The organism is Jiangella rhizosphaerae, assembly GCF_003579925.1.
GTDB lineage: Bacteria > Actinomycetota > Actinomycetes > Jiangellales > Jiangellaceae > Jiangella > Jiangella rhizosphaerae.
The window spans coordinates 56,573-104,507 of sequence record NZ_QUAL01000054.1 but is presented as its reverse complement, the minus strand read 5'-3'; the positions used below and the strand labels follow the sequence as shown (position 1 = coordinate 104,507).

Below are 47,935 nucleotides of genomic sequence, written 5' to 3'. Positions count from 1 at the left end.
GCGTCCGCGGCGCCGGAGCCGGCCCCGCCGCCGTCCGTCGCGGCCGAGCCGCCGGTCGACACCGTCCCGCCGCCACCGCCGCCCGGCGACCCGGTGAACGCCAACGGCGCCCGGCCCGGCCACGTCCGCCTGCCGTCCCAGAGGGGGGTCGGTCGGCACCGGCGCAGCACGCCTCCGCCACAATCGAGGGCGACCCTCCAGATCGAGAGCGACGGATCATGACCAGCAGCGCGGACCGCGACGACCCCACCCGCCGCTGGCCGCGCAGCGTCTACGAGGCCGGCAGCGAGCCCGACCCCCGGTTCACGTTCGCCAACGAGCGGACGTTCCTGGCGTGGATCCGCACCGCTCTCGCGCTGCTTGCGGCCGGCATCGCGCTGGAGGCGCTGGAGATCCCCGACCACACGGCACTGCGGCTGGTGCTGGTCGTGGCACTGTCACTGCTCGGCGCCACCTGCAGCATCATGGCCTTCTTCCGCTGGGCTCGGGCCGAGCGGGCGCTGCGCGAGGCGCGGCCGCTGCCGTCGCCCGCGCTGGCGCCGGTGCTGGCGTTCGGCCTCGCCGTGGCGGCCATCGTCATCGTCGTCGTGCTGGTCGCGCCCTGACCGATGGTGGATCGGACGTACGATCCCGGCGCGCAGAACGAGCGGACCGCACTGGCGTGGACACGCACCGCGCTCGCGCTGCTGGTCGGCGTCGTCCTCGCCACCCGTCTGGCGGCCGAGCCGCTCGGCCCGGCGGCGGTGGTCTTCGGCCTGCTGGTGGCGCCGGTCGCGCTGGCCATCCTGCTGCTGGCCCGGCGGCGCTACCGACGCTCGCACGAGGCGCTGCACACCGACCGCTCCCTGCCCGACGGCAAGCTGCCGGCGCTGGTCGCGCTGGTGACACTGCTGCTCGCCGCCCTGGAGATCGCCTACGCGGTCGGCTGACGGCGGCCTTTGTGCCGCGGTGCCCCTGGCAGGCTGATCCGCCCGCTGGAGGTCCGCCGTCTCATCGGACCGCAGAGCTCCAGCCACCCGAAACGTCGTCCGGCAGGGCAGCACGCGCCGGGCTCCGGCCGACCACCTACCGCGCGATGGCGGCCCGGACGAAACCGCCGGCCGCGGCGAGCCGGCGACGTGCCTCGTCAGCGTCGACGCCGGCCAGCAGCATGACCGTCGCCGTCTTCGTCTCGTCGCCGCTCGCGGCCAGCGCCGCCTCGACCGCCGCGGCGGACTCGCCGGTGGCCTCCTGGACGATGCGCTGGGCCCGGCGGCGCAGCTTGTCGTTGGTGGCCCGCACGTCGATCATCAGGTCGCCGTGCGTGTGCCCGAGCTGCACCATGACCAGCGTCGAGATGGTGTTGAGCACCAGCTTGGCCGCGGTGCCGGCCTTGAGCCGGGTCGAGCCCGCCACCACCTCCGGCCCGGTGAGCGCCTCGACGGCGACGTCGGAGGCGGCGGCGATCGGCGAGCCGGCGTTGTTGACGACGGCGACGGTGTAGGCGCCGGCCTCGTGCGCCGCGGCCAGCGCGCCGAGCACGTACGGCGTCCGCCCCGACGCACTCACCGCCACCACCACGTCGTCCGGACGGGGCCGGAGCGCCGCGACGTCGGACCGGCCGCCGTCGAAGTCGTCCTCGTCGTGCTCGGCCGCCGAGCGCACGGCACCGAACCCGCCGGCCATGACGGCGACCACCTGGCGCTCGTCGACGCCGAAGGTGGGTCCGCACTCGGCGGCGTCGAGGACGGCGAGCCGGCCGGGCGTGCCGGCGCCCACCTCGATCAGCCGGCCGCCGCGGCGCAGCCGGACCACCGTCGCGTCGATGGCCTGGACCAGGCGGTCCCGGGTCGCGGCCACGGCGTCGACGGCCACCTGGTCCTGTGCGGTCATCAGGTCGACCTGCTCGCGGGTGGAGCGCAGGTCCAGATCGGCCGCGGCGGGCAGCCTGCCCTCGGTGGCGAGCCGGTCCAACTCGGAATTCGTCACTCGGCCGTCCTCGCCGGCCGGCGGGCCGGCTGCAACTCGACACGGAACTGATAGCGGTCGCCACGGTAGACCGAGCGGACGAACTCGACCACCCGGCCGCCGGTGTCGCGGGAGATGCGCTCGAACAGGAAGGCCGGCGAGTGCAGCGGCACGCCGAGCAGCTCGGACTCCATCTCGTCGGTGACCGTCGCCTCGATGGTCTGGACGCCGCCGGACAGCTCGAGCCCGTAGACGTCGTGCAGCAGCTCGTAGAAGGAGCCGTCGGCGAGCATCGTCCCGTCCAGTCCGGGCGCGATGCTGCGTGGGACGTGCAGCGTCTCGACCGCCATCGGCGCGTCGTCGGCCAGCCGCAGCCGGGTCACGCGGACGACGCTCTCGCCCGGCGAGATCTCCAGCCGGCGGCCCAGCGGCGCGCCCGCCAGCACGTCGTCGACGGCCAGGGTGCGGCTGGACGGGACCGCGCCGCGCTGGCGCATGTCCTCGGAGAACGACGTGACCGCCAGTCCCTGGGCGATCTTCGGCCCCGCGACGAACGTGCCGGCGCCCTGACGGCGGACCAGCCGGCCCTCGCGGACGAGCTCCTCGACGGCCCGCCGCAGCGTCATGCGCGAGACGCCGAACCGCGGCGCCAGCGTGCGCTCGGCCGGCAGCGCGTCGCCGACGGTCAGCTCCGCCACCAGGTCGAGGATCTCGTCCCGGATCGAGTGGTACTTGGCCACGCCCGCACCCCCTGTAGACGTATCGGGCAAAGTCTTCCAGACTTGGGGCCCATATTGGTCTAGTCCATCGAGGAGGACCAGCGTGAGCCGACGTCGTCGCACGCTTCCCGTCATCGTGGCACTCGTCCTGGCCGTCGTCGCGGCGCCCGCGGCCGCGTCCGAGCCGGCACCCGATCCCGCGCCGCAGCCCGAGCAGTGGCGCAGCTACTGGGTCGACGCCTTCAACGAGGGCATCTACACCCCCGCGCAGGTCGAGGAGCTCGTCGGCGACGCCCTGGAGGTCAACGCGAACGCGCTGATCGTCCAGGTCGCCCGCCGCTACGACTGCTTCTGCAACCGGGCCGACTACCCCCGCACCGACGCCGCCATCGCGCCGGCGCCGCACGACCCGCTGGACGAGGTGATCGAGCAGGCGCACGCCGCCGGGCTCGAGGTGCACGCGTGGGTCAACTTCGGCACGCTCTGGAACTCCGCGACGCCGCCGCGCTCCCCCGACCACGCCTTCAACGCCCACGGACCGAGCGCCACCGGCGCCGACCGCTGGCTCAACAAGCGCGTCGACGGCACCGAGCTGGTCGGCAACAACAGCTTCATCGACCCCGCCAACCCGGCCGCCCGCGACTACGTCGTCGGCGCGATCCAGAGCATCGTCCGCGAGTACGACGTCGACGGCATCAACCTCGACTACATCCGCTACCCCGACCACAACTCCACCACCACGCACAGCGACTGGGGCTACAGCGAGACCTCGATCGCCCGGTTCCAGGCCGCCACCGGCCGCACCGACGTGCCGGCGCCGTCGGACGCACAGTTCACCGACTGGCGCCGGGAGCAGATCACCAGCCTGGTGCGCCGCATCTACCTCGGCATCTTCGAGATCGATCCGACGGTGCGGCTGAGCAACGACGGCATCACCTACGGCTTCGGCCCGCAGAGCGTCGGCGGCTGGGAGAAGACCCGCACGTACGCCGAGGTCCTGCAGGACTGGAAGGGCTGGCTGGACGAGGGGATCATCGACACCGTCGTCGCGATGAACTACAAGCGCGAGTGGATGCCCGACCAAGCGCGGATGTTCACCGAGTGGAACGAGGTACTGGCCGACTGGCAGGGCGACCGCCAGACGGTGTCCGGCCCGGCGCTGTACCTCAACGAGATCGGCGACAGCGTCCAGCAGGTCCGCGACCTGCTCACCCCGACGGCGGCCGGCAACACCGTCGCCGGCTGGAGCGGCTACTCCTACGCCAACCCGTCGCTGACCGCGGCGGCCGGGTCGCCGGCCGTCAAGGACGCCGAGCGGGCCGCGCTGGCCGCCGCGCTCACCACCGGCCCCGACGCCCCGTTCGCCGCCGACGCCGCCGTCCCGTCGATGCCGTGGAAGGACGACCCGACGACGGGCAACATGGCCGGCACGCTGCGGCTGCGCACCGGGACGGCGCTCGACGGCGTCACCGTCACCCTGGAGCCGGTGGCCGGCGGCGGCGAGAACCGGACGCAGGTCAGCGACGGCTCCGGCTGGTTCGGCTTCGTCGACCTGCCGCCCGGCGTCTACCTCGCCCGCTACGACCTGCCCGACCGCGTCGCCGGTGCGCCGTTCAGCGTCGTGCGGGTCCAGGCCGGCGAGCTCGCCGAAGCGCAGCCGCAGCCGTTCATTCCGCTGCCGTAGCCTCGGGCCAGGAACCAGATGTCGGCTCGCCCGGGGGTGGTGGACCCCGCCCGGCTGGGAGGGAATCCCACCCTACGGGCGGGCACCGACAGGCTCCGATGCCGGTTGGCGCGGGACGTCCTGGTGACGACCGCCGGCGAACGCACGATGGCTCGGCCCGTGCCGTTGGTCGGGCGTGTCTGGTCGGTCGGGTGTTCGGAGCGTCGGCCGGATCGTGACGTTGGCCGGGTCGTGACGTTGGGCCGTCCCCCTGCTGCCCGATTGTCTTGGCCGCGGGCGCGCGCCTCAAGTCCGCGGCCTCTGACTGTTGACTGCTCGCTTGTGGGNCTTGGCCGCGGGCGCGCGCCTCAAGTCCGCGGCCTCTGACTGTTGACTGCTCGCTTGTGGGTGGGGGCCTTGGACTTGACCCGCGCGCCCGCGGCTAAGAACGGGCAGCTATCAGGGGGACGGGGGAAGAGCGGCGACGACTCCCGCGGCGTTGGCCGCGTTTGCGTGTGGCGTTGGTGTCGTTGAGTGTCCACCTGGTGAGATTTCGCCGTGATTCGTGGGCCATCACGAGGATTACCCCAGCGTCAACACCCCTACAGCCATGGTGAAGCTCGCGAAATCCTCGTGATGTCGGCGATCGTTGATGATCATCGCCATCCACAATCCGACAAAGCAGGCGAAACGGGGCACCGCAACGCCGAGGCGTGCCCAGATCCTCCCCGTCCCCCTGATAGCTGCCCGTTCTTGGCCGCGAAGCCGCGGGTCAAGTCCGCCCCTCGTCGCGAAGCGACTCCATGGCGGACTTGAGGCGCGGGTTCGCGGCAAGAGAATGGGGCAGCAGGGGGACGGGGAGCAACAGCCAACGTCACGAACCGCAGGACACCCGACGACGCACTCTATCCTCGGACCATGAGCGGTTTCGGCGCCGTCGGGGCGCGGCTCTACGCCTGGTTCAACCGCCACCCGGAGACGAACCGGGCGGTGGTCGACCTCGCGGAGCTGCGCGCCGGAGAGACGGTGCTCGAGGTCGGCTGCGGGCCGGGCATGGCGCTCGAATTGGCTGCCCAGCGCACGGGCGCGGAGCACGCCGCCGCCGTCGATCCGTCAGAGACGTTCGTCGCGATGGCCCGAAAGCGCGTGCCCAGGGCCGACGTCAGGGTGGCCGGCGCCGAGGACGTGCCGTTCCCCGACGCCAGTTTCGCCGCCATCTACACGCTGGCCTCGATGCACCACTGGGACGACCGCGACGCCGGCCTGCTCACCCTGGCCGCCAAGCTGGCGCCAGGAGGCCGCCTGCTGCTGGCCGAGCGGCTGCTCGACCGGCCGGGTCACGGCATCACGCCGGCGCAGCTCGGTGAGGTCTCGGCCCGGCTGGCCGACGTCGGGCAGACCGGCGTGCGGACCGTCCAGCGCCGGATCGGCCGCCGGACGCTGGCCGTCATCGTCTCGGAGCGGCCCGTCACGGCTTGACATGGAATGCCGTTGCACGTTGTGGTCACACCATGACGACGCCGGAATGGCCGGTCCTGCGCCGGTACGACGCCGACCACTCGCTGCGCATCGCCCTCCCGCTCGGTGGCATCGGCACCGGGACGGTGTCCCTCGGCGGCCGCGGCGACCTGCGCGACTGGGAGATCCGCAACCAGCCGGCGAAGGGGTTCGCGCCGCGCGACAGCTTCTTCGTCGTCCGCGCGGGTGACGCCGTTCGGGCGCTGGAGGGGCCGATCGACCCCGTGCTGTACGAGGGCTGGGAGGGCGCCGCGGTACCCAACCACAGCCTGCCGCGGTTCGCCCGGTCGGAGTTCCTGGCCGCCTATCCGCTCGCCCAGGTGCTGCTCGACGACCCCGCCGTGCCGGTGACGGTGCGGCTGCAGGCGTTCAACCCGCTGGTCCCCGCCGACGTCGACGCCAGCTCGCTGCCGGTCGCGGTCCTGCGCTACGTCGTCACGAACACCGGCCGAGAGCCGCTCGACGTCACCGTCGCCGGCAGCGTGCGCAACCCCGGCGACCAGCCGCGCAACGAGCGCCGCGGCGACGGCGTGCTGCTGCGGTCCGGCGGCGATGCGGACGGCGAGCGCTGGGGCTCCATCGCCCTGGCCGTCCTGGACGAGGACGACGTCACCATGCGCACCACGTGGGCCGGATCCAGCTGGGGCGGCCCCCTGCTGGACTTCTGGGACGACCTCTCCGCCGACGGGCGGCTGGACGAGCGGCCGGCGGACGGCGAGCCGGTGGCGTCCGTCGCCGCGCTGCGCCGGCTGGCCCCGGGTGGGACGCACGCGTTCACGTTCCTCCTCGCGTGGCATTTCCCGAACCGGCGGGACTGGCGCGGCGAGACCGTCATCGGCAACCACTACGCGACGCGGTACGACGACGCCTGGGACGTCGTCGACGCGGTCGCGCCGCAGCTCGCCGAGCTCGAGGGCCGCACGGTCGCCTTCGTCGGCGCGCTGACCGGCAGCGACCTGCCGGCCGCGATCGTCGAGGCGGCGCTGAGCAACGTCAGCACCCTGCGCTCGCCGACCTGCTTCCGCACCCCGGACGGCCGGTTCTACGGCTGGGAGGGCTGCCACGACGACAGCGGCAGCTGCTACGGCAACTGCACCCATGTGTGGAACTACGAGCACACGACGCCGTACCTGTTCGGCGAGCTGGCCAGGTCGATGCGCGAGCTGGAGTTCCTGCATGCCACCGCCGACGACGGCCACATGAGCTTCCGGCTGGACCTGCCGCTGGACCGGTCCCGCGAGCACGGCGTCGCCGCCGCCGACGGGCAGATGGGCTGCCTGGTGAAGCTGCACCGCGAATGGCGACTCAGCGGCGACGACGACCTGCTGCGCGCGCTCTGGCCGGCCGCCCGCCGGGCGCTGGAGTTCGCCTGGATCCCCGGCGGCTGGGACGCCGACCGCGACGGCGTCATGGAGGGCTCCCAGCACAACACCATGGACGTCGAGTACTTCGGCCCGAACCCGCAGGTCGGCGGCTGGTACCTCGCGGCCCTGCGGGCCGCGGAGGAGATGGCCCGGCACCTCGGCGACGACGAGTTCGCCGCCACCTGCACCGGCCTGTTCGCCCGCGGCAGCGCCTGGATCGACGCGCACCTGTTCAACGGCGAGTACTACCGCCACGAGATCCGCCCGCCGGGCAGCGAGGACGCCATCGCGCCGGGCCTGCGGCTGCCCGGCATCGGCGCCCGCGACCTCACCGAGCCCGAGCTGCAGATCGGCGACGGCTGCCTCACCGACCAGCTGGTCGGCCAGCACGTCGCCCGGCTCACCGGGCTCGGCGACCTGCTCGACGCCGGCCACGTGCGGAGCACGCTGCGCAGCATCCTGCGGCACAACGACCGCACCGCGCCCGGAGCCCCGTTCAACCCCAAGCGCAGCTATGCGCTGGCCGGCGAACCGGGACTGCTGGTCGCGTCGTACCCGCACGGCAACCGCCCGGCGCGGCCGTTCCCCTACTTCGCCGAGGTGTGGACCGGCCTGGAGTACACGGCGGCGATCGGCCTGCTCCAGGCCGGCCTCGTCGACGACGGCGTGCGCGTCGTCGAGGCGGTCCGCAGCCGTTTCGACGGCCGCCGCCGCAACCCGTTCGACGAGGCCGAGTGCGGCCACCACTACGTGCGGGCGATGGCCGCGTGGGGGCTGATCCCAGCGCTCACCGGCTTCGGGTACGACGGCGTGAGCGGCACGCTCGGCTTCGCGGCGGCGGACCTCACCGACGGCCCCGTCACCTGGTTCTGGGCCGCCGGCGCCGCGTGGGGGACGGTGACCCAGGCGCCGGCCGGCGACGACGGCGTGCGGGTCGGTGTGGCCGTGGGAGGCGGCCGGCTCCGGGTGGCCACCCTCACCGTCGACGGGATCGGCACCGCCGAGCTGCCCGGCCGCGTACTCTCGACCGGTGAGACCGCCGATGCAACCGTAGGCGGTCGCCAGATGTCATAACGATGATGAGCACCCGCGTCGAGATCGATCTTCTCGGCCCGATGCGCCTGCGGGCGGACGGGCGGCCGGTCGACGTCACCACCGGCCGGTTGCGGGCGTTGATCGCCGTCCTGGCGCTGTCGGCCGGCCGCACCGTCACCGTGGCGCGGCTGGTCGAGGCGCTGTGGTCGCAGCACCTGCCGGCCAACCCGCGGCGCAGCATCCAGACCTACGTCACCCGGCTGCGCACACTGCTCGGCCCAGGCCTCATCGCGACCAGCGCCACCGGGTACGTGCTGCACGCCGACCCCGACGCCGTCGACGTGCTCCGGTTCCAGCGGCTGCTGGACCGCGCCGACGGCAGCTCCGACCCGCTGCGGCAGCGCAGCTGTCTCGCCGAGGCGCTCGCGCTCTGGCGCGGCCGGCCGTTCGACGACGTCGAGTCCGCCTGGCTGGCCGGCACCGAGGCGCCGCGGCTGGTCGAACGGCACCTCGCGGCGCAGGAGCGGCGCATCGCCCTCGACCTCGAGCTGGGTCGCCCGGCGGACCTCGTGCCCGAGCTGCGCGAGCTGACCGCCGCCCACCCGCTGCGCGAGCCGGCGTGGGCGCTGCTGCTGGAGGCGCTGGAGCGGTCCGGGCGGCGGGCCGAGGCGCTGGCGCAGTACGAGCGGGTGCGCTCGCGGCTGGCCACCGAGCTGGGCGTCGAACCCGGGCCCCGGCTGCGGGCGGTGTACGCGCGGCTGCTCGCGCAGACGCCGCCGCGGCGGACGCCCGAGGTGCGGCGCGTGCCCCGTCAGCTGCCCGCTGACGTGCCCGACTTCGTGGGCCGCGCCGACGCGCTGGCGCTGCTGGACCACGCGGCCGCCACGTCCCCCGTCGCGACGGTGTCCGGCACCGCCGGCGTCGGCAAGACGACGCTGGCCGTGCACTGGGCGCACAGCGTCTCCGACCGGTTCCCCGACGGCCAGCTGTACGTCAACCTGCGCGGCTTCGATCCCGACCGGCCGCCGGTCGACCCCACCGATGCGATCCGCGGCTTCCTCGACGCGCTGCGGGTGCCGCACGAGCTGATACCGGCCGACGCCGACGGCCAGGCCGCGCTGTACCGCAGCGTGCTGGCCGGTCGCCGGATGCTGGTGCTGCTCGACAACGCGCGCGACGCCCGCCAGGCGCGGCCGCTGCTCCCGGGCTCCGCCGACTGCCTGACCCTGGTGACCAGCCGCGACCAGCTGCTCGGCCTGGCCACGGCGGCCGGTGCGCGGCCGGTCACGCTGGACCTCCCGCCCGCCGACGACGCCCGCGAGCTGGTGCTCCGCCGCATCGGCGACCACCGCGCAGAGCCGCGGATCGTCGACGAGCTGGTCGCGCTGTGCGCCCGCCTGCCGCTGGCGCTCGCCGTCGCGGCCGCTCGGGTGGCGGAGCAGCCGGAGTCGCTGGAGTACCGGGTGGCCGAGCTGCGGGCGGCCGCCGGCGGGCTGGACGCGTTCGCCGCCGACGACGCCACCATCGACCTGCGCTCGGTGTTCTCGTGGTCCTACGACGGGTTGAGCGGGCCGGCCGCCCGCCTGTTCCGGTTGGTCGGCTCCGCCCCCGGCCCCGACATCGGCACGGCCGCGGCGGCCGCGCTCGCCGGCCTCGACGCCGACGCCGTCCGCCCGCTGCTCAGCGAGCTGACCCGCGCGCACCTGCTGACCGAACCGGCGCCCGGCCGGTACGGCGCGCACGACTTGCTGCGCGCGTACGCCGCCGAGCTGGGCGGCCGTGGGCCGGAGTCCGAGGCGGCGCTGCGCCGGCTGCTCGACCACTACCTCGCCACCGCGCTGGCGGCCAGCCGTCTCCTGCGCTCCGACCGCGAGACGCACGAGCCGGTGCTGCCGCCGTCGGCGACGCCCGAGGCGGCCGAGCACATCGCCGGCCCCGAGGCCGCGCGCGCCTGGTTCGCCGCCGAGCGGCGCACGCTGCTGGCCGCCGTCGACGCCGCGGCCGACCACGGACACGCCGTCCACGCGTGGCAGCTGGCGTGGGCGCTCACGATCGACCTCGACTGGCGCGGGCGCTGGCGCGACATCGCCCGGGTCAACAGCTCGGCCTTGCTGGCCGTCCGGGTACTCGACGACACCGAGCCGCCGGCCCACCTGCACCGGTCGCTCGGCCGCGCCTACGGCTACCTCGACCGCCACGACGACGCCGAGGCGCACCTGCAGCGCGCGCTGACGCTCTATGCGGCCCGCGGCGACCTCGTCGGGCAGGCCCGGACGCTGCGGTCGCTGGGCGTGGTGAAGGAGCGCACCGGGCGGCACGAGGAGTCGCTGGACCACGACCTCGCGGCGCTGGAGCTGTTCCGGCGCATCGGGCAGCCGGCCGGGCTGGCGGGCGCGCTGAACGCCGTCGGCTGGGCGCACGCGATGCTCGGCCGGTACCAGCGGACGCTGGAGTTCGCCGGGCAGGCCCTGGAGATCCTGCGCGGCCTGGACGACCGGCTCGCCGAGGCGGCCACCCTCGACACCCTCGGCTTCGCCCACCACCAGCTGGGCGCCTACGACCGTGCCGTCGACTGCTTCGAGCGCGCGCTGGACCTGCTGCGCGAGCTGGACGGCCTGTACTACGAGGTGGTCACGCTACGGAAGCTCGCCGACAGCCACGAGGCCGCCGGCGACGCCGCTGCCGCCGCGCGGGTGCGTCGGCAGGCCATCGCCGCCCTGGACGAGCTGGGCGAACGCGGCACGGAACGACTGCGGGCGGAGCTGACGGCGCGCGTCACTGCGCCGGACGCGCCTCCGGGTCGGCCGGGGCGGCAACCGGCGCCTCGGTAGCGGGCTGGGCCGGCGTCGCCTGAGCGGTGGTCGCCTGCGGCTGCGGGTCCGGTGCCGGCGTGACGATGACGGCGTTCGACGCGTCGCTGTCGGCCGGCTTCGCCATCTCGGTCTTGAAGATCTTCAGCGACTGGCCGATGCCGCGGGCCATCTCAGGCATCCGCTTCGCGCCGAAGAGGAGGAAGATGACGATGAGGCCGATGATCAGCTCAGGCGTACCGATGTTGGGCATGTGGTCACTTCTTCCCTGACAGGTACCGGTCCATACCATCGTACGCCTCAGGGGTAGCGGGTATGGTTGGCGCGGTTCTGGGAACGGCGGGCGAGACGCCGTCGAAGGGCCGCATCAGGGAGGTCGCAGCCATGCCGGGTCGCCGCTCCGGAGACCACGCGGGCAGCCGCGTGCTCCGGAAGATGTGGGCGCTTCCGGCCATCCTCCTCTCCGGCGCCCTCATGCTCATCTCGTCCGGGCCGCCCGCGGCCGCGGCACCGTCCGGCCAGCACCGCGGTCCGTCGATCACCACCGCGCCGGGCGAGCTCGGGTCGTCCGCGCCGTCCGTCGCCGGCACCGGCGACGTCCTCGACCTCGCCGTCGTCGCGACCGCCGTCACCGTCAAGCTCGGCTACGCGCCGCCCACGCCCGCGTGGACCGTCGTCGGGCCGCTCGACCTCTACCTCCTGGACGCCGGCCCCGCCCCGGCCGACCGGGTGCCGGCCGACGCCGCGTGGACGCCCACCGACCCGCAGCGCGGGCCGCCCGCGATCCGGCAGTAGACGTCCCCTCAGCTCTTCCGCCCGACGGCGTGCCGGCACGTGCCCGCGCCGCCGGGCACGTCCCTTGGAGACCTCCTGTGGATCGCATGACCGCGCTCTACCTCGTCGGCGGCGCGGCCGCCGTCATCCTGGCGACGTACGCCCTGTTCCGGCGGCGCGCCAAGAGGCGCGGCACCGGCGCGTCCGACGGCGGCCGCGTGGCCCGCGCCGTCGCCGCCACGCTGGTGCTCGCCGGCTCCGCCTTCGTCACGCTCACCTCGAGCCCGAACCTCGGCCTCGACCTCGAGGGCGGTGCGCAGATCGTCCTGGAGACGCAGGACACCGACACCGTCCAGGCCGACGCCGAGTCCACCGACCGCGCCCTCGAGGTGCTGCGCCGCCGGGTCGACGCACTCGGTGTCTCCGAGCCGTCGCTGAGCCGGTCCGGCGACCGCCGCATCATCGTCGAGCTGCCCGGGGTCTCCGACCCGCGGGAGGCCGCCGACGCCCTCGGCCGCACCGCGCAGCTGACGGTGCACCCCGTCCTGGGCTACGACACCTCCGGCCTGACGCCCGAGACGCCTGCCCAGACCCCGCCCGCGACGCCTCCGGCCACGCCGCCCGCGACCACTCCGCCTGCGACCCCGCCGGCCACCGAGGGCTCCGTCGGCGGCGCCATCGAGCCGGAGGCACCGGCCGGCGACACCGGCACCGACGTCGCCGCCGCCACCACACCGGCGCCCACCGAGACGCCGGCGCCGGGCGAGACCCCCGCCCCGGGCGGCGAGGACCAGCTGGTGCTGCCGGACGAGTCCGGCCAGCCGCTGCTGCTCGCGCCCACCGCGATGACCGGCGAGGAGATCGACGGCGCCGACGCCATCTACGACGTGCAGCGCGGCGGCTGGCTCGTCACGCTCGACTTCAGCGGCGACGGCGGCCAGACCTGGGCGCAGCTCACCAGCGACGCCGCCTGCCAGCCCGACGGCGACCCGCGCCGGCGCATCGCGATCGTCCTCGACGACACCGTCATCTCCTCGCCCAATGTCACGAACAGCGTCCAGTGCGGCGTCGGCATCCGCGGCGGCCAGACGGAGATCACCGGCGACTTCACCGAGGAGGAGGCCAAGGACCTCGCCGCGCTGGTCGAGGGCGGCGCGCTCCCCGTCGACGTCGTCACCGTCGAGCAGCGCGTCGTCGGCCCGACACTCGGCGACGAGGCGATCGAGGCCAGCGCCTGGGCGGCGATCATCGGCATGGCCGCCACCGCGATCTTCATCGGCGTCGCGTACCGCCTGGTCGGCCTGATGGCGGTCTTGGCGCTGATCGGCTACGCCGGCATCGCCTACGCCGCGCTGAGCGCGCTGGGCGCCACCCTGACGCTGCCCGGCCTGGCCGGTTTCGTGCTGGCCATCGGCATGGCCGTCGACGCGAACGTGCTGATCTTCGAACGGGCCCGCGAGGACTACGTCGACGGCAAGACGAAGAGCCTGCGCGGCGCCGTCCAGAGCGGTTTCAAGAACGCGCTGTCGGCCATCGCCGACTCCAACGTGACGACGCTGCTGGCCGCCGGGCTGCTGTTCTTCCTGGCCTCCGGCCCCGTCCGAGGATTCGGCGTCACGCTGACCATCGGTGTGCTCGCCTCGCTGCTGTCGGCGCTGGTGCTGAGCCGGGTGCTGTGCGAGTGGCTGGCCGACCGTCGCTGGCTGAACCGGCACCCGGACGCCAGCGGCCTCGCCCACCACGGCCGCGTGCGGCTCTGGCTGCGCGAGCGCAACCCGCAGCTCATGGCCAGGCCGCTGCGCTGGCTGCTCATCTCGGCCGTCGCCGTGGTGCTGGCCTTCGGCGGCATCCTCGTCCGCGGCCTCGAGTTCGGCATCGAGTTCACCGGCGGCCGGCTCATCGAGGTGTCGCCCACCGAGACCATCGACGTCGACGACGCCCGCGCCGCGGTCGCCGACGCCGGCTTCCCGACGGCCATCGTCCAGGAGTCCGGCGACGACGACATCACCGTTCGCGCCAGCGACATGTCCGACGACGAGGCGGCCACCGTCATCGCCGCGCTCGACGAGGCCGGCGGCGGCGCGGAGCTGATCCGCGACGAGCTGATCGGCCCCAGCCTCGGCGACGAGCTGCAGCGCAACGCGCTCATCGCCTTGGGGGTCGCGCTGGCGGCGCAGCTGGCCTACCTCGCGATCCGGTTCCGCTGGACGTTCGGCACCGGCGCCGTCGTGGCCCTGTTCCAGAACGTCGTGGTCACCGTCGGCATCTTCGCCTGGATCGGCAAGCCCCTGGACGGCATGTTCCTCGCCGCGCTGCTGACGATCATCGGTTACAGCGTCAACGACGCCGTCGTCGTGTTCGACCGCATCCGTGAGACGTGGACCCGCAAGGAGGGCGAGAGGTTCAGCGAGGTCTCCAACACCGCCATCCTCAACACCCTGCCGCGGTCGGTGAACACCGGTGCGAGCACGCTGTTCATCCTCGTCGCCCTGCTCGTCCTCGGCGGCGACTCGCTGTCGGACTTCGCGCTCGCGCTGGTCCTGGGCATCCTGATCGGTACGTACTCGTCGAACTTCACGGCGGTGCCGCTCACCATCCTGCTCGAGGACAAGAAGCCGGCCCCGCCGCCGGCGCCGAAGAAGGTCGACAAGCGCAGCCGCGAAGACCCCAACTACGGCGCCGTCGTCTGACGGCCGCGTCACCCGACGCAGTGGAGGGGACGGTGCCCGCTCGGGTACCGTTTCCTCTTCTGCCCGAATAGCTCAGCTGGTCAGAGCAACCGCCTTGTAAGCGGTAGGTCGTCGGTTCGAATCCGACTTCGGGCTCCACCTCTCCTCCCCAGAAGATCCTCGCCCCGCACCCCGTGCCCCCGGCGCGCCCGGCCCTCCCCACCCTCGAACGTTGATCCGAAACTCCATGGCGCCGTGCTCCTCGCGCGTGACAGCATCCCCGCCATGGCCGACCGGGAGCTGCGCACGATCTTCGACGAGGATGCCGAGCTGTACACCCGGGCCCGGCCGGGCTACCCGGACGCGATCTTCGCCGCCCTCGGTGAGCTGGCCGGGCTGGGCCCGGGTGCGCGGGTGGTGGAGATCGGCCCTGGGACCGGCCAGGCGACGCTGCCGCTCGTCGCCCGCGGAGCGCATGTCGTCGCCGTCGAGCTGGGCGCCAACCTCGCGGCGGCGCTGCGCCAACGCACCGCGGGCCACCCCGTCGAGGTGGTGGAGTCGACCTTCGAGCAGTGGGCCGCGCCACCGGCCTCCGCCGAGCTGGTGACGTCGTTCACCGCCTGGCACTGGCTCCACCCGGCGGTGCGGGCCGGGCGGGTGGCGGCCGTGCTGCGGCCCGGCGGCGCCCTGGCGACGGTGACGACCGAGCACGTGCTCGGCGGCACGGCAGACTTCTTCGCCGACGTGCAGGAGTGCTACGAACGCTGGGACCCCGCGACCCCGCCCGGCCTGCGCCTCCAGCCGGCCGACGCGATCGCGCCGTTCGCCGACGAGATCGACGACTCGCCGCTGTTCCGGCCCGCCGTCCGCCGCCGCTACCGCACCGACGTCACGTACGACGCGCAGGGCTACCTCGACCTGTTGTCGACGTACTCCGGACACCGTGCGCTGCGCCCCGACCGCCGCCGCGGCCTGTTCGACTGCGTCCGCGGCCTGATCGAGAACCGATACGGCGGCACCGTCACCAAGGCCTACCTCTACGAACTGCGCGTCGCTCGGCTCAGCGCCCCCGCCGGCGACGACGACGCGCGGCGATGACGTCGCGGATGGGCGGGACGACGACGCCGCTCTCGGCCATGCGACGCCGGGCCAGCCGGCGCGAGCGCAGGATTCCCACCAGGCCGATCGTCCACATCACGTACTGAACGCACATCGCCACGCGGAAGTCGCCCAGGTCGTACTGGGTCGACGACGCGCCACCGCTGCGGGCGTCGAGCACCAGGCCGACGGCGAGGATGGTCAGCAGCGAGGCGAGGAACCCGCCCACATTGACGATGCCGGTCGCGGTGCCCAGCCGGTTCGGCGGGTTGAACGTGCGGGCGAAGTCGAAGCCGATCATCGACCCGGGACCGCTGAGCGCCATGGACAGCACCAGCAGCACGAGCAGCCAGCCGGGCGCCCGTCCGGGCAGCAGCAGGACCGCGGTCCAGGCGGCCGCGTTCGCGAACACGATCCCCAGCACCAGCCACGACCGCCGCAGCGGATGCCGTTGCACCATGACGCCGATGATCGGGCCGGCGACCACGCCCGCGACGACGGTGAGCGTCAGCAGCGCTCCGGCCGCCGCCTCGGAGAGGCCCTCGGCGGACACGAGGAACGGGAACCCCCACATCAGCGCGAAGACGGTGCCGGAGAACTGGGTCGTGAAGTGCGTCCACAACCCCAGCCGGGTGCCCGGGTGGCGCCACGCCGTGACGAGGTCGGCGCCGAGGTGACGCATCGAGCCGTCCGCCAGCGGCTGGGCCCGCACCGACGGGCTGTCGCGCAGCGCCGCGGCGGCCAGCACGCAGACCAGCACGCCGGTCGCGGCCGCCGAGCCGAACGCCGCGCTCCAGCCGTAGGCGTGCAGGACGGCGACGAACGGCACCGCGGACAGCACCTGACCTGCCTGCCCGACCAGGCCGGTGAGCTGCGTCATCACCGGCACCCGGCCGGGCGGGAACCAGGCGGAGACCAGACGCAGCACGCTGACGAACGTCAGCGCGTCACCCATGCCGACGAGCACACGGCCCGCCGCGGCGGGCGGCACGGACTCGGCGAACGCCAGGACGGCCTGCCCCGCGGCCATCAGCAGCGCACCGGCGACCACCAGCCGCCGTCCGCCGACGCGGTCGAGCAGCAGGCCGATCGGGATCTGCAGGCCGGCGTAGACCACCAGCTGCAGGACGACGAACGAGGCCAGCACGCTGGCCGACACGTCGAAGCGGCCGGCCGCGTCCAGCCCCGCCACCCCGAACGTGGTGCGGTGCATGACCGCGACGATGTACGCGGATACGCCGACGGCCCAGATGGTCCAGGCGCGGCGGGAGGTCGACATCAGGGTTCCATTGTCCACTGCCGCGCGCCGGCGCGAGCGCGAAGGACCCGGCACCCCAGGAGGGAGCACCGGGCCCTCCGACGTCGGTCACGAGGGCATGTGACCATTCCGACTGCGGGTTTGATTTCAGGCGGTCCCCACAATCGGAAGTGGCGGCTCGAAAACCACCACGTCCGAGAATGCGCGGCTGTTCACAACGCATGACGATCACGCGCAAAAGTCGGCCGGGCAAAGACTTCCAGACATCGACTTGTCGTGCATGCCGACGCGCCCGGACCTGGGAACACGCTGACCGATTTGCCGGTAAAGGCCGGGAAAGATCGGCCGATCGGTGGAGGGCGGGATGGGTCCTATGACGACGAGTCCGGCGCACCGCCGGAATGCGCCGTCAGGTGGCGGCGGTGCGGATGTAGGACGAAAGGGAGTCGCGCTCGACCTCGAGCTCGGTGATGCGGATCTTCACGACGTCGCCGATGCTGACGATGCCGTCGAGCCCGCCGCCGTCGGTGACCACCGGCATGTGCCGGAACCGGCCCAGCGTCATGGCCGCGGCCAGCTCGTCGACGTGCTGGTGCGGCGCGCACGTCTGGACGTCGGACGTCATGATCGCCGAGACCGGCTCGGAGAGGACGGCGGCGCCGCGCGCGGCCAGTGCCCGGACGATGTCGCGCTCGGAGACGATGCCCTCGATCGCGGTGCCGTCGCCGGACACCACCACCGCACCGATGCGGTTCTCGGCCAGAACGGTGAGCAGGGAACGGACGTCGGTGTCTGGGGGCACCGTCACGACGGCCTTGCCCTTGGTCCGGATGATGTCGGAGATGCGCATCGGGGGCCTCCTCGCCGGCTCGGAGTACTCCTGGTGCCTTTGAACCGTACGGCGTTCGCGACGATCCGGAAAGGCTTCTGGCCAGTCAGGGGTGCTTTACCCCGGATTGTCCGCCCCCAAGCGGCGCGGCGCCGGTCGACCCGCGCACCACCAGCTCGGGGGTGAACAGCAGTTCCGACGGGTCCGCGGGCACACCGGCGATCTGCTCCAGCAGCGCCTGGACGGCCGCCGACGCCATGGCCGGGACCGCCTGCCGGACGGTCGTCAGCGGCGGGTCGGTGAACGGGATGAGCGGGGAGTCGTCGTAGCCGATGACGGACACGTCGCCGGGCACCGTGAGACCGCGCTGCCGGACCGCCCGGACGGCGCCCAGCGCCATGAGGTCCGAGCCGCAGACGATGGCCGTGCAGCCGGCGTCGAGCAGCTGCTCCGCGCACGCCCGGCCGCCCTCGACCGTGAAGAACGACGTCGCGACCAGCCCGTCCGGGTCGGGTGCGCCGGGCACGCCGCGCAGCGCCCGGCTGAACCCGTCGATCTTGCGGGCCGCCGGGACGAACCGGCGCGGCCCGATGGCCAGGCCGATGCGGCGGTGGCCGAGCGAGGCGAGGTGCTGTACCGCGAGCTCGGCCGCCGCGACGTCGTCGGTCGACACGAACGGCACACCCAGCCCGGGCACGAACCCGTTGACCAGGACGATCGGCAGCCCCAGCTCACGCAGCCGGTGGTAGCGCGCCGGGCTGGCCGTGCTGTCGGCGTGCAGTCCGGAGACGAACAGGATTCCGGCGACGCCGCGGTCGACCAGCATCTCGACGTACTCGTCCTCCGTGACGCCACCGGGCGTCTGGGTGCACAGCAGCGGCGTGTACTCGCGCTGCGCCAGGATGGTCTCGATGACCTGCACGAACGCGGGGAACACGGGGTTCTCCAGCTCGGGCACGATCAGCCCGATGAGCCCGGCGCTGGTCGAGCGCAGCCGGCTCGGCCGCTCGTAGCCGAGGACGTCGAGCGCCGCCAGCACCGCCTGCCGGGTCTGCGCCGCCACGCCCGGCTTGGCGTTGAGCACCCGGCTGACCGTCGCCTCACTGACCCCGGCATGCGAGGCGACGTCGCTGAGCCGCACGGTCACCGTTCCACCCTTCTGCGTGTCGGGCCAGGCACGTCGGCTCACTGGCTCCGCTGCACCTCCGGCGCCCTCCATCGACGGACGGTACCGCGCGGGCCGCCCCGGCCAGCGGCCACGAGCACACCGGCGTGACCTACGTCACGCCCGGGTGACGTATCGGGTGCCGCCATATAGTGTCTCGTAACACCCGCAACCTGGCAGTAACTCGCGGGACAACTTCATACCCCGTCCACTTCACTACGGATCGTCCGGCACGTACCTGCCGGTGAAGGGAAGCAACGATGGCTACGGTCACGTTCGACAAGGCCACCCGGATCTACCCGGGAACCGACAAGCCGGCGGTCGACGCTCTCGATCTCGCCATCGAGGACGGGGAGTTCCTCGTTCTCGTCGGTCCCTCCGGCTGCGGCAAGTCCACCAGCCTCCGCATGCTGGCCGGCCTCGAAGAGGTCGACGGCGGCGCCATCCGCATCGGCGACCGCGACGTCACCCACATGCCGCCCAAGGACCGCGACATCGCGATGGTCTTCCAGAACTACGCGCTGTACCCGCACATGTCGGTGGCCGACAACATGGGCTTCGCCCTGAAGATCGCCGGCACCCCGAAGGACGAGATCCGCCGCCGGGTCGGCGAGGCCGCCAAGCTGCTCGACCTCACCGAGTACCTCGACCGCAAGCCGAAGGCGCTCTCCGGTGGTCAGCGTCAGCGTGTCGCCATGGGCCGGGCCATCGTCCGCGAGCCGCAGGTGTTCCTCATGGACGAGCCGCTGTCGAACCTCGACGCCAAGCTGCGCGTCTCCACCCGCACGCAGATCGCCTCGCTGCAGCGCCGGCTCGGCATCACCACCGTCTACGTCACCCACGACCAGGTCGAGGCCATGACCATGGGCGACCGCGTCGCGGTGCTCAACGCCGGCCTGCTGCAGCAGGTCGACAGCCCGCTGGGCCTGTACGACAAGCCGGCCAACGTCTTCGTCGCCGGGTTCATCGGCTCGCCGGCCATGAACATCGCGACGTTCGACGTCAAGGACGGCCGCGCCACCCTGGGTGACGCCGACGTCGCCATCCCGGCGTCGATCTCCTCCAAGGTCGCGGCCGAGGGCTCCAGCACCGTCACGCTGGGCTTCCGGCCCGAGGCGCTCATCCCGGCGTCGGCCGAGGAGAAGGGCGGCATCCCGGTGCTCGTCGACGTCGTCGAGGAGCTCGGTTCCGACGCGTACGTGTACGGCCGCCCGGCCGGGCCGGCCGCCGACGAGCAGGCCGACCGCCTGCGCAGCGACCAGGTCATCGCCCGCGTCGAGCCGCGCAACGCCCCGCAGAAGGGCGAGAAGATCAACTTCTCCATCCGCCCGGGCAGCGAGCACTTCTTCTCCGTCAAGACCGGCGAGCGTCTCGAGCCCTGATCGACCGGACGAGGGTCCGGAGCTCCGTGCGAGACAATGTCTCCATGGAGCTTCGGATCCTCGCCGCACCGCGCGAGCAGCAGGCGCTCCTCGACCTGCCCTGGGACATGCCCCTGGAGCAGTGGCCTGAGTGGTACCTGGTCGCGCTCCCCCGCGGCATCTCGCGGCACGTCGTCCGTTTCACCCGGCTCGGCCGCAACGTCTACGCGCTGAAAGAGATCGTCAAGCCGTTCGCCGACCGCGAGTACCAGATGCTGCGCGACCTCGCCCGGCTCGACGTCCCCGCGGTCCAGGCCGTCGGCGTCGTCAGCGGGCGCGAGGCCCCCGGCGGCGAGCCGCTCGACTCCGTCCTCGTCACCCGGCACCTGCAGTTCTCGCTGCCGTACCGGGCCCTGTTCGCGCGCATGATGCGCCGCGACACCGTCGACCGCCTCATCGACGCCCTCGTCGTCCTCATCGCCCGGCTGCACCTCACCGGCTTCTACTGGGGCGACTGCTCGCTGTCCAACACGCTGTTCCGCCGCGACGCCGGCGCGTTCGCCGCATACCTCGTCGACGCCGAGACCGGCGAGCTGCACAACTCGCTCAGCGACGGCCAGCGCGCGCACGACCTCGACACCGCCCGCACGAACATCGCCGGCGAGATGATGGATCTCCTCGCCGCCGGCCAGCTCGACGAGAGCGTCGACCCGATCGCCGTCAGCGACCAGGTGGTCGAGCGGTACGAAGCGCTCTGGAGCGAGCTGACCGAGTGGGAGGCGTTCGACGTCAACGAGCGCTGGCGCATCGCCCGCCGGGTCGACCGCCTCAACGACCTGGGCTTCGACGTCGACGAGCTGGACATCGTCACCGACATCGGCGGCCGCACCATCCGCGTCCAGCCGAAGGTCGTCGACCCCGGGCACCACTCGCGCCGGCTGCTGCGCCTCACCGGCATCGACGCACAGGAGAACCAGGCCCGCCGGCTGCTCAACGACCTCGACACCTACGCCGCCGTCACCGAGCAGCAGGGCGAGGACGAGGAGATCGTCGCCAACGCCTGGGTGCTCGACAGCTACGAGCCGGTGCTGCGGGCCATCCCGCGCGACCTGCGTGGCAAGCTCGAAGGCCCGGAGATCTTCCACGAGGTGCTCGAGCACCGCTGGTACCTCTCCGAGAACCTCGGCCGCGACGTCGGGCTCGAGGAGGCCGCGCGCGACTACGTCGACACCGTGCTGCGGCACAAGCCCGACGAGCTGGCCATCCTCGGCGGCACCAGCGCCGAGGCCGACACCACGCAACCGTTCCGCATCACCTGGAACGACCTCCAGTAACCCCAGCGGTCAGCGCGGCCTGTTAGGGTGCTGCGCGCGGGCACATGAACATGGGGAATTGGATGAGGCACCACACCATACGTACCCGCGGTGTCGTCGCACTCGCGGCCGCGGCCTCCGGCGCCGCTCTCGTGCTCGCCGCGGCGGCACCGGCGAGCGCACAGGACCAGCCGCTCACGACCGAGAACCACCGGCCCAACTCCGCACCGCTGACCGGCGGCGACGCTGCCTACGAATACGCGCCGACGATCATCGCCGAGAACGGCGTCTACCGCATGTGGTACTGCGCACAGGACCCGCAGGGCGCCGTGCCCGGCGACGACATCCTGTACGCGGAGTCGCCGAGCCTCGACGGGCCGTTCACCGCGCCGGGCGGCGGCGACCCGCTCATCGTCTTCGAGGGCCGCGGCGACGGAAGCTTCGACGGGCAGCACACCTGCGACCCGTCGGTCGTCAAGGTCGACGGCACCTACTACATGTACTACGGCGCTGCCGTGAACGACGGCGTCACGACGATCGGCGTGGCCCGCAGCTCCGACGGCCTCAGCTGGGAGCGCATGGTCGACCAGCCGATCATCACGCCGGCGAACCAGCAGGACACCGGCAACGATTACGGCGCGGGCCAGCCCAGCGCGGTCTACCTCGACGGGAAGTTCTACCTGATCTTCACCGACACCACCGGCGCCGGCGCGCTGGCCAGCAACGGCGCCGGCCAGTTCGCGTGGCGCTCGGCCGACCCGACGTTCGCCACCGGTACCGAGGTGTTCACCGCCGACGGCTGGCAGCCGATCTCGCCGGAGAACTCCCGCGCCTTCTCCGTGGCGAACGCGTTCTCGGCCGACTGGCAGTACTCCGACGAGCTCGAGTCGTTCGTCATCGCCCACAACAACGACGCCGGCCGCACCACGCTGACGTTCCTGGGCACCGAGAACCTCGCCGAGCACCCGTGGGCGCCGGTGACCATCGACGGCGTCTGGGTCGAGGGCCCGGGCATCGCGTCGACGCCCGACAAGCACGCCGTCGACGACGGTGCCGCCGAGTGCGGCCGGGTGCCGGTCGACGTGGTGCACGCCAGCCGGGCCGACGGCGTCCCGCCGCAGGACCTCGTCCACAAGGGCATCGACCTGGTCGCTCCGATCGACTGCGAGACGCCCACTCCGACGCCGACCCCGACCGACGAGCCGACGGACGAGCCCACCGACGAACCGACCGACGAGCCCACCGACGAACCGACGGATGAGCCGACCGACGAGCCCACGGATGAGCCGACCGACGAGCCGACGGACGAGCCGTCCGAGAGCCCGACGGCGGAGCCGACCACGGACCCGACGCCGTCGCCGTCGCCCACCTCCGACGACGACCTGCCCGACACCGGCGCCGGCAGCACCGGCCTCCTGGTGGCGCTGGGTGCGGCCCTGATGGCCGGCGCGGCGCTGCTGTACCGCTACCGCCGCGGCACGGTCGCGTAACGCACGACGGCATGACGAGGGGTGGGCGGCCGCGCGGCCGCCCACCCCTCGCTCGCGTTGGTGACGTCGTCAGATCCGGTACGGCGCGTCGCCGCGGACGGCGTCGGTGACCGCCTCGTTCACCGGGCGGATCTCGACCGCCCCGCCCGCGCCGCACGGAATGCGGGCCGCGATGGCCGCCGCCTCCTCGGGCGTCTCGCAGTCGACCAGGTAGTAGCCGGCGAGCAGCTCCTTGGCCTCCAGGAACGGGCCGTCGGTGACGGCGGGCGCGCCGCCGTGCGCGGCGGTGCGCACCGTCCGCACGCCGGTGTCGCCGAGCGCGGCCGAGCTGAGCACCGTCTTGGTCTCGTTCAGCTCCTTGAACAGCGTCACGTGACCCTGCAGGCGGGCCTCGGGGTCGAGGTCGGGCCCGGCGGCGGGGTTGTTGTAGATGAGCAGCAGGTACTTCACGGGGTCCACCCTCTCACGAATTCGATGTGACCCAGGTCACATCACACCGATCCGCGGCTGATGTCGAAATCCGTTCCGCGACCGCGACGTATCGGGTGACAGCGCGATCGAGAAGAACCTGAGAGAGGGATCACCGTGACGACCATCGACACCTCGGCTCCCGTGGAGCGAGCCGGCAAGCGCGAGTGGATCGGCCTGGCCGTTCTGGCCCTGCCCACCCTGCTGCTCGCACTCGACATGAGCGTGCTCTACCTGGCTCTGCCGCACCTGGCGGCCGACCTGCAGCCGACCAGCACCCAGCTGCTCTGGATCACCGACATCTACGGCTTCATGGTGGCCGGGTTCCTCATCACCATGGGCACCCTGGGCGACCGGATCGGCCGGCGCAAGCTCCTGATGATCGGTGCGGTCTTCTTCGCCGCGGCCTCGGTGGCGGCGGCCTGGGCCACCAGCGCGGAGATGCTGATCGCCACCCGGACGGCCCTGGGCATCGCCGGCGCGACGCTGATGCCGTCGACGCTGGGCCTCATCACCAACATGTTCAAGGACCCGAAGCAGCGCGGCGTCGCGATCGCGGTCTGGATGAGCTGCTTCATGGGCGGGACGGCGCTCGGCCCGGCCATCGGCGGGGTGCTGCTGGAGGCGTTCTGGTGGGGCTCGGTGTTCCTGCTGGGCGTGCCGGTCATGGTCCTACTGCTGGCCACCGGCCCGATCCTGCTGCCCGAGCACCGCAACCCCGACGCCGGCCGGCTCGACCTCGTCAGCGTGGGCCTGTCGCTCGGCACCATCCTGCCGGCCATCTACGGCCTGAAGGATCTGGCGAAGGACGGCGTCAGCGTCACCGCAATCGTCGCCATCGTCGTCGGTGTCGCCGTGGGCGTGGCGTTCGCCCGCCGGCAGCTGCGCCTGACCGACCCGCTGCTGGACCTGCGGCTGTTCCAGAACAAGCGCTTCACCTCCGCTCTGGGCATCTTCTCCGTCGGCGGCTTCGCGATGGGCGGCATCTTCCTCTTCGTCAGCCAGTACCTGCAGCTGGTCGAGGGTCTGTCCCCCCTGCAGGCCGGGCTGTGGCTGGTGCCGCCGTCGGTGGCGATGATCGGCGGGACGATGTTCGGCCCGGCGCTCAGCCAGCGGGTCGGTGCCGGCTGGGTGATCGGCGGCGGAATGGCCCTCGCGGGAATCGGCCTGCTCGTGATGACCCAGGCGGGCGCCACCGGCGGCCTCGGCCTGATCGTCGGCGGCCTGATCGTCGCCACCGTGGGCCTCGGCCCGGGCGCCGCCCTGACCGCCGACATCGTCGTCAGCTCCGCCCCGCCGGAGAAGGCCGGCTCCGCCGCCTCGGTCTCCGAGACCAGCGGCGAGTTCGGCATCGCGTTCGGCATCGCCGCCCTGGGCAGCCTGGGCACCGCGGTCTACCGCTCCGAGCTGACCATCCCCGACGGCACCCCGGCCGAGCTGACCGCCGCCGCGCAGGACTCGCTGGCCGGTGCCTCCGTGGCCGCCGCCCAGCTGCCCGGTGACGTCGCGGCGCCGCTGCTGGAGGCCGCTCGCGAGGCCTTCATGACCGGCCTGAACACGGTGGCGAGCATCGGCTCGGTCGCGATGATCGCCTTCGCGGTGGTCGGGGTCGTGCTCTTCCGCCGCTTCCAGCCGGCCACCCCCGCGCCCGAGACGCCCGACGTCACCGACGCCGAGCTGGAGCCTGTCGCCGCCTGACCCCTCGAGCGCTGTCCCGAGAGCCGGGGCCGGTCCACCCGACCGGTCCCGGCTCTCGCGTGTCCCCTACTGCGTTGGTTGGGGCTCCCCGTCCCCCTGCTGCCCGATTGTCTTGCCGCGAACGACCGCGTCAAGCGGACTATTGGCGCTTCGCGCGACGATGACCGCTTGACTCGCCCGTCCGCGGCGAAGAACGGGCAGCTATCAGGGGGACGGGGAGGATCTGGGCACGCCTCACGCTTGTCCTGCCCGTTTCACCCGATTTGTCGGACTGTGGACGGCGATGATCATCGGCGATCGCCTACATCACGAGGATTCCGTGAGCTTCACCATGCCTGTAGGCGTGTTGACGCTGGGGTAATCCTCGTGATGACCCCCGGCTCACGGTGAAATCTCACCAGATGGACGCCCAACGACACCAACGCCACACCGAAACGGGGCCGACGCCCCCGTGGGCCCGTCGCCGCTCTTCCCCCGTCCCCCTGATAGCTGCCCGTTCTTCGCCGCGTGCGCGCGGGTCAAGCGGTCATCGCCGGCGCGAAGCGCCCCCATAGTCCGCTTGAGGCGCGCGCCCGCGGCCAAGACAATCGGGCAGCAGGGGGACGGGCCCCACGCATCAACGGGACGGCACCCGCCACCGCACAGAAGGCCGGGAATCCGTACACCTGCCTGTTACCGTGCGTTCATGACGGCCCCCGTCGATCGCCAGCGGCGCATCGCCTCCCCGTTCGCGCGGGACGATGTCCGGTACGCGATCGGCCGGGCGCTGCTGCTCGGCTGTGCCGTCGTCATGGCGCTGCATCTCCTGGCCGTCGTCGTGCGCATGCGCACCCGCCCTGAGGGTGGCGTCCTGGCCGACGTCCTGGCGCTGCTGAACGGCGGCCACGAGCGCTCGCTCGCGAGCTGGTGGACCTCGGCGCTGCTGGTCGCCTGCTGCGCGGCCGCGCTCGTCGCCGCGCGGCTGGCTCGTGGCGCGGGTGAGGGCGGCGCCGCACGGGCGTGGGCGGTGCTGGCGGCCGTCCTCGGGCTGCTGTCGCTCGACGAGATCGTCTCGCTGCACGAGCGCGGGGCCGAGTGGGCGGCCGCTGTGTTCGAGACCGGCTCGCTGCTGGCGCGGCTCGGCTGGACGATTCCGGCGGCCGCGATCCTGGTGGCGTCGCTCGTCGTCCTCGTCCCGGCGTTCCGTGCCGTCCCGCGGCGCGCCCGCCTCATCGTCGTCGCCGGGCTGGCCACCTCGATCGCGGGCGCCCTCGGCATGGAGGTGCTGAACGTCCTGCTCGTCGACGCCGGCGCCCGGTACCTGTGGCGGCACCTGGCGATGGCCGTCGAGGAGGCGGCGGAGATGGCCGGCGTGGTGATCGTCCTGCTCGGGGTGCTGACGGCCGTACGGGTGAGCTGGAACGAGCGCGGGATGGCCCTGGCCTACGACGACGGCCGCGCGGACCGCTGACGTAGCGCCTCGTAGAGGACGACGGCGCCGGCGGCGGCCGCGTTGAGGGAGCTGGCGCCGCCGGTCATCGGGATGCGCGCGACGATGTCGCAGCCGTCGCGCCAGGCCCGGCTCATGCCGGCGGTCTCGTTGCCGATCACGACGACGGCGGGGCCGGCCAGCGGTGCGTCGGCGAGGTCGACCGTGCCCGACTCGTCGGTGCCGATCACCGGCGCGCGCCCGGCCGCCCACTCCAGCACCGGACCGGGTCCGGGCAGTCGCAGCACCGGGATGGTGAAGATCGAGCCGGTGCTGGCCCGGACGGCCTGCGGGTCCCAGGGGTCCGCCGCGTGCCCGGTCACCACGACGGCGTGCGCGCCCAGCGCGTCGGCGGAGCGCACCAGCGAGCCGACGTTGCCGGGGCTGACCGGCCGGTCGAACACGACGACCAGCGCGTCGGCCGCCGACGGCAGCCGTGCGACGTCGTCGTCGCCGGGGTGCTCGACGACCGCCAGCAGCTCGGGAGCGCCGTCGGCACGCTCGCCCAGCTCGGCCAGCAGCTCCGGCGCCACACGCACGACCGGCGCGAGCCCGGACGCCATCAGCTCGGCCGCCCACGACGACGGCCGCGGCCGGCCGTCGAAGAGCAACGAGACGAACGGCACGCCGGCAGCGGCGGCCAGCGAGATGGGGCGCACGCCCTGGACGAGCAGCCGGCCGCTCGACTGACGCTTGGACCGGTTCGTCAGCAGCGCCTGCCACTGCTGGAACGTCGCGTTGCGCCGTTCGACCGCCTTCACCCGGACGACCGGAGCTCGCGCGAGATGACCAGCCGCTGGATCTGGTTGGTGCCCTCGAAGATCTGCATGACCTTGGCCTCGCGGAAGTAGCGCTCGACCGGGTGGTCGCGGGTGTATCCGGCGCCGCCGAGCACCTGGACGGCGTCCGTCGCCACTCGCATGGCGTTGTCGGTGGCCACCAGCTTCGCCACGCTGGCCTGGTGCCGGAACGGCTGTGACGCATCGCGGCGCCGGGCCGCGACGACGTACAGGGCACGCGCGCTCTCGACCGCCGCCGCCATGTCGGCGAGCAGGAACCCGAGGCCCTGGTGGTCGATGATCGGCTGGCCGAACTGCTCGCGCTCGCGCGCGTAGCCGACCGCCGCCCGCAATGCCGCCTGGCCCAGGCCGGTCGCGATGGCGGCGACGCCGAGCCGGCCGGAGTTCAGCGCTTCGAGCGCGATGCCGAAGCCGTCGCCCTCGCGGCCGATGCGCCGCTCGACCGGCACCCGAGCGCCGTCGAGGTTGACGATGGTGGTGGGGGACGCGGTGAGGCCCATCTTCTTCTCGGGCGCGCCGAACGAGAGTCCCGGGGTGTCGGCCGGCACGAGGAAGCACGAGATGCCCCGCGAGCCGTTGTCAGAGGTGCGGGCGAAGATCGTGTAGAAGTCGGCGATGCCGCCGTGGGTGATCCACGCCTTGGTGCCGGTGAGCACGTAGCTGTCGCCGTCGCGCACCGCCCGGGTGCTCAGCGCGGCGGCGTCGGAGCCGGCGTGCGGCTCGGACAGGCAGTACGCGCCCAGCTGCTCACCACCGATGAGGTCGGGCAGCCAGCGCTTGCGCTGCTCGACGGTGCCGTGGGTGGCCAGCGGCCAGCACGACAGCGAGTGGACGCTCACGGTCAGCGCCACGGTGGCCCAGCGCTCGGCCAGTTCCTCCAGGACCTGGAGGTAGACCTCGTAGGGCTGGGCCCCGCCGCCGTAGGTCTCTTCGTACGGCAGGCCCAGCAGGCCGATGCGCCCCAGCATGCGGACGAGGTCGCGGGGGTACTCGCCCGCCTCCTCCGCGGCCGCAGCGCGCGGGCGCAGCTCGCGCTCGGCGATGTCGCGAACCAGGCCGATCAGGTCTTCGGCCTCGGGCGTGGGCAGCATGCGCTCCACGGACACGTCCGGATACCTCCGCGGTCGGCGCCGTGCCCGAGGATCGCCCGGACCACGACGTCAGTGATCGGGGTAGCCTACCCCGGCCGGGTGACGTTTCTGGCCCGGGTGACCTCGTAGAGCGCGACACCGGCCGCGACACCCGCGTTGAGCGACTCGACGCCGCTCACGATGGGGATGCGCACGACGAGGTCGCAGGTCTCGGTGACGATGCGCGACATGCCGGCTCCCTCGGACCCGACCACCAGACACAGTGGCTGGTCCAGGGCGCGGGCGGCCGCGATGTCGGTGTCGCCGGCGCCGTCGAGCCCTATAACGAACAGTCCGGCCTCCTGGTAGGCCCGCAGGGCCCGGGCGAGGTTGGTCGCCTTCGCGACCGGCAGCCGGGCGGCCGCGCCCGCGGAGGTCTTCCATGCGCCGGCCGTCATGCCGGCGCTGCGCCGCTCGGGGACGACGACGCCGTGGGCGCCGAACGCGGCGGCCGAGCGGACGACGGCGCCCAGGTTGCGCGGATCGGTGACACCGTCGAGCGCGACGATCAGCGGCACCTCGCCCGCCTCGAACGCCGCCGAGACGAGGTCGGCGGGGTCGGCGTACTCGTAGGGCGGCAGCGTCAGCGCGAGCCCCTGGTGCACCGCGCCGGCGGTGATGCGGTCGAGCTCCGAGCGGGGCGCCTCGAGCAGCGGCAGGCTCCGCTCGGCGGCGATCTTCAGGACCTCGCGGACGCGGTCGTCGCTGTCGATGCGCTCGGCCACGTAAAGCGCCTTGACCGGCACGTTCGCCCGCAGCGCCTCGACGACGGCGTTGCGGCCCGCGACGGTCTCGGCGGCGCCGGGCCGCCCGGAGCCACCACCGTCGCGACGAGCCGCGCTGGCCTTCTCAGCCGCCTTGCGGGCCGCGGCGGCCTTCCGTGCGGCGGGGTGCCCGGTACGGTCCTCGGCCTTGGGCGTCGGGCCCTTGCCCTTGAGCGCCTTGCGCCGCTGGCCGCCGGAGCCGACGACCATGCCCTTCTTCGTGCCGGTCTTGCGCATGGCGCCGCGGCGCTGGGAGTTGCCCGCCATCAGTCGTTGCCTCCGAGATCGCCGGGCTCGTCGGCCAGTTGCCAACGGGTGCCGTCGGGGTTGTCCTCGACGACGATGCCGGCCGCCTTGAGGCGGTCGCGCAGGGCGTCGGCGGCGGCGTAGTCGCGGTTCTCGCGGGCCTGCTGGCGCTGCTCGAGCACCGTCTGGACCAGGACGTCGACGGCGCCGCGCAGGCGGTCGCCGCCGCTGCCGACCGTCCCCAGGCCCAGCCAGGGCTCGGCGAACGGGTCGAGGCCCAGGACGCCGAGCATGGCCCGCACCGACGCGAGGTTGGACCGCAGCTCGACCCGCTCGCCGGACGTGAGCAGGGTGTTGCCCTCGCGGACGGTGTCGAACAGCACGGCCAGCGCCTGCGGCACGGAGAGGTCGTCGTCCATGGCCGCCCGGAACGCCGCGGGGACGTCGGCGGCGGGTTGGACGTTGGTGGTGACCTCGGACGCCCGCACCACGTAGCCCTCGATGCGCCGGAACGCCGCGGCCGCCTCGGCCATCGCCTCCTCGGAGAACTCGACGTGGCTGCGGTAGTGCGGCGCGGCGAGGTAGTAGCGCAGCTCGATCGGGCGGATCCGCTGCACGACGTCGGCCACCAGCAGCGAGTTGCCCAGCGACTTGCTCATCTTCTCGCCGGCGGTGGTGACCCAGCCGTTGTGCATCCACGTGCGGACGAACGGGCGCCCGGCGGCTCGGGACTGGGCGAGCTCGTTCTCGTGGTGCGGGAAGCGAAGGTCGATGCCGCCACCGTGGATGTCGAACTCGTCGCCGAGGTACTTGCCGGCCATGGCCGAGCACTCCAGATGCCAGCCGGGCCGGCCGCGGCCGAACGGCGTGGACCACGACGCCGTCTCCGGCTCGCCGGGCTTGTGGCCCTTCCACAGCGCGAAGTCGCGAGGGTCGCGCTTGCCGCGCGGGTCGGCGTCGGCGGCCGCCTCCATCTCGTCGACCTTCTGACCCGACAACTCGCCGTACGACGGCCAGGACCGCACGTCGAAGTAGACGTCGCCGGAGCCGTCCTCGGCCACGTAGGCGTGCCCGCGCTCGATGAGCTGCTGCATCAGCTCGACCATCTCGGGGATGTGTCCCGTGGCGCGCGGCTGGTAGGTGGCCGGCAGGCAGCCGAGCACCTCGTAGGCGGCGTCGAGCGCACGCTCGTTCTCATAGGCCCACGCCCACCACGGGCGGCCCGACTCGGCGGACTTGGTGAGGATCTTGTCGTCGATGTCGGTGACGTTGGCCACGATGGTGACCTCGTACCCGTTGTGCTCGAACCAGCGCCGCAGCACGTCGAAGACCACTTCCTTGCGGATGTGGCCGATGTGCGGGGGTCCCTGCACGGTCAGCCCACAGTGGTAGATCCCGACCTTGCCCGGAACCACCGGGACGAAGTCGCGGATCTCACTGCTGGCAGTGTCGTACAGGCGAAGACTCACCGGACAAGGGTAGCCACTCCGAGCCGCTCCCACCGCCGCCGCGGCGACGTCGCCGTTCCCACATCGCCGGTTCGATGGGGAACAATGAACAGTGACCATGGTGACCGACGACGTACCGACCCGAGTGTCCACCCGGCGTGAATGGCCGTGGTGGGCTCCGTCGACGATCGCCGGTCTGGTCAGCGCCGCGCTGCTGGGCCTCATGACGTGGCAGGTGGTCGAGCGCGGCTGGTTCATCGCGTGGGACTGGGACTTCCACGTCCACGTCGACGCCCGCCAGCCCGAGGGCGTCACGAAGGGCCTGCTCGACGCCCTGGCCAGCCTCGGCGGCCAGCGGCTCTACACGTTGCCCATCATCGCCGCGGTCGGCCTGTTCGTGGCCTACAAGCAGCGCCGCATCCGGGTGCTCGTCGCCATCGCGTCCGGGTTGGCGACGGTGCTGTTCATCGGGTACTGGATCAAGTTCGGGCTGGGCCGCACACCGCCGGCCAGCGGCCAGGACGTGCTGCACGGCGTCGGCCAGGCGTTCCCGTCCGGACACACCGCCAACGCGACGCTCACCTGGTTCCTGCTGGTCATCGTGCTGTTCGGGGCACAGGGGCTGAAGCCCGACCCGGTCCGGCTGCGTCGCTACCTCTGGGTGGCCGGCGCCGGGGTCATGGTCACCGGGTTCCTCATGACCGCCCTCGACTACCACTGGCTCAGCGACATCCCCGGCGGCATCGCGCTGGGGCTGCTGGCGCTGAGCATCTCGGTGACGGTGCTCAAGGCGCCGCCGCTGCGCCGGCCGCTCCGCCGGGAATGAGCCCGCGCTCCTCCAGGGCGGTCCAGAGCTCGGACGCGACGGGCGTGTTCAACCAGGCGGCGTTCCGGGCGACCTCGTCCGGGCTGCGCATGCCGACGACCGCGGACCGCACCAGCGGGTGCCGCAGCGGAACTGCAGCGCGGCCTGCGGCAGGACGGCGTCGTGCTCGGCGCAGACGGCGGCGAGGGCGCGCGCACGGTCCAGCACCTCCGGCGGCACCGCGCCGTACTCGTAGGTGCTGCCCGGATCGGGCTGCGGCGCCGCCAGGAGCCCCGAGTTGAACACCCCGGCGGCCACGACGTCCGTACCAGCGGCGGCGCAGGCGGGGAAGAGGTCGTCCAGCGCGGGCTGTTCGAGCAGCGTGTAGCGGCCGGCCACCATGACGACGTCGAGGCCGCCGCTGCGGACCAGCCGGGCCAGCGCCGCGGCGTCCTTCGACCCGGCTCCGATCGCCCGGACGGCGCCGTCGTCGCGCAGCTCGGCCAGCGCGGGCAGCGCCGTGGCCAACGCCTCGTCCAGCCGCTCCTCCGGGTCGTGCAGGTAGAGGATGTCGACGCGGTCCAGGCCGAGCCGGGTCAGGCTGTCGTCCAGGCTGCGGCGGATGCCGTCGCGGCTGAGGTCCCAGACCCTGCGGTGCGTGGCCGGGACGGCGAAGCTCGCCTCGTCGTCGCTGCCGTCGCCGTGGCCGGGGACCAGCAGCCGGCCCGCCTTGGTGGAGACGACGTACGCGTCGCGGTCGCGTCCGGCCAGGGCGGCACCGAGCCGGCGTTCGGACACCCCGAGCCCGTAGTGCGGTGCGGTGTCGAAGTAGCGGACCCCGGCGTCCCAGGCGGCGTCGACAGTGGCGGCGGCGGTGTCCGGGTCGACGGCGGTGTAGAGCCCGGCGATCGGCGCGGCGCCGAAGCCGAGCCGGCTCCACGTCAGCTCCACACCTCACCGTCCGGGAACCGGTGGGCGACCAGCGAGGGGGCGATGATCTCGGTGCCGGCACCCGGCCGTTCCGGCGCGAGGTAGCGGCCGTTCTCGATGCGGACGGGGTCGGCGAAGTGCTCGTGCAGGTGGTCGACGTACTCGAGGACGCGGTTCTCGGTGCTGCCGCTGACCGCGACGTAGTCGACCATCGCCAGATGCTGCACGACCTCGCACAGGCCCACTCCGCCGGCGTGCGGGCAGACCGGAACGCCGAACTTGGCCGCGAGCAGCAGGATCGCCAGGTTCTCGTTGACGCCGGCGACACGGGTGGCGTCGATCTGCACGATCTGCGTCGCCCCCGCCTGCAGCAGCTGCTTGAACACCACCCGGTTGGCCACGTGCTCGCCGGTGGCGACGCGGACCGGCGCGATCCGCTGGGCGATGGCGGCGTGGCCGAGGACGTCGTCGGGGCTGGTCGGCTCCTCGACCCACCACGGGTCGAACGGCGCCAGCTCCTTCACCCAGCGCACCGCCTCGTCGACGTCCCAGCGCTGGTTGGCGTCGATGGCGATGCGGATGTCCGGGCCGGCGATCTCCCGGGCGATGCCCAGCCGGCGGACGTCGTCGGCGAGGTCGCCGCCGACCTTCAGCTTGATCTGCGTGAATCCGGCCTCAACGGCCTCGCGGGTCAGCCGGGCCAGTTTGGCGTCGTCGTACCCGAGCCACCCGGGCGTCGTCGTGTAGGCGGGGTAGCCGTGGGCGACGAGGTCGGCAGTGCGCTCCTCACGGCCCGGCTCGGCGGCCCGCAGCAGTTGCAGCGCCTCGGCCGGCTCCAGCGCGTCGGTGAGGTAGCGGAAGTCGACGAGGTCGACGATCTGTTCCGGTGACAGGCCGGACAGCAGCCGCCACAGCGGGACGCCGGCGCGCTTGGCGGCGAGGTCCCACAGCGCGTTCAGCACGGCGCCGATGGCCATGTGCATGACGCCCTTCTCCGGGCCGAGCCAGCGCAGCTGGGAGTCGTGCACCAGCCGCCGCCACGCGCTGCCCATGTCGGCCAGCAGTGCGTCGGCGTCGGCGCCGACCAGCAGCGGCCGGAGCGCGTCGATCGCCGCGACCTGCACGTCGTTGCCGCGGCCGATGGTGAACACGAACCCGTGGCCGTCGGGGCCGTCGTCGTCGGTGCGGACGATCACGTACGCCGCCGAGTAGTCGGGGTCGGGGTTCATCGCATCCGACCCGTCCAGCATCCGCGACGTCGGGAAGCGCAGGTCGAACGTGTCGAGGGCGGTGATCTGACTCATGGCGGCCCTTCCGGTCCGTGGACGAGGCGCAGACATCGGATGTCTGCCCGCACCAGTCTGCCATGACGGTGGGCCCGTCTCGTGTGGTCTGACCACAATGCCCTAGGATGGCTCGCGCGAGCGAGGAGCATCGACGAGACAGGGAGCGGACCATGGGTGAACTGGACGGTCTGACCGCAGTGGTCACCGGCGGAGCCTCGGGCATCGGACTGGCCACGGCACGGCGGCTGGCCGCGGCCGGCGCGTCGGTCGGCGTACTGGACCGTTTGATCGACGGCGCCCCATCCGACCTCTACGCGGTCCAGTGCGACGTCACCGACTCCGACGGGGTGGCCGCCGCGGTCACCGCCGTCGCGGAGCGCTTCGGCGGCCTCGACATCGTCGTCAACAACGCGGGCATCGGCGCCGCCGGCACCGTCGAGGACAATCCCGACGACGAATGGCACCGCGTCTTCGACGTCAACGTCGTCGGCATGGTCCGCGTCACCCGCGCCGCACTCCCCTACCTGCGGCAGTCGCCGCACGCCGCCGTGGTCAACGTCTGCTCCATCGCCGCCACCGCCGGACTCCCCCAGCGCGCCCTCTACTCCGCCACCAAGGGCGCCGTCCTGTCCCTCACCCAGGCCATGGCCGCCGACCACCTCCCCGAGGGCATCCGCGTCAACGCCGTCAACCCGGGGACCGCCGACACCCCCTGGGTCACCCGCCTCCTCGACGCCGCCCCTGACCCCGTCGCCGAACGGGCCGCCCTCGAGGCCCGGCAGCCCACCGGCCGCCTCGTCCCGCCCGAGGACATCGCCGCCGCGATCGCCTACCTCGCCGGCCCCGCCGCGGGCAGCGTCACCGGCACCACGATCGCCGTGGACGGCGGCATGCAGGCCCTGCGGCTGCGCAAGTGAATGCCCGGCGCACGTGTTGGGTGTACGTCGCGTTTCCGGCCCGGAATCGACCGTCGCGCGCGACGCACACCCAACGCGTGACACACACCCAACAAGTACGCCGCGACCCCAGACCGAAGGTCCACTAGCCCAGCACGAGAGCGGTGGCGACGGCGGCCAGCCCCTCGCCGCGGCCGGTGAGGCCGAGACCGTCGGTGGTGGTGCCGCTGACGCTGACCGGGGCGCCGACGGCCTCGGACAGCACCGCCTGGGCCTCGGCCCGCCTCGACCCGACCTTGGGGCGGATGCCGATGACCTGGACCGAGGCGTTGCCGATGGTGAACGACGCCGCACGGACCAGCCGCGCGGCCTCGGCGAGCAGCGCGACGCCCGAGGCGCCGGCCCATTCGGGGCGGTCGGTGCCGAAGACGGCGCCGAGGTCGCCCAGGCCGGCGGCGGAGAGCAGCGCATCGCAGACGGCGTGGGCGGCGACGTCGCCGTCGGAGTGGCCGGCCGGGCCGGCCGGCTCGTCGGGCCAGAGCAGCCCGGCGACCCAGCACGGGCGGTCCGGTTCCAGGCGGTGGACGTCGACGCCGAGGCCGACGCGGGGCACGGCGGGCGTCATACCGACGCCGCCCGCCGCGCCAGCACGCTCTCGGCGAGCAGCAGGTCCTGCGGCCGGGTCACCTTGAACGCGTCGGGGTGGCCGGCGACGACGTGGACGGGCAGGCCGATGCGCTCCACGAGCGCGGCGTCGTCGGGCGCGTCGGTGTCGCCCCGCTCGACGGCGGCCGCGTGCGCCCGCTCGAGGACGTCGCGGCGGAAGCCCTGCGGGGTCTGGACGGCGCGCAGCTCGGCGCGGTCGGGGGTCGCCGTCACCCGGCCGGCGGCGTCGACCACCTTGAGGGTGTCGACGACGGGCAGTCCCGGGATGACGGCGTCGTGCCCGGACAGGACGCCGGCCGCGACGGCGTCGAACAGCTCCGGCGGTGCCAGGCAGCGGGCGGCGTCGTGCACCAGCACGACCTCGGTGTCGCCGGGCAGCGCGGCCAGCCCGTTCGCGACCGAGTGCTGCCGGGTGGCGCCGCCGCGGACGACGGCGACCGCGCCGGCCAGCGCGGGGTCGCCCTCGAGGCCGTCCGGCGCCACCACGACGACGTGGGTGACCCGGGCGGCACCGGAGGCAGCCCGCAGCGCATGCCAGACCAGGGGACGCCCGCCGATCTCGACGAACGCCTTCGGGCACCCTTCGCCCAGCCGCTCACCACGACCGGCGGCGACCACGATGCACGCGACGCTCACGACGGGATCATGCCCCGTTCGACGCGCGTGTGTCAGCCCGCGAGGACCTCGTCGAGCAGAGTCTCGGCCTTGTCCTCGTTCGTGTTCTCGGCCAGGGCCAGCTCGGAGACGAGCACCTGACGGGCCTTGGCCAGCATGCGCTTCTCTCCCGCGGACAGCCCGCGGTCGCGCTCGCGCCGCCAGAGATCGCGGACGACCTCGGCGACCTTGATGACATCGCCGGATGCCAGCTTCTCGAGATTCGCCTTGTACCGGCGCGACCAGTTGGTGGGCTCTTCGGTGTGCGGCATGCGCAGCACCTCGAAGACGCGATCGAGCCCTTCCTGGTTGACGACGTCGCGCACGCCGACGAGGTCGACGTTGTCAGCCGGGACGCGAACGGTCAGATCACCCTGCGTGACCTTCAGGACGAGGTACTGACGTTCCTCTCCTTTGATGACCCGGGACTCGATCGCCTCGATGAGCGCGGCCCCGTGATGGGGGTAGACAACCGTTTCGCCGACCTTGAAAGTCATGTGTTCCTGTCCCCTTTCCCCCACCGATGATAGCACGAATTTCACGACTCGGATGAGCGTTTGTGCTGGTCAGCGCCAGTGGTGGGGGTTGACAAATCGCCATTCGGCGTGCTGCGGTCGCTCGTCATACGCCTTCGGCGGCCGATCCGGAGTGTCCGTTTCACCCCTTTCCAAGGTCGTCGATCTTGCCGTCCCACCAGGTAGAAGCGGGTGCCGGTGACCGAGCGCGGTGACGGCGCCGGTACGCTGGTCCGCGGTCTGTCCACTGTGAGCGCGCTTTCGAGGAGCACGTGGTGAAGGTTGCTGTCCGGCGTCTGGTTCTGGCCGCCGCCCCCGTCCTGCTGCTGGGTGTGGCCGGCTGCAGCATCCACGAGCAGACCCAGCGGTGGTACCCGGCCGACAACGGCGTCAACGCCGAAGCCGGCGACATCGGCCTGCGCAACGTGCAGGTGGTGTCCGACGGCGAGGGCACGGCCACCGTCATCGCCACGCTCACCAACCGCGGCGGCAACGACGACGAGCTGGTCGAGGTCGTCATCGGCGACGTCACCGCCGAGCTCGCCGACGGTCCGGTCCAGCTGCCCGTCAGCGGCGTCGCCGACCTCGGGCCCGACGCCGACCGCGTCGACGGCTTCGACGTCGAGGCCGACCCCGGGCACACGGTCGCCGTCGAGTTCCGCTTCGACAACGCGCCGCGCACCACCGTCCAGGCGCTCGTGCGGCCCGCGGAGGGCGCCTACGCCGAGGCGCTGCCGGCCGAGCCGGTCGAGCCCGCCGAGACCCCGGCCGACGAGCCCACCGGTGAACCGACCGGTGAGGCCGCCGAGGAGCCGACCGGCACGGAGACGCCGGCGGAGTGACCGGCCTCAGGCGAAGCTGAGGCCCAGTCCGGGCGCCGTCGCCGCCGTGAGGCGACCGTCCTCGATGACGACGCCGCTGGGCTCGGCGAGGCAGCCCAGCGCGGCGAACGAGGCGTCCTCGACGTCCTCGACCAGCGTGGGCTCCGGCAGCGTCAGCGCCAGCTGGCCGGACAGCTCCGGCAGCAGGTGCGGCGCGACGCTCACCCCGTAGCTGCGGGCCAGCGCGACGATGCGGAGGAACGGCGTGATGCCGCCGACCCGCACGACGTTGGGTTGCACGACGTCGCAGGCGCCGGCGTCGAGCAGGTCGCGGAAGCGGTGGATCGTGTGCGCGTTCTCGCCGAGCGCGATCGGCACGTCGACCGCGCGGCGCAGCTGCGCGTACGCCCACGTCGCATCGGCCAGCAGCGGTTCCTCGACCCAGTACAGGTCGTACGGCGCCAGCGCCGCGATCGCCCGCCGGGCGGCGGGGAGGTCCCAGCGCTGGTTCGCGTCGACCATCAGCCGGCGCCGCGGCCCGAGCACCCGCCGCACCGCCGCCACGCGCTCGACGTCCTCGTCCAGCGACGGCCGGCCGACCTTCATCTTGACCGCCCCGTGCCCGGCGGCGACCCACCGCTGCGCCTGCGCGACGAGCTCGTCCAGCGAGTAGTGCAGGTTGACGCCGCTGCCGTACACCTCGGCGGAGTCGTGCCGCCGGCCGAGCAGGTCGGTGAGGCCGAGCCCGGCCCGCCGGCCGCGCAGATCCCAGAGCGCGAGGTCGACGCCGGCCAGCGCGATGGTCGTGAGGCCACCGCCGCCGGCCTCGTGCAGGTGCCGCCACAGCCCGTCCCAGACGACCTCCGGCTCGGCCGGGCGCCCCGTGATCCACTCGGCGATGTCCTGCGTGAGCAGCGCGTGGACGGCACCGGCGCCGATGGTGGGCGTCCAGCTGAACCCACGGCCCTGCGCGCCGTCGGACGTCGTCAGCACCACCTCGACGACGTGGACGCGCGGCACGTCCGCACCCCACGGCCGGCGCAGCGGCACCCGGATCACGCGGGCGGACAACCCCTCGACGGTGCTCATCGCAGCTCCGTTCGCCAGCTGCGTTCGGGTTTCCAGCCCAGCAGGCGTTCGGCGTTGGCATTGCGGAACGCCGCCTCGGTGCCGGTCAGCACGTCGGCCGCCCCGGCGGTGCCGGGGTGATAGCGCGGCAGCAGGTCGGCCAGCGGCTCGCGGGCCAGCGCGTCGGCGGCCCCGACGAAGAACGTCTCGCCGTTGGGCACCTCCTCGGCCCGGCGCAGCAGCACCTCCACGAAGTCCGCGGCGTCGCGGGCGTCGACGTAGTTGAACAACGACCCCGCCGCCAGCGCCGGATCGTCGAGCCGTTCGCGCACCGTGTGCCCCTGCTGGGTCGGCGCGCCGGCCCACTCCTCCTCGGCGATCACGTAGCACGGGCGGATCGCGGCCAGCCGCATCCGGTCACCGGCCTGCGCGGTGAACATCCGCATCACGTGCTCGGCCATCAGCTTGGACAGCCCGTAGGCGTTCCACGGCCGCACCGGGTGGGCCTCGTCGATCGGCAGGTACGACGGCGCCCACCCGGTCGGCGCGCCGTACCCGACCACCGTCGGGCTGGAGGCCACCACCACGGTGCCCGCGCCGGCGTCCAGCGCCGAGCGGCACACGTTGTAGGCCAGCGCCGTGTTCGTGCGCAGGATCTCCCGCTCCGGCCGGCTGAACGGCACCGCGATCGCCGCCAGGTGCACCACCGCGTCCGGCCGCACCCGCGCCAGCGCCCACGACGCCTCGTCCACCACCGTCAGATCCGCGGCGAACCACTGCTCCCGATGCCGCCGCGGCGAACGCAGGTCGACGCTCACGACGTCGTGGCCGGCCTGCAGCAGCCCCTGGACGACGCTCTCGCCCAGCCGCCCGGACCCGCCCGTGACCAGCACCTTCACGGCGCACTCGCGGGGCGCGGGCGCAGCTCGTCGGCGCGCAGCGGCAGGCCGAGACCGGCCACCGCCACCGGCCGTCCGGTCTCCAGCGACTCGTTGCCGGCCAGCCCGACGGCGATGCTGCGGAAGCCGTCGACGGTGCCCGCGGGCCGGCCGAGCGGGTCGTCGCCGGGACCGCGGAACACGTCGTCGAGGAGCAGACGGTCGCCGCCGCCATGTCCATGGGCACCGTGCGGACTCTCCGGCACCGGCACCTCGACGGCCGGCTCCCAGTGCCGCTGCAGCACGATCCGGGTGCCCTTCCGGCGCACCTGCTCGGCGTCGTCATCGGCGTCGCTGGCCTTGTGCGCGGACTCGACCACCTCGATCTCGAGCCGCCCGGCCGTGCCGTTGAACGCGACGCGGTAGCCCTCCCACGGCGAGTGCGCGTTCAGCGTGTAGCTGAGGCTCGCGCCGCGCTCGTACCCGACCAGGACGTTGAGGTTGTCCTCGATGGTGATGCCCTCGCCGAACACGTCCTGGTCGCGGATATAGCCGTCGTCGGTCTCGGCCTCCAGGTACAGCCGGCGCAGAGTGTCGTCGGCGGCGAGGTCGAGGGCGAACGGGTCGGCCGCCCGGCCGGCGTCGTCGCGGCTGCGCACCGGCCGGGGACCCAGGCCGCGGGCCTTGGCGTTCTCGGCGCCGTAGAACCGCAGCCCGCCGAGCGCGAAGACCGTCGCGGGCACATCGTCGAGCCACCAGTTCACCAGGTCGAAGTGGTGCGTGGCCTTGTGCACCAGCAGCCCGCCGGAGCGGTCCTTCTCGCGGTGCCAGCGGCGGAAGTAGTCCGCTCCGTGCGACGTGTCGAGCACCCACTCGAAGTGCACCGACGTGACCTCGCCGATGGCGCCGTCGAGGATCAGCTGCTTCACCGTGGAGTTGCGCGGGGAGTAGCGGTAGTTGAACGTCATGACCAGACCGGCCGAGGACTCGCGGGCCGCCGCCGCGATGGCCTTGGCCTTGTCGACGCTGGTCGTCAGCGGCTTCTCGACCACGACGTCGCTGCCGTGCTCCAGCGCCGCGACGACGTAGCGGTCGTGGGTCCAGTCCGGGGAGGTGACGATGACGGCGTCGGGCCGCTCCTGCGCGAGCAGGGCGCCGAAGTCGTCGGGACCGTACCGGCTGGGCAGTGCCGCGTCGGGACCGAACGCGGCGCGTACGCGGTCGTCGTAGTACGACATCCGGGTCGCGTTGACGTCGCACCAGGCGACCGGCGCTCCGACGTCGGCATGGGTGGTCAGCAGGGCGTCGACGTACATCTGCGCCCTGCTGCCGGTGCCGACGACGGCGTAGCGCCGCGGGCCGCTGCCGGGGATCGTTGCGTTCACTGCTACTCCATCTGCTCGTGAATCAAGGACGACGAGGACGCGGCGCCGTCAGCCGGTGGCCGCCTCGACCTCGCTGATGAACTGCTCGGCCGCCTCGTCGGGGCTGAGCCGGTCGAAGAGGACCTCGATGTTGAGGCGTTTGATGATGTCGACGACCTGACCGGCGCCGATCGGTGGCGCGGGCGGAGCGTCGACGACGTCCTCCTGGATCTCCGCCAGGTACTCGGCCTCGGCCACCTGGTACTCGTCCAGGTCCTGGAGGATGCGTTCGCGCTGCTCGAGGTTGGCCGGCAGACCGCGGTCGGAGCGGATGGCGTCGATCGCCGCCGGGTCGTTGAGCAGGAAGTCGACCAGCATCGCCGCCTCCTCCGGGTGCTCGGTGCGCGCCGAGACGGAGTAGTGCATGGCCGGCTTGTAGTAGTTGCCGGTGCGCTCGCGTTCGTGCTCACCCGGCGGCCGCAGCAGCACCAGCTCGTTGCCGGACGCGTTGGACAGGGCCGCCAGCGTGTTGCTCCAGTACCAGGCCATCGCCGCCCGGTTGGTGCCCAGCAGCGTCTGTTCCGGCGAACCGGTGTCCTGCTGCTCGGCCGACATGGTGGCCTGCGGCGCGCCGCCGCCGTCGCGCAGCTGCAGGGAGTACTCCCACCACTGCGCCAGCGTCTCGGGCTCGAACGCCAGCTCGCCGTTCGCGTCGTACATCTCCTGGCCGTGCTGCCGGGCCAGGATCTTGAAGCCCGCCTCGTTGCCGCCGTAGTCCATGGCGCCGAAGACCTCGCCGCCCGTCGCCGCGGTGATCTCGTTCGCGATGCGGATGTAGTCGTCCCACGTCCAGGTGGTGTCGTCGGGCAGTTCGACGCCGGCCTGCGCGAACAGCTGCGGGTTGGCGTACACGGCGTAGGCGTTGACGCCGGTCGGCAGGCCGTACAGTCCGCCGTCGACCTCGCCGCTGCCGGTCACGAGCGGGTCCAGCTGCGACATGTCGATGGTGTCCTCGTACTCGGAGAGGTCCAGCAGCGCGCCGCGGCCGGCGTACTCGCGCAGGAATCGTTCCTCCTGGGTGATGACGTCGGGTGCGTCGCCCGCCGCGACCTGGGTGGCCAGCCGGTCCCAGTAGCCGCTCCACTCGATGTACTCACCCTGCACGTCGATGTCCGGGTGCTGCTCCTCGAACGCCGCGATGGCCGCCTCGGTCAGCTCGCGCCGCTCGTCGCTGCCCCACCAGGCGAACCGCAGCGTCACCTGCTCGTCCGAGCCGGCCGCGTCGCCGCCGTCGCCGCCGTCGTCGCCGCCTCCGCAGCCGCCGGCCACCAGTGCCAGCGCGAGGACACCGGCCATGGCGCCCCATGCCCTTCTCTGCCCGCCGCTCATCTCCATCCCACTCCTTCGGGGTCTGGTCGTTCCCTGGTCGTTCGGTCAGGGAGCGGGGACGAGTCCTTCGACCTGGACCGTCCACCGCCCGTCGTCCGGGAATCCCGGCGCCTGCCTCCCGGCGCCGTCCCAGCCCGCGGCCATCAGCGCGACGGCCGCCAGCACTCCCCCGTTGCCCGGCAGGTACAGCGGCAGCGACGACGTCTGCCGGTTGTGACCGTTCGGGAGGAACTCGTTCTTGCCCGCCGGCATGGTGAGGGCTGCGACGGCCAGCTCCGGCTCGCCGACCCGCGCGGCCGTCATCGCGAGGACCGGGTAGTCCCAGCCCCACGTGCTGTCCCAGTCCCAGTCGGCCAGCACGTCGTGCAGGGTGGCCCGCATGATCGCCGGGTCGATCAGCGGCGTCTCCGGCAGCACGCCCAGGGCGCACAGCATCGACGGGTGATCGGTGCGGACGGTGTACGGCTCGACGTCGATGGCGGTGTAGACGCCGTCGCGCACGTGCGGCGGCGCCAGCCCGGCGGCCACCGCGCTCCACCGCTCGTGCGGCGGCAGGCCCGCGCGCGCCCGCCAGGCCTGCGCGGTCTCCAGCGCCCAGTGCCAGTAGGCGAGCTCGAAGGTCGGGTTGGTCGCCCGCGCCCGGATGGACCCGTACGACTCCTGCGCCGGGATGACCGGCGGGCCCAGCTGGAAGCCGCGCTCGGTCGCCACGGGGAAGTCGGCCATGAACTCGGCGGTCGCGAAGACGATCTCGGCGAACTCCTCGACCACCTCGCGGCTGGGCGCGGCCCGGTACAGCAGCTCGGCCAGATGGATCGGGTGCGGCTGCTGCCAGATGAGGAACGCGCCGATCGGGCTCGGGCTCTCGCGTGCGTCGGGCCCGACCTGCTTGGGCCAGCGCGCACCGGCGTAGCCCTGCAGCTTCGCCGTCGCCCGGGCCGCGTCCAGCGCCGAGTGGTACCAGCGCAGGCTGCGGGCCAGCAGCTCCGGCCGGCCCCACAACGCGAAGTGCGCCGCGTGCCACCAATGCATCTCGAGGTGGAACCGTCCGCGCCAGGAGTTGCAGACCAGTCCGGTCTCCTGCGGCGGCAGGGATCCTGCGCAGTTCACCGCGGTGAGGTACTGCGACAGGACGGTGCGCCGCTCGATCTCCGCGGCCCGCTCGTCGGCGCTGCCGGCCAGCTCGACGGCGCCGCCGCTCGACCAGAACTCCGGCCAGTGCCGCGCCGCGGCGGCGTGCACTTCCTCGAACGACGCGGACGGCGGCAGCGCGGCGGCCGACGGCGCGAAGCCGGCCACGAGGTCGAGTGTGGCGGTGCCGACGGCGGCGGCCCGGAGCACGTGCGCGCCGGTCTGCGTCACCGTCAGCCCCTCCGTGGCGGTGACGGCGACGGCGTACCCGTCGGCGTCCAGCTCACGGTCCACCCGCCAGCCGCCGGCGGTGCGTTGCAGGGTGGTGCGGTGCGCCTCCGGCCGCGTCCAGTCGGCGGCGTCGTGCCAGCTCTGCGACCCGTACGGGAACGCCAGCCGCACCACGAGCCGGCCGGCCCGGACCGCGTCGGAGACGATGCGGACGGCCAGCACGTCCGCGTCGGGGTGGCACACCGTCCGGACCCGGACCGGCTCGCCGCACAGGATGAACGTGCTGTCGATGACGCCGTGCCAGAGGTCGAGCACCTGGCGCACGCCGGAGAGGTCCCCCGGCGTGACCGGCCGCGCCCGGCCGTCGGCGTCGAGCAGCTCCAGGCCGATGCGGCCGAGGTCGAGGCGGTGTGGGTTGGCCCGCAGCCACAGCTCGGCCGGTGAGTCGGTGCGGTCGCCGCCGGCGCCGATGCTGCCGGTCATGTCCGCGTACGGCACCGGTCCGCGCGGGGTGTCGTACGTGATCAGCGTGTCCTCGAGCCGGAAGCCGGAACCGCCGTCGCCGGCCGGCACGGTGTGCCAGCCCCACTGCGCCTGGGTGCCCAGCAGCGTGCCGTCGGGGCCGCCGTCACGCGACTCCACCGGGTAAAGGTCCGGAAAGGTCTGCAGCCCGGTGACGTCGACGGTGTAGCAGAACTCGCCGTTGCCGACCGACAACGGGGAGCGTCCGTCCAGCTCGGTCAGCTCGACGTGGTGCCGGGACACCAGGGCGCGGCGGTCGATACTCATCGGTCCAGCGCCGTCCCGATCTCGGCGAGAGCCTGCTCGGCGGCGCCGCCCGGCGTCATGCGGTCGAACAGCACCTCGCTGTTGAGCCGGGTGACGATGCCGGCGGTCTCGGTGGACCCGACGGGCGCCGGCGGCACCGGCTCACCGACGACCTCCTGGAGCCGGTCGAGATACTCGGCCTCGGCCTGCTGCACCGGGGTGAGCTGCGGCACGATGGCGTCACGCACCTCGGTGTTGACCGGCAGGCCGCGGTCGGTCAGGAACGACTCCGCCGCGGCCGGCTCGTTGAGCATGAAGTCGACCAACCGGGCGGCCTCCTCGGGGTGCTCGGTCCGCGCCGAGATGGTGTAGTACATCGACGGCCCGAGCCATGAGCCCGGCTCGCCGCCCTCGACGCCCGGCGGGATGAGCAGCCGCAGCTCCTCGCCCGACGCGGTGCTGAGCGCCTCGAGCACGTTCGACCAGACCAGCGCCATGCCGCCGGTGTTGGTGCCGATGAGCGTCTGCTCCGGTGCGCTTTGGCTGGCCAGCTCCTCGGTCCGAGTGGCCGGCGGCGTGCAGCCGGAGTCGCGCAGTTCCAGCGAGAACTCCCACCACTCGGTGAGGGTGCCGGCCGAGAGGCCGAGCTCGCCGTCCTCGGTGTAGAGCTGCTCACCGTGCTGCCGGGCCCACAGCGCGAGAGTGTTGTGGTTGGTGAGGTCCTGCGCGCCGTAGCCCTCCTCGCCGAGGGCGGTGCCGATCTGCGTGCACAGCTGGGCGAAGTCGTCCCACGTCCACGTGGTGTCGTCGGGCAGTTCCAGCCCGGCCGCCGCGAACACCGCGGGGTTGGCCACCATCGCGTAGCCGTTGACGCCGGTCGGGATCGCGTACAACGAGCCGTCGATGGTGCCGTGCGCCAGGATGTCGTCGCCGATGTCGTCGGTGCGGATGATGTCGTCGACCTCGCCCAGGTCGAGCAGCGCGCCACGCCCGGCATACTCGCTGTGGTACGCCCCGCCCATCGTCATGATGTCCGGCGCGTCGCCCGCCGCCACCGAGGTGGCCAGCTTGTCGAAGTAGGCGCCGAAGTCCGCGTAGTCGATCTCGACGCGGATGTCCGGGTTCTCGGCCTCGAACGCGTCGATCATCTCCTGCGTCATCTGGGCCCGGTCGTCGCTGCCCCAGAAGGCGTAGCGCAGCTCGACGACGTCGCCGTCACCACCGGTGGTGTCGCCGCCACCGCAGGCGGCGAGCAGCGCGGCGACCGGCACGGCGACGGCCAGGACACGGGGGGTACGCATGCAGAAGGTCCTCTCGGGAGGGGTCACTTGATGCCGGTCGTGGCGATGCCGCGCATGAGGTAGCGCTGCCCGGCCAGGAAGAAGCCGAAGATCGGCCCCAGCGCGACCAGCGACATCGCGAACAGCGGCCCCCAGGCGGACTCGCCCTGGGAGTCGACGAACGTGCGCAGCGCGACCGGCACGGTGTAGAGGTCGGGGTCGGTGACGAAGATCAGCTGGCTGTAGAAGTCGTTCCATACCGAGATGAAGGTGAAGATCGCCGTGGTCGCCAGCGCCGGCAGGCACAGCGGCATGATGATCCGCCAGAAGATCCGGAAGTGGCCGCAGCCGTCGATGCGCGCGGCGTCGTCCAGCTCGCGGGGCAGCCCGCGGATGAACTGCACCATGAGGAAGATGAAGAACGCGTCGGTGGCCAGGAACTTCGGGACGATCAGCGGGTAGTAGGTGTTGATCCAGTCCAGCTCCGAGAACAGGATGTACTGCGGCACGATCACCACGTGGATCGGCAGCATGATCGTGCCGAGCATCGCGGCGAAGAACAGCCGCCGCCCGCGGAACTGCAGCCGGGCGAACGCGTAGGCCGCCATCGCGCAGCTGAGCAGGTTGCCCACCACCGAGAACCCGACGATGATCGCCGAGTTGATCAGGTAGTGGTGGAACGGCCGCGCCAGGGCGTTCCAGCCGTCGGTGTAGTTGCTGAAGTCGAACTCGCTCGGGATGATCGACACGTCGCGGAAGATCAGGTCCGACGGCTTGAACGAGCTCGACACCATCCACAGCAGCGGATAGAGCATCGCGAAGCCGAACATGATGAGCACGACGTGCTTGAGCAGCCGCCGCTTCCGGCCGTCGCGGCGGCGCCGGGCGGCCAGGGCCGCGGGATCGGGCGCGGCGATCGATTCGAGGTCAGTCGCCATAGTGCACCCACCGCTTCGCCGCGAGGAAGTTCACCGCCGTGAACCCGGCGATGATCACCAGCAGGACCCAGGCCAGCGCCGACGCGTAGCCCATCTCGAACGAGCCGAAGCCCCGCTGGTAGGTGTAGAGCGTGTAGAAGAGCGTGGAGTCGGCCGGTCCGCCGGTGCCGCCGCTGACGATGAACGCCTGCGTGAACGTCTGGAACGACCCGATGATCTGCAGCACGAGGTTGAAGAAGATGATCGGCGTGAGCAGCGGGATGGTGATGCGCCAGAACTTGGTGAACCCGCCGGCGCCGTCGACCTCGGCCGCCTCGTAGTACATCGTCGGGATCTGCCGCAGCCCGGCCAGGAAGATCACCATCGGCGCGCCGAACGTCCACACGTTCAGCACGATCAACGTGGACAGCGCGTGGTCGGGGTGCGAGACCCAGCCCTCGCCCTCGATGCCTACCATGCCGAGCAGCTGGTTGATCAGGCCCTCGGTGCCGAAGATCTGCCGCCACAGGATGGCGATCGCCACGCTGCCGCCGAGCAGCGACGGCAGGTAGTAGATCGACCGGTACAGCGCGAGGCCCCGCACGCCGCGGTCGAGGAAGAACGCCAGCGCGAGGGCCAGCGCCAGCTGCAGCGGCACCGACACGAACACGTAGGTGAAGGTCACCCGCAGCGCGGTGTGCAGCCGTTCGTCGTCGAGCATGCGCCGGTAGTTGTCCAGGCCCAGCCACTCCGGCGGCTGCAGCAGGCTGTACTCGGTGAACGAGAGGTACAGCGAGCCCAGGATCGGTCCGATGGTGATGACCACCATCCCGATGAACCAGGGCGCGAGGAACAGGTAGGCCACCCGTCCCTCACGCTTGGCGAGCGGACTGCGCCGGTTCCGGCGCGGCGCGGGCGGGTCGGGCGCCGCCTGCGGTGGTGGCTCGCCGGGCGCCCGCCCGCGCGAGAACGTCGGGACGGTGGTCATCGGTGACCTCCTCGCGGTCTCTGTGATCGACGGGCACGGTCGCGGCCACGGGGACCACGGAAAGCGCTGTCCGTCGAGATACCGATTTCTAGCAAGCGTACGGTCGGGTGTCAATCGCGGGCAAGAGTCTGGAGCGCGTGGGCGTGAACCTCCTGCTCGTGGCGGTAGGCTACGCTGAGATACCGGTTACTCGCCAGCACCACCCCCGGAGGTGTCCATGACCAGCCGCCCGGCCCCCACGCGCGTCGTGCTCGCCGGTGCCTACGGCTATGGCGCCACCTACCTGCGCCGGCTGGCCGCGCTCTCCGCGTCG

42 protein-coding genes and 1 tRNA gene (1 of these 43 only partly in view) are annotated in these 47,935 nt (G+C 72.8%); 19 read left to right on the top strand and 24 right to left on the bottom strand.

Annotated elements, in window-relative coordinates:
- The first annotated feature begins 218 nt into the window (after nucleotides 1–218).
- Nucleotides 219–605 carry a YidH family protein gene (locus DY240_RS07130; protein ID WP_119659250.1) on the top strand — a complete coding sequence of 129 codons (387 nt, stop codon included), beginning with the start codon at nucleotides 219–221 and terminating at the stop codon, nucleotides 603–605.
- 3 nt (nucleotides 606–608) lie between these two features.
- Entirely contained in the window at nucleotides 609–929 is a 321-nt protein-coding gene (locus DY240_RS07125; protein ID WP_119659249.1) for a DUF202 domain-containing protein, read from the top strand.
- A 136-nt stretch (nucleotides 930–1,065) separates the two neighbouring features.
- Here DY240_RS07125 and DY240_RS07120 read toward each other — a convergent pair whose 3' ends face one another.
- Nucleotides 1,066–1,968: an N-acetylmuramic acid 6-phosphate etherase gene (locus DY240_RS07120; protein WP_119659248.1), complete on the bottom strand. Its 903-nt coding sequence runs from the start codon at nucleotides 1,966–1,968 to the stop codon at nucleotides 1,066–1,068.
- A complete protein-coding gene (locus tag DY240_RS07115; protein ID WP_199700995.1) occupies nucleotides 1,965–2,687 on the bottom strand; it encodes a GntR family transcriptional regulator in 723 nt (240 codons plus the stop codon). The genes DY240_RS07120 and DY240_RS07115 overlap by 4 nt, the downstream gene beginning before the upstream one ends.
- Before the next feature lie 82 nt (nucleotides 2,688–2,769).
- Between DY240_RS07115 and DY240_RS07110 the strand changes: the two genes are divergently transcribed.
- The 4 genes from DY240_RS07110 (at nucleotide 2,770) to DY240_RS07095 (ending at nucleotide 11,077) form a co-directional block, all read left to right on the top strand.
- Nucleotides 2,770–4,350: a family 10 glycosylhydrolase gene (locus DY240_RS07110; protein ID WP_199700993.1), complete on the top strand. Its 1,581-nt coding sequence runs from the start codon at nucleotides 2,770–2,772 to the stop codon at nucleotides 4,348–4,350.
- Between the two features lie 897 nt (nucleotides 4,351–5,247).
- Nucleotides 5,248–5,808: a class I SAM-dependent methyltransferase gene (locus tag DY240_RS07105; protein WP_119659245.1), complete on the top strand. Its 561-nt coding sequence runs from the start codon at nucleotides 5,248–5,250 to the stop codon at nucleotides 5,806–5,808.
- 32 nt (nucleotides 5,809–5,840) lie between these two features.
- The gene (locus DY240_RS07100; RefSeq protein WP_119659244.1) at nucleotides 5,841–8,285 is read left to right on the top strand and encodes a GH116 family glycosyl-hydrolase; all 2,445 of its coding nucleotides are present in this window, start codon (nucleotides 5,841–5,843) and stop codon (nucleotides 8,283–8,285) included.
- A 5-nt stretch (nucleotides 8,286–8,290) separates the two neighbouring features.
- Nucleotides 8,291–11,077 carry an AfsR/SARP family transcriptional regulator gene (locus DY240_RS07095; RefSeq protein ID WP_158602767.1) on the top strand — a complete coding sequence of 929 codons (2,787 nt, stop codon included), beginning with the start codon at nucleotides 8,291–8,293 and terminating at the stop codon, nucleotides 11,075–11,077.
- Here the strand turns inward: DY240_RS07095 and DY240_RS07090 are convergent.
- On the bottom strand, nucleotides 11,022–11,309 hold the full coding sequence (locus DY240_RS07090; protein WP_119659242.1) for a twin-arginine translocase TatA/TatE family subunit: 288 nt from the start codon (nucleotides 11,307–11,309) through the stop codon (nucleotides 11,022–11,024). The genes DY240_RS07095 and DY240_RS07090 overlap by 56 nt on opposite strands.
- A gap of 131 nt (nucleotides 11,310–11,440) precedes the next feature.
- On the opposite strand from DY240_RS07090, the gene DY240_RS07085 reads away from it, so the two are divergent.
- From DY240_RS07085 to DY240_RS07070, 4 genes are all read left to right on the top strand, one after another.
- Nucleotides 11,441–11,851, top strand: a complete 411-nt coding sequence (locus tag DY240_RS07085) for a hypothetical protein (RefSeq protein ID WP_119659241.1) — start codon at nucleotides 11,441–11,443, stop codon at nucleotides 11,849–11,851.
- Between the two features lie 86 nt (nucleotides 11,852–11,937).
- On the top strand, nucleotides 11,938–14,520 hold the full coding sequence (gene secD, locus DY240_RS07080) for a protein translocase subunit SecD (protein ID WP_119659240.1): 2,583 nt from the start codon (nucleotides 11,938–11,940) through the stop codon (nucleotides 14,518–14,520).
- 61 nt (nucleotides 14,521–14,581) lie between these two features.
- Nucleotides 14,582–14,658: transfer RNA gene (locus DY240_RS07075), tRNA-Thr, on the top strand.
- A 126-nt stretch (nucleotides 14,659–14,784) separates the two neighbouring features.
- Nucleotides 14,785–15,597 (top strand): class I SAM-dependent methyltransferase, encoded by an 813-nt coding sequence (locus DY240_RS07070; RefSeq protein ID WP_119659263.1) that lies wholly within the window; start codon nucleotides 14,785–14,787, stop codon nucleotides 15,595–15,597.
- On the opposite strand, the gene DY240_RS07065 is transcribed toward DY240_RS07070, so the two are convergent.
- From DY240_RS07065 to DY240_RS07055, 3 genes are all read right to left on the bottom strand, one after another.
- Entirely contained in the window at nucleotides 15,560–16,876 is a 1,317-nt protein-coding gene (locus DY240_RS07065; protein WP_119659239.1) for an MFS transporter, read from the bottom strand. The two genes, DY240_RS07070 and DY240_RS07065, sit on opposite strands and share 38 nt — an antisense overlap.
- Before the next feature lie 388 nt (nucleotides 16,877–17,264).
- The gene (locus tag DY240_RS07060) at nucleotides 17,265–17,705 is read right to left on the bottom strand and encodes a CBS domain-containing protein (protein WP_119659238.1); all 441 of its coding nucleotides are present in this window, start codon (nucleotides 17,703–17,705) and stop codon (nucleotides 17,265–17,267) included.
- 85 nt (nucleotides 17,706–17,790) lie between these two features.
- Nucleotides 17,791–18,831, bottom strand: a complete 1,041-nt coding sequence (locus tag DY240_RS07055; protein ID WP_199700991.1) for a LacI family DNA-binding transcriptional regulator — start codon at nucleotides 18,829–18,831, stop codon at nucleotides 17,791–17,793.
- 278 nt (nucleotides 18,832–19,109) lie between these two features.
- Between DY240_RS07055 and DY240_RS07050 the strand changes: the two genes are divergently transcribed.
- From DY240_RS07050 to DY240_RS32745, 3 genes are all read left to right on the top strand, one after another.
- A complete protein-coding gene (locus tag DY240_RS07050) occupies nucleotides 19,110–20,231 on the top strand; it encodes an ABC transporter ATP-binding protein (protein WP_119659236.1) in 1,122 nt (373 codons plus the stop codon).
- A gap of 44 nt (nucleotides 20,232–20,275) precedes the next feature.
- A complete protein-coding gene (locus DY240_RS07045) occupies nucleotides 20,276–21,544 on the top strand; it encodes a DUF4032 domain-containing protein (RefSeq protein WP_119659235.1) in 1,269 nt (422 codons plus the stop codon).
- A gap of 62 nt (nucleotides 21,545–21,606) precedes the next feature.
- A complete protein-coding gene (locus DY240_RS32745) occupies nucleotides 21,607–23,013 on the top strand; it encodes an LPXTG cell wall anchor domain-containing protein (protein WP_199700990.1) in 1,407 nt (468 codons plus the stop codon).
- A gap of 69 nt (nucleotides 23,014–23,082) precedes the next feature.
- Here DY240_RS32745 and DY240_RS07035 read toward each other — a convergent pair whose 3' ends face one another.
- Complete coding sequence (locus tag DY240_RS07035) at nucleotides 23,083–23,463, bottom strand: YciI family protein (RefSeq protein WP_119659261.1); 381 nt, start codon at nucleotides 23,461–23,463, stop codon at nucleotides 23,083–23,085.
- Between the two features lie 135 nt (nucleotides 23,464–23,598).
- On the opposite strand from DY240_RS07035, the gene DY240_RS07030 reads away from it, so the two are divergent.
- Nucleotides 23,599–25,179: an MFS transporter gene (locus DY240_RS07030; RefSeq protein WP_233552637.1), complete on the top strand. Its 1,581-nt coding sequence runs from the start codon at nucleotides 23,599–23,601 to the stop codon at nucleotides 25,177–25,179.
- A 685-nt stretch (nucleotides 25,180–25,864) separates the two neighbouring features.
- Nucleotides 25,865–26,629, top strand: coding sequence for a hypothetical protein (locus DY240_RS07025; protein WP_119659234.1), 765 nt, complete (start codon nucleotides 25,865–25,867; stop codon nucleotides 26,627–26,629).
- Here the strand turns inward: DY240_RS07025 and DY240_RS07020 are convergent.
- The 4 genes from DY240_RS07020 to cysS form a co-directional block, all read right to left on the bottom strand.
- On the bottom strand, nucleotides 26,602–27,408 hold the full coding sequence (locus tag DY240_RS07020) for a TrmH family RNA methyltransferase (RefSeq protein ID WP_119659233.1): 807 nt from the start codon (nucleotides 27,406–27,408) through the stop codon (nucleotides 26,602–26,604). The two genes, DY240_RS07025 and DY240_RS07020, sit on opposite strands and share 28 nt — an antisense overlap.
- Entirely contained in the window at nucleotides 27,405–28,553 is a 1,149-nt protein-coding gene (locus tag DY240_RS07015; protein ID WP_233552636.1) for an acyl-CoA dehydrogenase family protein, read from the bottom strand. Before DY240_RS07015 ends, DY240_RS07020 begins: the two co-directional genes overlap by 4 nt.
- A gap of 71 nt (nucleotides 28,554–28,624) precedes the next feature.
- Nucleotides 28,625–29,608, bottom strand: coding sequence for a 23S rRNA (guanosine(2251)-2'-O)-methyltransferase RlmB (gene rlmB, locus DY240_RS07010; RefSeq protein ID WP_119659232.1), 984 nt, complete (start codon nucleotides 29,606–29,608; stop codon nucleotides 28,625–28,627).
- Complete coding sequence (cysS, locus tag DY240_RS07005; protein WP_119659231.1) at nucleotides 29,608–31,056, bottom strand: cysteine--tRNA ligase; 1,449 nt, start codon at nucleotides 31,054–31,056, stop codon at nucleotides 29,608–29,610. The genes rlmB and cysS overlap by 1 nt, the downstream gene beginning before the upstream one ends.
- A gap of 100 nt (nucleotides 31,057–31,156) precedes the next feature.
- Here cysS and DY240_RS07000 point away from each other — a divergent pair, with 100 nt between their 5' ends.
- The gene (locus DY240_RS07000) at nucleotides 31,157–31,861 is read left to right on the top strand and encodes a phosphatase PAP2 family protein (protein WP_233552635.1); all 705 of its coding nucleotides are present in this window, start codon (nucleotides 31,157–31,159) and stop codon (nucleotides 31,859–31,861) included.
- Nucleotides 31,862–31,909: 48 nt separating this feature from the next.
- Here DY240_RS07000 and DY240_RS06995 read toward each other — a convergent pair whose 3' ends face one another.
- Entirely contained in the window at nucleotides 31,910–32,791 is an 882-nt protein-coding gene (locus DY240_RS06995) for an aldo/keto reductase (protein ID WP_199700989.1), read from the bottom strand.
- Nucleotides 32,782–34,074 (bottom strand): L-fuconate dehydratase, encoded by a 1,293-nt coding sequence (locus tag DY240_RS06990; protein ID WP_119659229.1) that lies wholly within the window; start codon nucleotides 34,072–34,074, stop codon nucleotides 32,782–32,784. The genes DY240_RS06995 and DY240_RS06990 overlap by 10 nt, the downstream gene beginning before the upstream one ends.
- A gap of 152 nt (nucleotides 34,075–34,226) precedes the next feature.
- Between DY240_RS06990 and DY240_RS06985 the strand changes: the two genes are divergently transcribed.
- Nucleotides 34,227–34,973 (top strand): SDR family NAD(P)-dependent oxidoreductase, encoded by a 747-nt coding sequence (locus DY240_RS06985; RefSeq protein WP_119659228.1) that lies wholly within the window; start codon nucleotides 34,227–34,229, stop codon nucleotides 34,971–34,973.
- Between the two features lie 124 nt (nucleotides 34,974–35,097).
- On the opposite strand, the gene ispF is transcribed toward DY240_RS06985, so the two are convergent.
- Genes ispF through DY240_RS06970 form a run of 3 tightly spaced genes read right to left on the bottom strand, consistent with a single transcriptional unit; the run spans nucleotide 35,098 to nucleotide 36,769 of the window.
- Entirely contained in the window at nucleotides 35,098–35,577 is a 480-nt protein-coding gene (ispF, locus tag DY240_RS06980) for a 2-C-methyl-D-erythritol 2,4-cyclodiphosphate synthase (protein ID WP_119659227.1), read from the bottom strand.
- Nucleotides 35,574–36,254: a 2-C-methyl-D-erythritol 4-phosphate cytidylyltransferase gene (ispD, locus tag DY240_RS06975; RefSeq protein WP_199700987.1), complete on the bottom strand. Its 681-nt coding sequence runs from the start codon at nucleotides 36,252–36,254 to the stop codon at nucleotides 35,574–35,576. The genes ispF and ispD overlap by 4 nt, the downstream gene beginning before the upstream one ends.
- A 32-nt stretch (nucleotides 36,255–36,286) precedes the next feature.
- The gene (locus DY240_RS06970) at nucleotides 36,287–36,769 is read right to left on the bottom strand and encodes a CarD family transcriptional regulator (RefSeq protein WP_026877634.1); all 483 of its coding nucleotides are present in this window, start codon (nucleotides 36,767–36,769) and stop codon (nucleotides 36,287–36,289) included.
- Nucleotides 36,770–37,062: 293 nt separating this feature from the next.
- Here DY240_RS06970 and DY240_RS06965 point away from each other — a divergent pair, with 293 nt between their 5' ends.
- Nucleotides 37,063–37,629 carry a prolipoprotein diacylglyceryl transferase gene (locus DY240_RS06965; protein ID WP_147375219.1) on the top strand — a complete coding sequence of 189 codons (567 nt, stop codon included), beginning with the start codon at nucleotides 37,063–37,065 and terminating at the stop codon, nucleotides 37,627–37,629.
- 6 nt (nucleotides 37,630–37,635) lie between these two features.
- Here DY240_RS06965 and DY240_RS06960 read toward each other — a convergent pair whose 3' ends face one another.
- The 8 genes from DY240_RS06960 to DY240_RS06925 all read right to left on the bottom strand — a co-directional run bounded on the left by DY240_RS06960 (nucleotide 37,636) and on the right by DY240_RS06925 (nucleotide 47,622).
- Entirely contained in the window at nucleotides 37,636–38,697 is a 1,062-nt protein-coding gene (locus DY240_RS06960) for a mandelate racemase/muconate lactonizing enzyme family protein (protein ID WP_119659224.1), read from the bottom strand.
- Nucleotides 38,694–39,575: an NAD-dependent epimerase/dehydratase family protein gene (locus tag DY240_RS06955; protein WP_119659223.1), complete on the bottom strand. Its 882-nt coding sequence runs from the start codon at nucleotides 39,573–39,575 to the stop codon at nucleotides 38,694–38,696. The genes DY240_RS06960 and DY240_RS06955 overlap by 4 nt, the downstream gene beginning before the upstream one ends.
- Nucleotides 39,572–40,939, bottom strand: coding sequence for a Gfo/Idh/MocA family oxidoreductase (locus tag DY240_RS06950; protein ID WP_199700986.1), 1,368 nt, complete (start codon nucleotides 40,937–40,939; stop codon nucleotides 39,572–39,574). Before DY240_RS06950 ends, DY240_RS06955 begins: the two co-directional genes overlap by 4 nt.
- Before the next feature lie 48 nt (nucleotides 40,940–40,987).
- Nucleotides 40,988–42,307: an ABC transporter substrate-binding protein gene (locus tag DY240_RS06945; RefSeq protein ID WP_199700985.1), complete on the bottom strand. Its 1,320-nt coding sequence runs from the start codon at nucleotides 42,305–42,307 to the stop codon at nucleotides 40,988–40,990.
- A 45-nt stretch (nucleotides 42,308–42,352) separates the two neighbouring features.
- Nucleotides 42,353–44,458 (bottom strand): hypothetical protein, encoded by a 2,106-nt coding sequence (locus DY240_RS06940; protein ID WP_119659221.1) that lies wholly within the window; start codon nucleotides 44,456–44,458, stop codon nucleotides 42,353–42,355.
- On the bottom strand, nucleotides 44,455–45,738 hold the full coding sequence (locus tag DY240_RS06935) for an ABC transporter substrate-binding protein (protein ID WP_119659220.1): 1,284 nt from the start codon (nucleotides 45,736–45,738) through the stop codon (nucleotides 44,455–44,457). Before DY240_RS06935 ends, DY240_RS06940 begins: the two co-directional genes overlap by 4 nt.
- A 23-nt stretch (nucleotides 45,739–45,761) precedes the next feature.
- On the bottom strand, nucleotides 45,762–46,547 hold the full coding sequence (locus tag DY240_RS06930) for a carbohydrate ABC transporter permease (RefSeq protein WP_407659285.1): 786 nt from the start codon (nucleotides 46,545–46,547) through the stop codon (nucleotides 45,762–45,764).
- 97 nt (nucleotides 46,548–46,644) lie between these two features.
- Entirely contained in the window at nucleotides 46,645–47,622 is a 978-nt protein-coding gene (locus DY240_RS06925; protein WP_119659218.1) for a carbohydrate ABC transporter permease, read from the bottom strand.
- Nucleotides 47,623–47,839: 217 nt separating this feature from the next.
- On the opposite strand from DY240_RS06925, the gene DY240_RS06920 reads away from it, so the two are divergent.
- Nucleotides 47,840–47,935 carry the start of a Gfo/Idh/MocA family protein gene (locus DY240_RS06920; protein ID WP_199700980.1) on the top strand. The gene runs 1,062 nt beyond the window's last position, so the window shows 96 of its 1,158 coding nt (coding positions 1–96); the start codon lies at nucleotides 47,840–47,842; its stop codon lies beyond the right edge, outside the window.

Bases quoted from the DNA above. Each gene is read 5' to 3' on its own strand.
- DY240_RS07130 (WP_119659250.1), top strand. From the start codon at position 219: ATGACCAGCAGCGCGGACCGCGACGACCCCACCCGCCGCTGGCCGCGC.
- DY240_RS07045 (WP_119659235.1), top strand. From the start codon at position 20,276: ATGGAGCTTCGGATCCTCGCCGCACCGCGCGAGCAGCAGGCGCTCCTC.
- rlmB (WP_119659232.1), bottom strand. From the start codon at position 29,608: ATGGCGGGCAACTCCCAGCGCCGCGGCGCCATGCGCAAGACCGGCACG.
- DY240_RS07105 (WP_119659245.1), top strand. From the start codon at position 5,248: ATGAGCGGTTTCGGCGCCGTCGGGGCGCGGCTCTACGCCTGGTTCAAC.
- DY240_RS07095 (WP_158602767.1), top strand. From the start codon at position 8,291: ATGAGCACCCGCGTCGAGATCGATCTTCTCGGCCCGATGCGCCTGCGG.
- DY240_RS06940 (WP_119659221.1), bottom strand. From the start codon at position 44,458: ATGAGTATCGACCGCCGCGCCCTGGTGTCCCGGCACCACGTCGAGCTG.
- DY240_RS06925 (WP_119659218.1), bottom strand. From the start codon at position 47,622: ATGACCACCGTCCCGACGTTCTCGCGCGGGCGGGCGCCCGGCGAGCCA.
- DY240_RS06930 (WP_407659285.1), bottom strand. From the start codon at position 46,547: ATGTTCGGCTTCGCGATGCTCTATCCGCTGCTGTGGATGGTGTCGAGC.
- DY240_RS07100 (WP_119659244.1), top strand. From the start codon at position 5,841: ATGACGACGCCGGAATGGCCGGTCCTGCGCCGGTACGACGCCGACCAC.
- DY240_RS07085 (WP_119659241.1), top strand. From the start codon at position 11,441: ATGCCGGGTCGCCGCTCCGGAGACCACGCGGGCAGCCGCGTGCTCCGG.
- DY240_RS07050 (WP_119659236.1), top strand. From the start codon at position 19,110: ATGGCTACGGTCACGTTCGACAAGGCCACCCGGATCTACCCGGGAACC.
- DY240_RS07070 (WP_119659263.1), top strand. From the start codon at position 14,785: ATGGCCGACCGGGAGCTGCGCACGATCTTCGACGAGGATGCCGAGCTG.
- DY240_RS06945 (WP_199700985.1), bottom strand. From the start codon at position 42,307: ATGAGCGGCGGGCAGAGAAGGGCATGGGGCGCCATGGCCGGTGTCCTC.
- ispF (WP_119659227.1), bottom strand. From the start codon at position 35,577: ATGACGCCCGCCGTGCCCCGCGTCGGCCTCGGCGTCGACGTCCACCGC.
- DY240_RS07060 (WP_119659238.1), bottom strand. From the start codon at position 17,705: ATGCGCATCTCCGACATCATCCGGACCAAGGGCAAGGCCGTCGTGACG.
- secD (WP_119659240.1), top strand. From the start codon at position 11,938: ATGACCGCGCTCTACCTCGTCGGCGGCGCGGCCGCCGTCATCCTGGCG.
- DY240_RS06970 (WP_026877634.1), bottom strand. From the start codon at position 36,769: ATGACTTTCAAGGTCGGCGAAACGGTTGTCTACCCCCATCACGGGGCC.
- DY240_RS07065 (WP_119659239.1), bottom strand. From the start codon at position 16,876: ATGTCGACCTCCCGCCGCGCCTGGACCATCTGGGCCGTCGGCGTATCC.
- DY240_RS07090 (WP_119659242.1), bottom strand. From the start codon at position 11,309: ATGCCCAACATCGGTACGCCTGAGCTGATCATCGGCCTCATCGTCATC.
- DY240_RS07125 (WP_119659249.1), top strand. From the start codon at position 609: ATGGTGGATCGGACGTACGATCCCGGCGCGCAGAACGAGCGGACCGCA.
- DY240_RS06960 (WP_119659224.1), bottom strand. From the start codon at position 38,697: ATGAGCACCGTCGAGGGGTTGTCCGCCCGCGTGATCCGGGTGCCGCTG.
- DY240_RS06985 (WP_119659228.1), top strand. From the start codon at position 34,227: ATGGGTGAACTGGACGGTCTGACCGCAGTGGTCACCGGCGGAGCCTCG.
- DY240_RS32745 (WP_199700990.1), top strand. From the start codon at position 21,607: ATGAGGCACCACACCATACGTACCCGCGGTGTCGTCGCACTCGCGGCC.
- DY240_RS06990 (WP_119659229.1), bottom strand. From the start codon at position 34,074: ATGAGTCAGATCACCGCCCTCGACACGTTCGACCTGCGCTTCCCGACG.
- DY240_RS07025 (WP_119659234.1), top strand. From the start codon at position 25,865: ATGACGGCCCCCGTCGATCGCCAGCGGCGCATCGCCTCCCCGTTCGCG.
- DY240_RS06935 (WP_119659220.1), bottom strand. From the start codon at position 45,738: ATGCGTACCCCCCGTGTCCTGGCCGTCGCCGTGCCGGTCGCCGCGCTG.